Source organism: Rhizobium sp. NPDC090279, from assembly GCF_044769665.1.
Taxonomy (GTDB): Bacteria; Pseudomonadota; Alphaproteobacteria; order Rhizobiales; family Rhizobiaceae; genus Rhizobium.
Genome location: NZ_JBIVYI010000011.1, coordinates 114693 through 172363, shown reverse-complemented (window position 1 = coordinate 172363; position 57671 = coordinate 114693). Strand labels below are relative to the sequence as shown.

Here is a 57671-nt window from a genome sequence, read left to right as displayed (position 1 = left end):
TGCAAGCCCAGCGGATGCCATATGGCTCGCACGCAATCTCGCCGAACTCATCGATTCCCTTGAGACCGAGGATCGCGAGTGGAATGAGCTTGCCAATCTGGATGCGGAAGACCATGCGCTCTGGTGGCAGCTGACGGCCGAATTCCTGGCGATCGCCAGCGCCTTCTGGCCGGCGCGGCTCGAGGAACTCGGCAAATCCTCGCCGGCCCGCAACCGCAACGCCGTCCTGCGCGCCGAAGTGCAGCGGATTTCCACCATGCGGCACCCCGGTCCCGTCATCATCGCGGGCTCGACCGGCTCGGTGCCGGCAACCGCCGAACTGATCGCGGCCGTCGCCTCTCTGCCGCAAGGCGTGATCGTGCTGCCCGGTCTCGATCTGACGATGCCGGACGAGGATTGGCAGCTGGTGGCGCCGGAAACCTCCATCGGTGAAAGAGCCGATCCCACCACCCGCAGCCACCCGCAATATGGCCTGTCGCTGCTGTTGAAGCGCTTGCGCGTTGCCCGTCGCGATGTCGAGCCGATCGCGGACGCAACCGATACGATGCAGATGCGGGCACAGATCCTGTCACGCGCGCTGGCGCCGGCCAAGGCGACGAGCGGCTGGGGAAACTGGCGCAAGACGCTGGCTCCGGATACGATCCCGAACGCATTTGCCGATGTCACCCTTATCGAAGCCGCCAACGAGCGCGAGGAAGCGACGGCGATCGCCATCGCCTTGCGGCTGGCTCTGGACAAGCCGGGGCGCTACGGCGGCGAAAGCCAGGCGGCGTTGATCACGCCCGACCGGAATCTTGCGAGACGGGTAACGGCCGAACTTGCCCGCTTCGGCATCACCGCCGACGATTCGGCCGGCACGCCGCTGAACGCGACGCCGCAAGGCACGCTGCTGCAATTGCTGCTGGAAGCAGCCCTTCGCCCCGGCGATCCCGTCGCCGTCGTTTCACTTCTCAAGCATCCCCTCGCTTTGTTCGGCCTGTCGGCGGAGATACGTCAGCCCGGTGTCGATGCGCTGGAAATCCTGGCACTCAGGGGCGGTGTCGCCAATGTCGACATCGGCAGGCTGGAAACCCTGCTCGACGAGCGGGTGACGGAACAGGCCAAGGACCGCCACGCGCCGCAATGGCGCAAATCGCTACCGCCTGAGGCCATCGAGCATGCGCGCGCCCTGGCCCAGCGTGTGACCGCCGCCTGCGAGCCGCTGTTGTCGGCACTTTCCCTGCCCACGTCAGAGGGTCTGCCGACCCTTTCGGACTGGGCCGAGCGCACGGGCCGTGCCCTTGAAGCCGCAGCGGTCGACGCGCGCGGCAGCCTGGTGGGCCTCTGGTCGGGCGAGGCCGGGGATACGCTTGCCAGCCTGCTTCGGGATGTCATCGAGACCGACGGCCAGCTCGAAGCCGACGGCGTGCAATGGATCGATATCATGGCGGCGCTCTGCGTCGGACAGGCCGTGAAGCCGCGGGCGCTCAGTCATCCCCGCCTCTTCATCTTCGGTACGCTGGAAGCGCGCCTGCAGAGTGTCGATACGCTGATCCTTGGTGGATTAAACGAAGGCTCATGGCCGGGGCAGACCGCCAACAACCCCTTCATTTCCCGCGGCATGAAGACGGAGATCGGCCTGGAGCCGCCGGAGCGGCGCATCGGCCAACTCGCGCACGATTTCGAGATGGCGAACGGCACACGCGACCTGATCTATTCCCGCGCCCTGCGCCAGGGCTCGACGCCGACGGTCGCGTCGCGCTGGCTGCAGCGGCTGATCGCGCTTGGCGGCGAAGACCTCGAAGCTGCCATGAAGGCCCGCGGCGACCAATATCGCCATTGGGCCGCGATGATCGACGAGGGCGAAAACCAGGCTCCGGCGCTGCGACCGGCACCGAAGCCGCCCGTGGAATTGCAGCCGAAGAGCTACTCCTTCAGCGAAGTGGGGCGGCTGCGGCGCGATCCCTATTCGATCTATGCCCGGCGCGTGCTGCGGCTCGACCCTGTCGATCCCTTCAATCGTGATCCCGGTCCGGCTGAGCGCGGTACGCTCTACCACAAGATCATAGAGCGCTTCGTCAGCGGGGGGCATGTGGCCGGCATGCCGGATGCGACGCTGGCCATGGACCAGATCATTGTGGACCTCTTCGATGCCGAACGGCTGCCCGTTCATATCGACAGCGTCTGGCGGCCGCGTTTCCGCGAAGTAGCGCGGGCCTTCCTTGCCTGGGAAGCGGAACGGCGGCCCCAAGTGCGCCAAACGGCGACGGAAGTGCCCGCCGGCGTCGAGATCGAACCGATCGGCATTCGGTTGACGGGCGTCGCCGACCGTATCGATATCAAGAATGACAAGGGCGCCGATCTCATCGACTACAAGACCGGCTCCAATCCCTCTCCGCCGCAGGCCCGCGCGCTGCTCGACCCGCAGCTGGCGCTGGAAGCCTATGCGCTGAAGGCCGGTGCTTTCCGCAATATCGGCGGGCTGGTGCCTGAGAACCTGCTCTATGTCCGGCTGCGGCCCGGCGATCGCTTCAAGGTCGACCAGGTCAACAACGAGCTTTCCAGCCGCGGCGGCAAGACGGAAACGAAGTCGGCTATGGATCTCGCGCAGGAATCGATGGACCAGCTGGTCAAATTCGTCTCGCTGCTGCAGTCGGGCGAGAAGGGCTTTTCCTCGCGGTTGATCCCGGCCCAGCAGTTCGAATATGGCGGCGATTACGATCACCTTGCCCGCGTTTCCGAATGGTCGACGGCAGAGACCGAGCAGGAAGGCGGCGGCGATGAGTGAGCTTTCCGCCAGCGAAATAGCCGGTCTGCCCGACAGCGACGACCCCGGCATCTGGATCAGCTGGACAACGATCCAGCAATCGATCGCCTCCGACCCGGAACGTTCGGCCTGGGTCTCGGCCAATGCCGGCTCGGGCAAGACGCATGTGCTGACCCAGCGCGTCATCCGCCTGCTTCTCTCTGGCGCGCGGCCCTCGGCCATCCTCTGCCTCACCTATACCAAGGCTGCCGCCTCCGAAATGTCGAACCGCGTCTTCGACCGGCTGGCCGCCTGGGCGACGATGCCGGACGAGGAGTTGAAAAAGCGCATCGCCGATATCGAAGGCAAGGAGCCGGATCTCTTCAAGCTTGCCGAGGCTCGCCGGCTGTTCGCCAAGGCGCTGGAGACGCCGGGCGGTCTGAAGATCCAGACGATCCATGCCTTTTGCGAGGCCTTGCTGCATCAATTTCCGCTTGAAGCCAATGTCGCCGGGCATTTCTCCGTTCTCGACGATCGTGCGGCAGCGACCCTACTTGACGATGCCCGGCGTGCGCTGCTTTCATCCGCGACGCCGCATGGCGATGCCGAGCTGGCGCAGGCTTTCGCCTATGTGCTCGATCTCGGCGACGAATCGGGGTTGGAAACGCTGCTCGGCGATATCGTCGCCAATCGCAATGCCATCCGCCGCTTCACCGAGGCGGCTGAACGTCAAGGTGGCCTCGAAGCGGCCCTGCTGGCACGGCTCGGACTTTCCGCTATGGATACCGAAACCGGCATCGCGGAACACTATTGGCCGCTTCCGGGCCTCTCCGGCGCCACGCTGGAGCTCTATCTCTCGCTCGCCGATCAGAAAGGCGGCGCCAAGGCCCAGGAGATTGCCTATGCGCTGCGGCTTGCCAAGCGCGAGGCAGATCCCATCGCCCGCGTCGACATCCTCGAAAAAATCATGCTGACCGCCAAGGGCGAACCGAAGTCGGATAGCCAGTTTTTCGTCAAGGCGATGCTGGCAGATGCGCCGACACTTGCGGAAGCGGTGGCGGAAGCCCGCGCCCATGTCGTTGCCTGCCGTGACCGGTTGAAGCTGATGCGGATGTATCGGGCCACTCGCGCCGCCCTTATCCTCGCCGACCGGCTGAACCGCGACTACGAGGAACTGAAGAAGCGCCGCAGCCAGCTCGATTTCGAGGATCTCATCACCCGCACCGCCGACCTGCTCACCAAGAAGGGCGTCGGACCCTGGATACATTACAAGCTGGACAAGGGCATCGATCACATTCTGGTCGACGAGGCGCAGGACACCAGCCCGATCCAGTGGAGCGTCATCCAGTCGCTGGCGGAGGATTTCTTTTCCGGCGACGGCGCCCGGCCGACGCTCAGGACCATCTTTGCCGTTGGTGACGAGAAGCAATCGATCTATTCGTTCCAGGGTGCGCGACCGGAGCGTTTTTCGGAGGAAAGCGATCGCACGCGCCGGCGGGTGGATGCAAGCGGCCTGAAGTTCTCGTCGATCCGGCTACCTCTGTCCTTTCGCTCGACCGCCGATGTGCTTGGCGCCGTCGACCATGTCTTTACCAGTCCGGATAATTCGCGGGGGCTCAGCGCCGTCAACGAGCCTGTCGTTCATCGTTCAAGCCGTATCGGCCATCCCGGCGCAGTCGACCTCTGGGAGATGATCGCGCCGGAGCCGGCTGCCAGGGAAGAAGACTGGACGGCACCCTTCGATTTGACGCCGGAAAGCGCGCCGCCCGCCATCCTGGCGCGGCGGATGGCGCAGACGATCGGCAATCTTGTCGGGCGGGAAACGATCATCGAGAAGGGCAAGGCCCGCTTCATCGAAGCCGGCGACATTCTCGTGCTGGTGCGCAAGCGCGACAGCTTCGTCAACGCGCTGACCCGCGCCCTGAAACGACGCGGCAATATTCCCGTCGCCGGCGCCGACCGATTGGTGCTGACCAGCCATATCGCCATTCAGGATCTCCTCGCACTCGGCCGCTTCCTGCTTTTGCCGGAAGACGATCTTTCGCTTTGCGCGCTGCTGAAAAGCCCGCTGTTCGATCTCAGCGAGGAGGATGTCTTCGCGGTTGCCGCCTATCGCGACGACGAGGAAAGCGTCTGGAGCCACCTGCGGAGATTTGCGGGAGACGGCCATGAGCGTTTCAGCCAAGTAGTCGAGCGGCTCAGCACATTCCTTGCTCTGTCGAAGAGCCTGGCCGTACATGATTTCTATGCGCGCGTGCTCGGCAGCTTCGGCGGCAGGCGGCAGTTTCTGGCGCGGCTCGGCACCGAGGTCAGCGATATCCTCGACGAATTCCTGACCTTCACGCTCGATCATGAAACGAGCGGCCTGCCCGGCCTGCAATCCTTCATCTCGACGCTGGAACTCGAAGCGCCGACGGTCAAGCGCGAGCAGGACAAAGGCCGCAACGAAGTGCGGATCATGACGGTGCATGCCTCGAAGGGGCTGGAGGCGCCGATCGTCTTCCTCGTCGACGGTGGTGGCAAGGCCTTCACCCATACGCATCTGCCAAAGATGCGGCTGATCGAAACCGGTCGCGACCAGACCCCGCTGCCGGTTTGGGTTCCGGTCTCGGCACTCGCCAATTCGCTGACGCAGGCCGATACGGCAAGGCTGCAGGCGCTGGCGGAGGAGGAATATCGCCGCCTGCTCTATGTCGGCATGACGCGCGCCGCCGACCGGCTGATCATCTGCGGCTACCGCGGCATCCGCGAAAATGCCGATACCTGGCATTCCATGATTTCCGCCGCCTTGCGCGGCGATGAGCTGCATTGCACGCCAAAGACCTTTTCCGGCCCCGATGGCGACTGGGAAGGCTTGAGCTGGCGGGTTGCCCAGGTCCAGCTCGAATTCGAAACCGCTAGGGAGCATGAGAAGCGATCCGAACGCGCTCGCCTGCCTGAGAGCCTCAGCCGCCCGTTGCCGCCACAAAGAAGCCTGCCGCGACCGCTCAGTCCTTCCGGCGTCGGCACCGTCATCGATGAAGAAGCCGACGATCTGCTGGTGACCTCGGCGCTTTTCGGCGAGAAGGCGAAATCCGACCGCGCCCTGCAAAAGGGCCGCTTCATCCACCGGATGCTGCAGACATTGCCCGAGATCGCGCCCGAGGCTCGCGCCGAAGCCGCCCGGCGCTATGCGGAGCGGGCCGCACGCTTCTGGCCTCAGGCCGAGCAAGACGCGCTGGTAAGGTCCGTCATGGCGCTGCTGTCACATCCGGATCTGCAGGGCACCTTCAGTACCCACGCGCAGGCCGAAGTCTCGATCATGGGCACGCTGAAGCTCGGCAACCAGTCCTACGCCGTCTCGGGTCGCATCGATCGGCTGGCAGTACTGGACGACCATGTCGTCATTCTCGATTACAAGACGAATCGCGTGCCGCCCGGCGAGGAAGGCAACATTCCCTTCGCGCACAGAGCCCAGCTCGCGATCTACCGCGAGATCCTGTCGCCGCTTTATCCGGGAAAGCGCGTCGACTGCATGCTGGTCTACACCGAAAATGCCTCGATCTATACGCTGTCCGATAGGGCGCTGGCATTGGCGCTTGCGGAGCTCGAAACAAAGTGAAATACCAAATATTGAAATTTGGGCGCCGTACCATCACATATCTAGCAACCGCAAATCCTGGTAAAGGAGCAGCCTATGGCTACCATTAAAGTCGATACCTCCAACTTCGCCACCGAAGTGCTGCAGTCCGCAGAGCCTGTCGTTGTTGATTTCTGGGCCGAATGGTGCGGCCCGTGCAAGATGATCGCTCCGGCTCTCGAAGAGCTTGCCGTGCAGTTCGAAGGCAAGGTCAAGGTTGCCAAGCTCAATATCGACGAAAACCCGGAACTGGCTGCCCAGTTCGGCGTTCGTTCGATTCCGACGCTTGCCATGTTCAAGGCCGGCGAAGTCGCTGACATCAAGGTCGGCGCCGCTCCGAAGACGGCCCTGCAGAACTGGATCTCCAGCGCAGCCTGATCGGTATCGATCGCATGAAACAAAAAGCCCCGCTTCGTGCGGGGCTTTTTGTTGCGCGAATGACGTAATACTCTGGTGTTACCGAGGCGGCGTGCCGTTATCGGAGAGGACGTCGCCGACCAGATAGAGAGAGCCTCCGATCAAAATGCGCGGGGCTGGCGAATTCGGCACCGCGAAAACCTTGATCGCATCCAGCGCATCACCCACGCTCGACATGGGCTCCGCGACAAGGCCAGCATCATAGGCGGCATTCGCCAGGATGACCGGATCGATCATGGCTTCGCTGCCACGGATCGGCACGCAATAGACCTTTTCCGCAAGACCGGCAAAGGCCTTGAAATATCCCACAGGGTCCTTGGTATTGATCATGCCGATGATCAGGAACAGCGGCCGCGGCTGACGCTCCTCGAAATTGGCCATGGCCTCGGCAATGACTTCGCCGGCACCGGGATTGTGGCCGCCATCGACCCAGATCTCCGCGCGCGCCGGCGCATGCGCCATCAGCTCACCTTCCGTCAGCCGCTGCAGGCGTCCGGGCCATTCGACCGACGTCATCGCCCTTTCCATCATCGCTTCGGTAACCACGAAACCGGCGGCCTTGACGGCGCGGATGGCGGCGGCGGCATTGCTGTATTGGTGGCGACCCGGCAGGCGCGGCAGCGGCAGGTCGGCAAGGCCAAACTCGTCCTGATAGACGAGCTTGCCATATTCCTCGTGGGCTGAAAAATCCTGACCGAAAACGGCTGTCGGGCAACGAAGCCGCTCGGCCGTCGAGATCAGCACGTCGAGTGCGGCATCATATTCCTGATGGCCGATGACCACGGGATGGCCCGATTTCATGATGCCGGCCTTCTCGGCCGCGATCAGCTCGACGCGATCACCGAGATAGGGCTGGTGATCAAGCGAAATCGGCATGATGACCGAAACGGCCGGATCGGATATGACGTTGGTGGCGTCGAAACGGCCACCAAGACCGACCTCGATGACGGCGGCGTCGGCCGGATGTTCGGCAAAGAGAAGAAAGGTCGCTGCCGTCAGAATCTCGAAGACAGTGATCTTCTGCCCGTCATTGGCCTTGGCGATGCGCCTGAGCACATCGGCAAACACAGCATCATCGACGAGCTTGCCACGTCCGCCCTTGACGCCGATGCGATAGCGCTCGTGCCAGTTGACGAGATGCGGCGAGGTGTGGACATGCACGCTGTAGCCGCCGGCTTCGAGCAAAGCACGGCAGAAGGCCGTCACCGATCCCTTGCCGTTGGTGCCGGCGACATGGATCACCGGCGGTAATTTCTTGTGGGGGTTGCCGAGGACGTCAAGCAGCCGGGTTATTCTCTCCAGGGAAAGGTCGAAGCCCTTGGGGTGCAAGCCCATGAGCTTCTCGATCTCCCGCGCTGCCTCGCTCATTGCGGATTGATCCATAGACGTCATCCCGCACCTCCGCCTACCGGCAATCGATGATGTCAGGCGCTCGCTGCCACCGGCAGCGCAGCACCGTTCTTGCTCTTGACCGACACATCGTTTGCCGGCGCCTTTGTCAGGATCTTCAGAAGTGTTGCCAGGGTGTCCGGAATGTCGTGGCGCTTGACGACCATGTCCACCATGCCGTGCTCCAGCAGATATTCCGAGGTCTGGAAGCCCTCGGGCAGTTTTTCGCGCAAAGTCTGCTCGATCACGCGCTTGCCGGCAAAGCCGATTTCGGCGCCCGGCTCGGCGAGATGAATGTCGCCCAGCATGGCGTAGGAGGCCGTGACGCCACCAGTGGTCGGGTTGGTCAGAACCACGACATAGGGCTGGCCCGATTCCTTCAGCATGTCGACGGCAACGGTCGTGCGCGGCAGCTGCATCAGCGACAGGATACCTTCCTGCATGCGGGCGCCGCCGGAGGCCGGGAACATCACCAGCGGACATTTCTCGGCGATAGCGCGCTCGAAGGCCTTGACGATCGCTTCACCGGCGGCCATGCCGAGCGAACCGCCGATGAAGTTGAACTCATGCACGACCGCCACGAGCTTCAGGCCGCGAACCTTGCCGAGACCGGAAAGAATCGTATCCTCCTGCTCGGTCTTGATGCGGCTGTCCTTCAGGCGATCGGTGTATTTCTTCGAATCGCGGAACTTCAGCGGGTCCTGCGCCACCTTCGGCTGCGGCAGGGCTTCGTATTCACCATTGTCGAAGAGGTCGGCAAGGCGGGCCCTGGCCGGCATCTTCATGTGGAAACCGGAAGCGGGGATGACCCACTTGTTGTCTTCCAGATCCTTGTGGAAGACCATCTCGCCCGTTTCCGGGCACTTGATCCAGAGATTCTCCGGAACCTCGCGACGGCCCAGCATGGAATTGATCCGCGGGCGGACGTAGTTCGTGATCCAGTTCAATTCGAAACTCCTAATCGACCGAATTAATCGATAGCCTAGTCGTCACCAAATGCCCATAGGGCTTTTCCTCAATCCGCAAGGGATTGCCGGAAGGCCTATATGGGGAAACTATTCGGCGGCAACAAGGCGGGCGGAACGCGTTCCGGTGGACAGGCCGCGCACAAGGGTCGCCACGGCCTGGATGGTGTCAGCGCTCGCCTTGCCATCCTTGGTAAGGCTGGTAGCGATCTGGTTGACAATGGCGGTGCCGACGACGACGCCGTCCGCGGAGCCGCCGATGACCTTGGCATGTTCGGCCGTCTTGACGCCGAAGCCGACGCAGACCGGCAGATCTGTGTGCTGCTTGATGCGCTGGACGGCACCCGACACCAGCGACGGGTCTGGCAGAGCCGACCCTGTGATGCCGTTCATCGAGACATAGTAGACGAAACCGGACGTATTCTTCAGAACTGCCGGCAAGCGCTTGTCATCGGTGGTCGGCGTTGCCAGACGGATGAAGTTGATGCCCTTGTTGATGGCGGGAATGCAGAGTTCGTCATCCATTTCCGGCGGCAGGTCGACGACGATCAGGCCGTCGATGCCGGCGGCAATCGCATCGTCGAGGAACTTTTCGACACCGTAGATATAGATCGGATTGTAATAGCCCATCAGCACGATCGGCGTATCGGTATCGACCTTACGGAAATCGGCGGCGAGCTGCAGCGTCTTCTTCAACGTCTGGCCGGCCTTCAGGGCGCGCTGGCCGGCAAGCTGGATCGCCGGGCCATCGGCCATGGGATCGGAAAAGGGCATGCCGAGCTCGATGACGTCGGCGCCGGCTTCCGGCAGCGCCTTCATGATGCCGAGCGAGGTCTCGTAGTCGGGATCGCCACCCATGAAATAGGTGACGAGTGCCGGGCGGCCTTCAGCCTTCAGAGCGGCGAAGCGTTTGTCCATACGTGCGGTCATGGCGTCTAACTCACATTCCCAGAATCTTGCCGACGGTGAAGATGTCCTTGTCGCCGCGGCCGGAGAGGTTCATCAGGATGATCTCGTCCTTGCCCATCTTCGGGGCGCGCTTGATCACTTCGGCGAGCGCATGGCTCGGCTCGAGCGCCGGAATGATGCCTTCGAGGCGCGTCAGCGTCTGGAAGGCTTCCAGCGCCTCATGGTCCATGATCGGCACGTATTCGGCGCGGCCGATATCGTTCAGCCAGGAATGTTCCGGGCCGATGCCGGGGTAATCGAGACCGGCCGAAATCGAATGACCTTCCTTGATCTGGCCATCGCCGTCCTGCAGCAGATAGGTGCGGTTGCCATGCAGCACGCCGGGCGAACCGGCGGTGATGGAGGCGCAATGCTCGTCACCTTGCAAGCCTTTGCCGCCGGCTTCGACGCCAACGATCTTGACGCTCTCGTCATCGAGGAAGGGATGGAAGATGCCGATGGCGTTCGAACCGCCGCCGACGGCCGCGATGACCAGATCCGGCAGGCGGCCTTCGGCTTCCAGCATCTGCGCCCGAGCTTCCGTGCCGATGACGGCCTGGAAATCCCTGACCATTTCCGGATAGGGATGCGGGCCGGCGGCCGTGCCGATCAGGTAATAGGTATCTTCGACATTGGTGACCCAGTCGCGAAGGGCCTCGTTCATCGCGTCCTTCAGCGTGCCGCTACCGGCGGTGACCGGGATAACCTCGGCGCCCAGCAGCTTCATGCGGAAGACGTTCGGCGCCTGGCGCTCGACGTCGGTGGCGCCCATGTAGACGACGCAGGGAAGGCCGAAGCGGGCGGCAACCGTCGCCGACGCCACGCCATGCTGGCCGGCGCCGGTTTCAGCGATGATACGGGTCTTGCCCATGCGCTTGGCGAGCAGGATCTGGCCGATGCAATTGTTGATCTTGTGCGAGCCGGTGTGGTTCAGCTCTTCGCGCTTGAAATAGATCTTCGCGCCACCGAGCTCAGCCGTCAGGCGCTCAGCGAAATAAAGCGGGCTCGGGCGGCCGATATAATGCGTGCCGAGCGACTTCAGCTCCGCCTGGAAGGCCGGATCGTCCTTCGCCTTCGCCCATTCCTCCTGCAGGTCCAGGATCAGCGGCATGAGCGTTTCGGCAACGAAACGACCGCCGTAAATACCGAAGCGGCCGTCCTCGTCGGGGCCGGCGCGGAAGGAATTGAGTTTAGGCGTCTGGTTCACTTTCTACTCCCTGCTGCCGGTTCCGGCAGGCATGCTTCTGCAAAAGCGTCGAAAAACTGGTCGATCTTCCCGAGATCCTTCACGCCCGGCGCGCTTTCGAGCGCAGAGGAAAGATCGATGCCGCTGGCCTTGGTGGAGGCCAGCGCCTCGGCGACATTGTCCTTGTTGACGCCGCCCGACAGCATGTAGTCAACCCGATCGTCGAGCCAGCTCATCAGGCCCCAATCGAAGGACACGCCGTTTCCGCCCGGAAGTTCCGAGCCGGCCGGCGGCTTGGCATCGAACAGGAAGCGGTCGGCAATGCCGATATAGGATTCCACCCGCTTCAGGTCGTCGGCCTCGCGCACCGACATGGCCTTCATGACCGGGACATTATAAACCGCTTTGATGGTCAGCACACGCTCTGGGCTTTCGCTGCCATGGAGCTGCAGCATATCAGGCTTTACCAGCGACATGATCTCATCGAGATCGTCATTGGTGGGATTGACCGTGACGGCAACGATCTTCGCCTTGCCGCGGGCGCGCTCCGCCAGCTGGCCGGCGAGATCCGGCTCGATATAGCGCGGGCTCTTTTCAAAGAAGATGAAACCGATATGGGTAGCGCCGCGCTCAAGAGCGCGATCCACCGCTTCCGGCGTCTTCAGACCACAAATTTTGATATCGGGGTTCATGGCAGCGGAGTGACATGAAATTTCAAAAGAGTCGAGCCTAAAGGCGACGTACAAGGGAATTTTAGGCGGTCGGGAGGCGTCGGCCGGCAACGTTTCCTTGGCCGGAAGAGTGGACGGCAGCCCTTCTGAAAGGCTGCCTGTGCTTCACTTTACCGCGATCACGACCTTACCCTTGGCGCGACCGGTTTCGACGTAGGCCAGCGCCTCGTTGGCCTTCTCGAATGGAAAGACCTGATCCACGACGGGCCGGATGGCCCCAGCCTCGACCAGCGAGGCGATCTCGCCGAGCTGTCCGCCGTTCGCCGCCATGAAGAGGAACGAATAACCGACGCCATGACGTTTCGACTTCCTCCGTATACCGGCGCTCAAGAGGCGCATGACCTGTTGAAGCGGCCAGCCGGCGCCGATTTCTCTCGCAAACTCCGGATCTGGCGGACCGGAGATCGAGATAATCTTCCCGCCCGGCCTCAGGACGCGAAGCGATTTTTCCAGCGTATCCTTGCCAAGACTATTCAGCACGACGTCATATCCCTGCAGGACCTCTTCGAAATTATCCTTCCTGTAGTCGACGACGACATCCGCTCCGAAACTTCTAACCAGATCGATATTGGCCGTGCTCGTCGTTGTCGCCACGGTCGCACCAACATGTTTGGCAAGTTGGATGGCAATCGTTCCGACGCCGCCCGAGCCGGCATGGATAAGAACCTTCTGCCCCTTCTTCACGTTTGCCCGTTCGACAAGCGCCTGCCAGGCGGTCAGCGCAACCAGCGGCAGCGATGCCGCTTCTTCCATCGTCAGGTTTTTCGGCTTTATCGCCACATCGGCCTCGTCCATCGCGATGACCTCCGCGAATGTGCCGATACGGTCCTTGGCCGGACGCGCATAGACTTCGTCACCCGGCTTGAAGCGTCGGACTTTCGGTCCAACCCGGATCACGACGCCTGCCACATCGTTGCCGAGGATCAACGGCAGCCTGTATGGCAGAATGAGCTTGAACTCGCCGTCCCTGATCTTGCCATCCAGCGGATTTACGCTTGTGGCATGGATCTGGACGAGCACGTCGCTCTCCCGCAATTCCGGCTCGGGCACCTCGCCAAGCCGCAGAGCGGCGCCCTTCGCATAACGGTCGATCAGAAATGCTTTCATCACACTGACTTTCTCTTTCCAAACTTATGGCGACAGGGCTCAAACAATGAGCAGCGCGTTCATTTTGGCATGGAACATCGATGCGCATTCTGTTACTATCAAATCAGTAGTAAGTCACTATCAAAAAGATATCGATATGAAGAATCTTTCGAACCAGCCATGCATGATCGCCCGCAGCCTTGCTTTGGTGGGCGATGCATGGAGCATGCTGATCATGCGGGACGCCCATGCGGGGCTCACGCGTTTTGACGATTTTCGCAAGAGCCTTGGCATCGCGCCGACGATGCTGACCGGCCGACTGGCCGCGCTTACGGAAGATGGCCTGCTGGAGAAGCGACGCTATTCCGAGCGGCCACCCCGCGATGAATATGTGCTGACAAAGGCCGGGCAGGACTTCCTACCCGTACTGTTTGCGATCGGTGCATGGGGAAGGAAGCATCGACCCTGCGATCATGTAACCAGGTTTTTCGATGCCGAGACCGGTAGCGAAATCGACCCCATCACCATCGATCGGGCAACCGGCGCTCCGATTGGGACGCGTCCCATCCGCATCGTCGCGCCCGAATGAACGGCGGCGCGAGACAAAACGGAAATCCCTACCTCAAAGAGCAGCCGCAATTGGCGCAAGGCCGTCGCCGCCTACCAAACGGCGCAATATCGAAAGCGAGTTTCAAGCGCCGGATAGGAGCCAAACAGCCTGCTCATTCAAAGTCGATCGCGTGCAGCTGGCTGCCATGGCGCTTCAGCCAGGCCTTGGCCTCATCCATGTCGGGGCAGAGCTTGCGGCAGAGCGCCCAGAACCGCGGGCCGTGGTTCATCTCACGCAAATGCGCGACTTCGTGGGCGGCGAGGTAATCGATAACAAGCGGCGGCGCCATGACGATGCGCCAGGAGAAGCTCAGGTTTCCCTGCGAGGAGCAGGAGCCCCAGCGGCTGCGGGTATCCTTCATCGTAATTGACGTCACGGTGGCGCGGATGGTCCTGGCATGGACCGCTACAAGCTTTTCCAGATCGGCGCGGGCCTCCTTCTTGAGGAAGGTGGCAATGCGGCGGCCGGCATGTTCGGGCATGCCGCTGACGCGCAGGACCGGCTTGCCCTCGACGACAACAGCTTCGGTGAGGCCGCGCAGGCTGCCGGTATGCTCGATCCGGTGCCGCACGCCGCGCAGGAGGATTTCGCTGCCACCGCGCAGGCTGCTGTCGGCCGAGAACTTCGCGAGTTTCGTCAGCAGCCAGCCCTGATGCCGGTCGAGGAAGGCATTGACCTCACGGGCGGCAAGGCCGCGCGGAATGGTCATCTTCAGCGATCGCCCGCCAGGCTCGATCCTGAGCGTGATGCGGGTCGCGCGCTCGTGCTGGCGGATCGTCAGCGGCATCAGCCGGCCGGCGACATCGAGGGTGCGCGTTTCCGGCGCGGCCAACTTGGCTTGCGGTTTGCGGGATCTGGAGAGCAACGGAAACATGAAGGCAGTTTTATATGATTCGCCAAAGCGCGTCGCAATCTTTCAGATTTGCTCCTTGCGCTTCGGTCTTCGATTTAGGCATGTCGTTATCGCAAAACCGCCGCGCACTTTTGCGCGACGTGCCTTGCGGTTTCTGGCAAAGGAAAACCGGCATCCGATGATGCCGGTTTCGACTATATGATGCGACCGCTCTCACAGCCCATCACGGCGTCTGGAATTCGGTCGGCGAGCCGCCATTGTCATTGCGCTTGACGCTGTTGCGCTCGCGCATGAAACGGTCGAACTCTTCCTGATCCTTGGCACGGCGCAGTTCGCGGGCATAGGTGTCGAACTCGGCGCGCATCTCGTCGAGCTTGCGGCGCTCTTGTTCGAGGCGCTCAAGCTCAGCCTTGCGCCAATCGTCGAAGGCGACGTTGCCGGTCGAGGAGAAGGAATGGCGATGACGATGACGATAGCGTCCGCAGCCACCAAACATGCCGTCGGTCCTTTCGTTTACATCCCGTTTGAATTCCCGCAAACGTTCCCCGAAGAGAATATAGGCGAGCATGGCGAGGCCGAGCGGCCAGAAGACCACGAAGCCTAGTACCATCAGGGCAATAGTAGCCGGAGTCCAATCCGGGCGAAGCAATGCAGATTGGTTCATTGTCAGGTATCCTCACACGGCGCATCCACCCTCGACCGATATCGATCGATGGAAAGGCTTATGCGCGGTTTTTAAAGCTCTACCTGCATCTCAGCGCGTTCCAAGGACGCGCGGCGCGGTAAACGGCCCGATCATCTGCGGTACCGCTGGAATCGAGATGGTAACCTCTTCGTGAGGCTTCAATGGGATCGCCAGGCGGAATCGGACAAGTGCTTGAATCTGCCATATTAATTCAACAAAAGCTAATATTTTGCGCTGGTGGCGATAGGGCTCACGCGGGCATGATGGGTCCTTCGACCGCCATCATGTCCTTGCTCCTGATTTTTTGAATGGCCTCAGGCCGACTTGCCGCCCTTGATGACCCGCTTGACGACCGAACGGCCGGTGCGTGCGTGCTCACGCGTGAAGGCCAGAATGCGCGGCGCGATTTCGCGGCGGAAGCGCGAGCCGTTGAAGACGCCGTAGTGGCCGACATCCGGCTGCAGATAGTGCATGCGCATGTGGTCGGGAATACCGGTGCAGATGGTCTGCGCCGCATGCGTCTGGCCGACGCCGGAGATATCGTCGTTCTCTCCCTCGACGGTCAAAAGTGCGACATTGCGGATCGCCGAGGGATCGACGCGCTGGCCACGATGCATGAGTTCGCCCTTGGGCAGCGCGTGCTTGATGAAGACCTGATCGACCGTCTGCAGATAGAATTCCGCCGTCAGATCCATGACGGCCAGATATTCGTCGTAGAAATCGCGATGCTTCTCGGCCGGCTCGCCGTCATTCTTGACGAGATGGACGAAGAAGTCCTTCTGCGCGATCATATGCCGGTCGAGGTTCATCGACATAAAGCCGGAAAGCTGCAGGAAGCCGGGATAGACCGGGCGCAGGAAGCCCGGCTGCGGCCAGGGCACGTTCATGACGACATTGTCGGCAAACCATTCCAGCGGCCTGTCCTTGGCGAGCTGGTTGACCGCCGTCGGGTTGATGCGGGTATCGATCGGCCCGCCCATCAGCGTCATCGACGAGGGAGCCAAACGGTCGCCCGCCGCTTCCATCACGGCGGCAGCAGCCAGAACCGGCACGGACGGCTGACAGACGGCAACGACATGCGTGTCTGGCCCGAGGTGATGCAGCATCTCGATTACATAATCGATATAGTCCTCCAGATCGAAGCTGCCTTCGGTCATCGGCACCATGCGGGCATCGATCCAGTCGGTGATATAGACGTCGGCGCCCGGCAGCAGGGCTTCCACCGTGCCGCGCAGCAGCGTCGCATAGTGGCCCGACATCGGGGCGACGATCAGGATGCGAGGGTCAGCGCCATGACCGGCGGGCAGACTGCGCTCGAAATGGATGAGATTGCAGAAGGGCTTCTTCCAGACGATCTTTTCATGCACGGAGACGGACTTGCCATCGATCTGCGTCTGATGAAGGCCGAATTCCGGCTTGCCGTAACGCCTGGTCGTGCGCTCGAAAACCTCGAGGCTTGCGGTCAATGTGCGGCCGAACACGGTGTGCGAGAGAGGATTGAGGGGATTGGCATAGGCCAGGCGCATCATGTCTGCCGCAGCGCGAAAAGGGGCGAGAGCGGCATGATTGAGTTCGTAAAACTGATAAAACATGGGGGCTTTACCTTTCGTGATGCGGGTATGCGACCGCGCAAATCACCTAGATCATTGAAACGCACGCGCCTTGCGTGTCGCTGTCTTCGCTGCGTCGCTCCTCCGGTCGCGCCACGTAGCAGGATGATCGCAGCTCCGCTGCGCGCCTCTCATCCTTTAAGCTCTTACTATCCAGCCTAGCAGTTTTTGCTGCAGAGCAACATAACCAGAATTGGTTCTTATCTATAAAAAACGCCGGAGAATCGCTTCCCCGGCATCAAGAATGATCTCAAAAGGTTAAAGTTCCTGAGCTTCGCACGCCTTACGCGTCGGCGAGGAAGGTCTGGCGCTGCGTGCCCAAGCCTTCCATGCCGAGCTCGACGACATCGCCCGGCTTCAGGTACTGCGGCGGCTTCATGCCCATGCCGACGCCGGGAGGCGTGCCGGTGGAGATGACGTCGCCCGGATGCAGCGACATGAACTGGCTAAGGTAAGAGACGAGGAAGGCGACGCCATAGACCATGGTCTTGGTGGAACCGTTCTGCATCGTCTTGCCGTTGACCTTCAGCCACATGCCGAGATTCTGCGGGTCGGCAACCTCGTCCTTGGTGACGAGCCAGGGGCCGATCGGGCCGAAGGTGTCGCAGGACTTGCCCTTGGTCCACTGTCCCGAACGCTCGGTCTGGAAGGCGCGTTCGGAGACGTCGTGCGAGACGCAGTAACCGGCGACATAATCGAGCGCATCGGCCTCGCTGACATATTTTGCCGTCTTGCCGATGACAACGCCGAGTTCGACTTCCCAGTCGGTCTTTTCGGAGCCGCGCGGGATGAGCACGTTGTCGTTCGGGCCGACGATGGCCGAGCTTGCCTTCATGAAGATGATCGGCTCCGGCGGTACGGTAGCGCCGGTTTCGGCAGCGTGGTCGGAAAAATTCAGGCCAATGCAGATGAACTTGCCGGTGCCCGCAACGCAAGCGCCGAGGCGGCCTTCCGTCAGCTCGGGCAGGCTCTTCGGATCGAGAGCTGCGATCTTTGCCAGGCCCGCGGGCGAAATGGCCTCGCCACCGATATCGGCGACATGGGCGGAGAGATCGCGGATCTTGCCGTCGCTATCGAGAAGCGCCGGCTTCTCCTTGCCGACTTCGCCAACACGCAACAGTTTCATGGATTTTCCTTCCCTGCATTTTCAAAGACGAAATTGATGACACCATATATGAACGAATTATTCACCAGTGTCATCAATCGATTTTGGAGAGCCTAGCACGGCTCGGCTCTCCGCGCCGGAAAAACAGCTTTTCTAGCCTAGGACAGTGATCTGGCGATCTCGACAATCACGTCGAAGGCCGTATCGACATCTGCTTCGGTCGCCTCGAACTGACCGGCCTGGAAGCGAATGACCAGGCGTCCGGAGACGCGGGTCTGCGTCAGGTAGATACGGCCGTCATTGTTGATGGCATTGAGAAGCCGCTGGGTGTGGCTTTCCTGATCGACGCCTGTCGGCGCCTTGTGATCGAAGGAGAATAGCGACAGGAACGGTTCGGTGACGATTTCGAAATCCGGTTCGGCGGCAAGGCGCCTCGCCAGATTCTGCGACCAGGAGACATGGTTGCGGATCATCGTCCGCAACCCTTCCAGGCCGTGATAGCGCAGCAGGAACCAGAGCTTCAGCGCACGGAAGCGGCGGCCGAGCGGCACCGACCATTCCGAATAGTTGATGATGCCGTCATGGCCATGGGTGCGCAGATATTCCGGCTGGATCGCCAACGTTCGGACCAGCGTCTCCGGCTCGCGCACGAACTGGACGGAGCAATCGAACTGCGCGCCGAGCCATTTATGCGGATTGAAGACGATGGAATCGGCGCGTTCGACGCCCTGCCACAGGGTGCGGAATTCCGGGCAAATCATCGCCGAGCCGGCCCAGGCGGCATCGACATGCACGTATAGCCCATGTGCATGCGCGACATCGACGACGGCTGCGATATCGTCACAGGCACCGACGCTGGTGCCGCCAACGCAGGCGATGACGCCGGCCGGCAGCAGGCCGGCGGCAAGATCGCGCTCGATCGCGGCGGCAAGAGCCTTCGGGTCCATGGCCTTGCTCACGCCGCCTGAGGGAATGCGCACCAGATTTTCCTCGCCTACACCTGATATCCAGATGGCGCGGTCGATGGACGTGTGGACCTGATCGGTGGAGTAGATGCGCACCGCCTTGTTTCCGGCAAGCCCGCCCGCATTGCCCTGCCAGTTCAGCGCTTTCTCGCGCATGACCAGAACGGCGGCGAGCGTTGCGGTCGAGGCGGAATCCTGGATGACGCCGGTGAAGGTTTCCGGCAAGCCGAGGGCCTGACGCAGCCAATCGACGACCTTCGTTTCAAGCTCGGTCGCGGAGGGCGAAGTCTGCCAGAGCATGCATTGGGCGGCGATGGCGCTGACCAGATATTCGGCGATCACCGAAACGGGGGCGGCATTGGCGGGGAAATAGGCAAAGAAACGCGGATGCTGCCAGTGCGTCATGCCAGGCACCAGGATATCCTCGAAATCCCTAAAGATATCCTCCATGGCTTCGCCTGTTACCGGCGGGGAATCAGCGATATGCGCTGCGATCTCACCAGGCGCCATCCTTGCCCGTACCGGCCTGTCACGAAGCGACGCGCGATAATCCGCCCCCCAATTCGCCGCTTTCTCCGACCACTGCCGGAACTCCTCCCAATTCATGACGGTCCTCCCTATTCCATCAAAACGAGGCGGACCTTAGACGGCTTTTCCGGGGCAGTCGAGTATCAGAACAGCTCGTCCAGCGCCGGCCCGAGCGGCACGATTCCCGTCGGATTGAGAGACGCGATCGAATAGTAACCGCGCTTGATGTGGTCGAAATTCACGGTTTCGGCGATGCCGGGCCAATCGAGCATGCGGCGGCAGAAAGACTGGAGATTGGCGTAGTCCGACAGCCGGCGCAGATTGCATTTGAACAAGCCATGGTACGCGACATCGAAACGGACGAGGGTGACGAACAGCCTGATGTCGCTTTCCGTGGGATTGTCGGCGAAGAGGAAACCCTTGCCCTCCAGCTCGGTCTCGACCCAATCGAGGCAGTCGAATACCTCTCGAAAAGATTCTTCATAGGCGATCTGCGTCGTGGCGAAGCCCGCGCGATAGACGCCATTGTTGAGAACGGGGTAGATCCGGGCATTGAAGCTATCGATCTCGTCACGCCTGCTCGCTGGGTAAAGATCGATGTCATGCCCTGCGAGATCACCGAAGCCGTCGTTCATCATGCGCAGGATATCGGCCGATTCGTTGTTGACGACCGTGCCCGTCTGCTTGTCCCAAAGGACCGGAACCGTGGCGCGACCGGTGAAGGCCGGATCGGCCTTCGTATAAATCTCGTGCATGTAGGTGGCGCCGTTGACCGGATCGTTCGTGGCGCCGGGATAATCGCCAAACCGCCAGCCCTGCTTGGAGAGCATGGGTTCGGCGACGGAAACGGAAATCGTTTCTTCCAGACCCTTGAGCTTGCGGCCGATCAAGGTGCGGGACGCCCAGGGGCAGATCAGCGCGACGTATAGATGATAACGTCCGGCCTCGGCCGCAAAACCGCCTTTGCCCGTCGGCCCGGGCCGGCCATCAGGCGTTACCCAGTTGCGGAAGCTTGAAACCTGGCGAACGAAACCGCCCTTCTCATCCTTGGCCTGGACCGGCTGCCAATCCTCGGTCCATTTTCCATCTACCAGCAAGGCCTGCCTCCACTCGCGCGCGTTCTTCGTCAGCACAGCATAGCGGAACAGAATTTCACTGGAATAACGCAAACTTGAAACAGACTGTCTACCTGGCGAGTGCTGATGTCTCTATGTATGAAGTCATGCGTTTCGCGATCAGGCTTATTGGAGAAATCCCATGGCGACATCCGTTTCCAACGTTAAGACCAACCATGCCAGCCGCTATCTCCAGCAGCTCTGCAAACATTGGAGCCATCGCTTCAGCGTGGAATTCGACGCGGCTGCCGGCAAGGTGCCCTTCAGCCCGGAAAGCTCGCTTGCTCTTCTGGCTGAGCCCGGCACCCTGGTCATGACGCTGACGGTCGACAAGCCCGAAGACCTCGAGCGCATGCAGGGCGTCGTCGCCGATCACCTCAAGCGCTTCGCCTTCCGTGAAGAGCTCGACGTGACCTGGGCCGCCCGTGCAGCCGGAATGTAGATTCCTCACCCATGTCCATAACCAGCCAACTGCCGGCCTCCACCGGCTTGCGGCCACCGTCTCCAAGGAAAGAAGCCCTCATGACATCAAGCAACGGCCGCGAATCCCAATATCCGATCGACAAGCTCTTTCTCGACCGCTGGTCGCCCCGTGCCTATACCAGCGAAGCCATTCCGGAAGCGGATCTGCTGACTATTCTCGAAGCCGCCCACTGGGCGCCATCCGCCTCGAATCTCCAGCCCTGGCGTTTCGTCTACGCCCTGCGCGGTTCGGAAAACTGGGACAAGTTCCTCAGCCTTCTCGTCGAGTTCAACCAGGGTTGGGCGAAATCCGCCTCGGCGCTGCTCTTCGTCATCTCGCGCACCCATAGCGGCGAACTCGGTTCCGCCGAACAGAAGCCCAGCTACAGCCATTCCTTCGATGCCGGTGCCGCCTGGGGCTTCCTGGCGATCCAGGCACATCTAGCCGGCTATGCGGCCCATGGCATGGGTGGCTTCCATGTCGAGAAATCCTACGAGGTTCTCGGTATTCCGGAAGGCTTCCGCGTCGAGGCTGCAGTTGCGATCGGCAAGATCGGCGACAAGAACCAGCTGCCGGAAAAGCTCAGAGAGCGTGAAGTGCCGAACCAGCGCAACCCGCTGTCCGACGTCGCCTTCAACGGCACATTCGTCGCTAAGTAGTTGATGCTAGAGCGGTTCAACTTTTCACAGGAACTCTGAACCGCTCTATCTGTTTGTTTTCCAGCAATTCCGGACGGAAAACCGCCACGCACTTTTCCTGGAATTGCTCCAAAGAAAAAGCCCGCCGGGAAGTTCAGCGGGCTTTTTTCATTTCTCAAGTGGACTATCAGATGTCGAGATTGGCGACGTTCAGCGCATTGTCCTGAATGAACTCGCGCCGTGGCTCGACCTCATCGCCCATGAGCCGGGCAAACAGCCCATCGGCATCGGTTGCGTCCGTAACCCTCACCTGCAACAGCGTACGGACGTTCGGATCGAGCGTCGTTTCCCAGAGCTGCTCGGCATTCATCTCACCGAGGCCCTTGTAGCGCTGCAGCGTCAGACCCTTGCGGCCGCCGGCAAAGATCGTATCCAGCAGCTGACGAGGCCCGGAAATCTCCGTCTCGCCATCGCGGCGAGTGAGCTTCGGCGGCGTGACGTATACTTCCTTCAGACGTGCACCGAGCTGATCGATGAGGCGGGCATCCTGCGAGCCGATCAGCGCCATATCGAGGAAGACGACTTCCTTGACGCCGCGCACCGTGCGCTCGAAGCGCAGTCCGCCCTCGCCGGTCACGGCGCCGGTCCAGCCGCGCTCGGTTTCCTCGGCAATGACGTCAAGCCGCTTGGCAACGTCATTGGCGAGCGCTTCCGCACGGGTGGGATCGCTGACCATTTCGGCATTGAGCGCACCGGCGATCGCTGCCTGCTCGACGACGGAACGATTATAGCGGGAATGCAGATTGTCGATCAGCGTGCGCAGACGCAGCGCGTCATAGATCGCCTCGCGCAGATCCTGACCGGTGCGGACTTCGCCATTGCCGAGACGCAGGCTCGCATCGTCGGTGCCCTGGCCGATCAGATATTCTTCCAGCGCCTTCTCGTCCTTGACATATTGCACCGACTTGCCACGCGTCACCTTATAGAGCGGCGGCTGGGCGATGTAGAGATGACCGCGCTCGATGAGATCGGGCATCTGACGGAAGAAGAAGGTCAGAAGCAGGGTGCGGATATGCGCGCCGTCGACGTCTGCGTCCGTCATGATGATGATCTTGTGGTAGCGCAGCTTTTCGACGTTGAACTCGTCCTTGCCGATGCCGGTTCCGAGTGCTGTGATCAGCGTGCCGATTTCCTGGCTCGACAGCATCTTGTCGAAGCGGGCGCGTTCGACGTTCAAGATCTTGCCGCGCAGCGGCAGGATGGCCTGGTTTTCACGCGAACGGCCCTGCTTGGCCGAGCCGCCTGCCGAGTCACCCTCGACGAGGAAGACTTCCGACTTGGCGGGATCGCGCTCGGAGCAATCGGCGAGCTTGCCGGGCAGCGATGCGATATCAAGCGCACCCTTGCGGCGGGTCAGTTCACGCGCCTTGCGGGCGGCTTCGCGGGCGGCAGCAGCCTCGACGACCTTACCGACCAGAACCTTGGCATCGGAGGGATGTTCTTCCAGCCATGTGCCGAGCGCCTCGTTGACGAGGCTTTCGACGACCGGCCGGACTTCCGAGGAAACCAGCTTGTCCTTGGTCTGCGACGAGAATTTCGGATCGGGAACCTTGACCGACAGCACGGCAGTCAGGCCTTCGCGGCAATCATCGCCGGTCAGCGTCACCTTTTCCTTCTTGGTGATGCCCGAGGTGTCGGCATAGGAGGTGATCTGACGCGTCAGAGCGGCGCGGAAGCCGGCCATATGCGTGCCGCCATCGCGCTGCGGGATGTTGTTGGTGAAGCAGAGCACATTTTCGTGGTAGCTGTCGTTCCACCACATCGCCACTTCGACCGTGATGCCGTCCTTTTCGCTGCGGATCGACACAGGCTTCTGGACCAGCGGCTTCTTGGCGCGATCGAGATAGGAAACAAAGGCTTCCAGGCCGCCGTCGTAAAGCAACTCTTCCTGCCTGACATCGGAATGGCGCTTGTCGGTCAAAAGGATGCGGACACCGGAATTGAGGAAGGCGAGTTCGCGCAGGCGATGTTCCAGCGTGCCGTAATCGAACTCAATCATGGTGAAGGTTTCGGAGCTCGGCATGAAGCTGACTTCGGTGCCGGTCGCATCGCCGGCCTCACCCGTTTCCTTCAGCGGCGCATCGGCCACGCCATGGGTGAAGCTCATCTCATGAATCTTGCCGTGACGGCGGATCTTCAGGCGCAGCCAGACGGACAATGCGTTGACGACCGAAACGCCAACGCCATGCAGACCGCCGGAGACCTTGTAGGAATTCTGGTCGAACTTGCCGCCAGCATGAAGCTGGGTCATGATAACCTCAGCTGCCGAAACACCTTCGCCTGAGTGAATGGCCGTCGGGATGCCGCGGCCGTTATCCGTCACCGTGACCGAGCCATCGGGATTGAGCGTGACCGTCACGATGTCGGCATGACCGGCCAAAGCCTCGTCGATGGCGTTGTCGACGACCTCATAGACCATGTGATGCAGGCCCGAGCCGTCATCCGTATCACCGATATACATCCCGGGACGCTTGCGCACGGCGTCAAGGCCCTTCAGAACCTTGATGCTGTCTGCGCCATATTCGGCGCTGCCGCCGTTTTCGGTTATATCGGTCATTTTATTGAAGTCTTTCCAGCGTTTAGAGAATCTCGCCGATCCCTAGCGAATCAGCGGTTTTTCTTTGCCTGAATATAGGGTGTTTCATCCCGAACTTCCAAACGGAAGGCCCCGAAATCAGGTATAAAACAGGGGATTAAGGCGGTTTTCAGCCGGTTTTTCCGGCATTTTCCAGAACCCGGGATAGCTCGCGGATGGTTGCTGCGTCAAGGTTGCGGATCTTGCCGGCCAAATGGTTGACGAAGGTCGTATATTCCGACGCAAGCCCGGAGGTGTCGACGACGACGCGCGGGTCGGAAAACCGAGCCAGCAAAAACAGCTCCTCGGCCTCGTCCCAGATGATATTGAAATATCCGGCAATGCGCTGCAAAAGGTCGAAGGTCGGTAAACCGCGCTTTCCATGTTCTAAGGCGGATAAATAAGCCGGCGTTACATTGAGGGCAGCCGCCATCTGCTTCTGCGAGACGCCCTTGCGCAATCTCAACTTTCGCACCGCTTCGCCGAAAGGGGTCAAAGCTTCTCTCCCTTCAACCGCGACAGACGGATATAGAGCGCACCCTCGCCTCCATGATGCTGCGCCGCCGTCTCGTAGGAGGAGATCAGAAAGCGGAACTCCGGCTTGGAAAACCAGAGCGGCACGGCGCGCTTCAGCGCTCCTTCGCTGCCCATTGAGCTGCCTTTGCCGGTTATGACGAGCACATGGCGAAGGCCGCGGCCATGCGCCCGCAACAGGAAATCCAGAAGCATTCCATGCGCCTCGCTCTGGATGAGGCCGTGAAGGTCGATGCGCGCTTCGAGCGCCAGATGCCCCTTGGCGATCTTGCGCTTGACGGGACGTTCCAGCGGATGGTGGCGACCGGCCGGCTGCTTTACGGGCGCCGGGGCTTCCTGGGTTTCCGCTGATACGGCCGCTGGCTTTGTCTTTGCGGCGCGGCTGTTTTCCTCGCTTTCGGCTTCGGCCTGCAGCGCCGCCTCGAAAGCCTCGATGTCAGCCATTCGGCCCGGCATGGGACGTGTGCTCTTGGCGACCTTACCCCAAAGGATACGGTCCTCCGTATTGAGCTTTCGTTCCTTGTTCTGCCGTTCCGGGGCCATCAGCCGAACCTCTGCGCCGCCGCCTTCGGAATGAGTATATAAAAATCGGCGTCGTTGCGCACGGTGCCGGCGAGCTCTCCCGCATCATAGCCCGAACCGGTAAAGATATCGCCGCGCGCCGGCCCGACGATCGCCGAACCGGTGTCGAGCGCCAGCATCAGCCGCGCGAAGGGCTTGCCCGCATCGAGATGCGTCAGGCTTTCGGAACGGATGAAGAAGGGAAAGCCGAAGGTATGGATCAGCCGATCGACCGCCAGGGACCGGCCTGATACCAGCGGCACCTTGGCGGCTGCGATCGGGCCCAGGGCCGCATCGCCGACATCGGCCTCGCGGAAGAAGATATAGGATCGATTGTGCCAGAGGACTTCATCGACCTCTTCCGGATGCGCATAGAGCCAGTCGCGGATCGTCTGCATGGAGATGGTGGCGCGATCGAGCAAACCGCGCTCAATGAGCAAGCGCCCTACGGCCGAGAAGGGATGGCCGGCCTTGGCGGCATAGGTGATGCGGCCAAGACGCCCATCCGGATAGCGCAGCCGCGCCGCACCCTGGACGTGGACGAAAAAGACATCGACCTTGGATTTCGCCCAGGCGATTTCCAGACCCTTGTCTTCGAGATGGCCGCGATCGATTTCGCCGCGGTCCGGATAGGCGGAAATTGCATCGACCCCACGCCTGCCGAACATATAGGACGGGTCGAGCCCGGCGGGTCGATTGGCATCATCAAGATCGATCAGATCAGCTGGCCGGCGATAGAACGGATAGCGGTAGGTCTCGTCCGGCACCGCCGATACTTCGATTTCCGGCTCGTAGAAAGCGGTGACGAAACCCGTGGCGCCGCCATCGCGGCGAATGAAGAAAGGCTGGCAATGCTCCTCGAAGAACGCCCGCGCTTCGGCCGCATTGCGCGGCTCTTTCCCGTCTGCTGCATCGAGAAGCGTCAGGAGATCGTCGGCCGTCAGCCCGGCAGCGCCCGTGCGATAGGGCTTCACGCTGCGGATATGGGTGCGACAGTCCTTCATTGCGCGAAAAAGGCTGGAAGGATCGTCGTCCTCCCAGCCCTTCAGATCGGCGAAGGTTGCCGGCTCCAGCCTGAATTCCTGCGATGGGCTCGTCATTGTTCCGATTCGGTCGCCACGAGTTTCCAGTTCGGATCGCGCGAGCGCGTATCGCGGGCGAAGGTCCAGAGATCGCTGACTTCAGCCACGGCTTCGGCATCGCCATCGATCAGCGTGTCGGCCTTGTCGTAGGTCGCGGAGATCATCTGGCTGACGACGCGCATGGTGACGAAGGCTTCGGTTCCCTTCATCTCGGCGGTGACGATGTCGGCCTTATCGATGCCGACAAAGGTCGATTTGATTTTCTCACCCTTGGCCTCGCGGTCGGCGATGGCGGCATCGAAACCGTCATAGACTTCGCGCGACAGCAGCCCCTTCAACGATTTGCGATCGCCATCGGCAAAGGCCATGACGATCATCTCGTAGGCCATGCGGGCGCCGTTGACGAATTCCTTCGGATTGAAGGAAGGATCGGCCTTGTTCAGTTCGCGCAGCGAATCATTCAGCGGCGTGCCTGCCGGGGTAAAGGCATCGACGGCGGCAAAACGGTCTTCCTCTTCGGTTCCGTCGCGCCGCGGCAAGGTCACCACCTTGCCGGCGTCCGGCGGCGTCGGGCCATTTGCCGGATCTGCGGAGCCGTAGAGATCGCGCGGCGGCTTCTCATTCCCCGTGCGGCGGCCAAGGACGCTGCGCAACTGGAAGAAGATCAGCACCGCCGCCACCAGGAAAAAGATCGTCACAAAGTCGTTTGCACCCATCTCGTATCGGAACCACCGTTAAAATTAAAAGATCAATCCCCATATAGTCCGCATCGATCTATCATTCAAATAGCGGACCAGTTTCTTTATTATATGCGAGAAACCAACGCTAACGCGAAGAAACCCGCTTACAGGACCACCGTAACATGCGCCTATCATTTCTTCCTATCTTCGTTTTTCTGATGCCTCTGGCCGAAATCGCCGGATTCATCGTCGTCGGAAAGATGATCGGCGTCTGGGCCACACTGGGGCTCGTCATCCTCAGCGTGCTGCTCGGTGCTGCTCTCCTCAGAATTCAGGGCATCGGCATTCTCCAGCGCATTTCGGCCGAAAGCCGCAATGGCGGCGATCCCGGCCGAGAGATGGTGCATGGCGCCATGATCGTTGTCGCCGCCTTCTTCCTGATGCTGCCCGGCTTCATCTCCGATATTATCGGCCTCTTGCTTTTCATCCCGGCCGTGCGCGATCTCGCCTGGAAGATGCTGCGCAAGCGCATCGTCGTCGTCGGCGGTTCGCGTGCCTTCCGGCGTGGACAAGGCCCGGGCGCAGGTCCGCAAGGCCGACCGCAGAATCCCGGAACGGTGGTCGATCTCGACGAAGGCGATTTCCATCGGGAGCCGAACCGGAAGTCGCCCTGGTCGGATCAAAAGCGGCTGGAAGACTAGAGAACGACCCCCGGAAGCGCCGGAGCCATAAGGGTTGTAAGCCCCTATTCTAAATGCTAGATGGCGACACCCATCGAGACGTGAGAGGACACCCCCATGGCCAACGAGACCAACGGCAACGGTGCAGCCAGCCCGAGCCTCAGCATCCTTGCTCAGTACACCAAGGATCTTTCCTTTGAAAATCCGGGTGCTCCGCGCTCGCTTCAGGCCCGGGAAAATGCTCCCGACATCAATATCAACGTCAACGTCAATGCCAACCCGCTGTCGGACGAGGATTTCGACGTGGTGCTGACGCTGAGCGCCGAAGCCAAGGATGGCGAGCGCGTTCTCTTCCACACCGAGCTGGTTTACGGCGGCGTCTTCCGCGTGACCGGCTTCCCGCAGGAACACATGCTGCCGCTGCTCTTCATCGAGTGCCCGCGCCTGCTATTCCCGTTTGCCCGTCAGATCATCGCCGATGTCACGCGCAACGGCGGTTTCCCGCCGCTGATGATCGACCCGATCGACTTCGCGCAGATGTTCACGCAGCGCATGGCCGAAGAACAGGCCCGCGCCCAGGTTTCAGCCGTTCCGAACTGAGCTTGAATTTTTCCATGCTGGAAACGGAAATGCCCGGACATCGATCCGGGCATTTTCTTTTTGTGCTTCAGGCGCGCCTTACTCGGAGGCGCGATATTTGGACCAGATTCCTTTCGCGCCGAGCTTGGTGACGAGTGCTGCATGAGCCGAAAGTTCTTCCTCGTTCAGCCGGCTCGGCAGTGGATTGGGGCGTGCGAAGACATCGGCGACAACGTCCCCCGCATCATCGCTCTGGCGGGAACGTGCCGACGAACCATTGTTGCTGCCGAGACCAAGCGCCGTCTGCCGGCCGCCGATCATCTCGATATAGACTTCGGCCAATAGTTCGGAGTCGAGCAGCGCGCCGTGTTGGGTGCGGTGGGAATTGTCGATGCCGTAGCGCCGGCAGAGCGCATCGAGCGAATTCGGACCCATGGGATGCTTGCGCCGCGCCATGGCGAGCGTATCGATCACCATGTCGGGGAGGATCGGCGGCCGACCGAGCCTTGCGAATTCCGCATTGACGAAACCCATGTCGAAGGTGGCGTTGTGCGCGATCCATTTGGCATCGCCGAAGAAGTCGAGGATCTTGTCGGCGACCTCTTCGAAAGGCGGCTTGTCCTTTAGCGATTCATCGGTGATGCCATGCACGGCAAGCGCATCCGGATGCACCTTGCGGTCGCCCGGATTGATAAAGAGATGCAGCGTGTTGCCCGTCGGAAAATGATTGATGAGCTCGATGCCGCCGATTTCAATGATGCGGTCGGCCCTGTTGTCGAGGCCGGTGGTTTCCGTATCGAAAATGATTTCGCGCATATCGGGCTCCGCTTGTTAAGTCTCGACCTGCAGCTTACGCCGCAGATCCGCGATGATCTCTTTGACCTGTTCGCCGGCCGCCTCGATGCTTCCGCCGGTGTCGATGACGTAATCGGCGCGCGCGCGCTTTTCCGCATCCGGCGTCTGGCGGGAGAGAATCATATTGAATTTCTCCTCCGTCATGCCCGGCCGGGCAAGCACCCTCTCCCGCTGAATCTGTGGATCGCAGCTGACGACGACGATTTTGTCCACCCTCTTGTCGCCGCCGGTTTCGAACAGCAGCGGGATATCCAGCACCACCATATCGGCGCCGGCCTGGCGATGACGTTCCAGGAACTGACGCTCGCGCTCGCGCACCAGTGGATGGACAATGGCCTCGAGACGCCGGAAACCGGAGGGATCGCCCCCAAGCTTGCGGCTGAGTTCCTGTCGGTCGACCTTGCCATCGTTCGTCGCGCCGGGAAAGGCAGCTTCCACCAGAGGGACTGCTTCGCCGCTATAAAGATCATGCACAACCGCATCGGCATCGTTCACCGGGATTCCGGCTGCGGCGAAGAGTTTCGCCGAGGTCGACTTTCCCATGCCGATCGATCCGGTCAGCCCGATCCTGATCATATTAGTGCTTTTCCATGTCGGCGATGATCAATGCTCTCAAGGTTTCATCGACCGCTGGGCGCCTTCTGAACCATTTTTCGAAACCCGGTACGGCCTGATGCAGCAGCATGCCGAGGCCATCGACGATGGCAAAACCCTGTTCCTCCGCCTGGCCCAGAAGCGGCGTCTTCAGCGGTACATAAACAATGTCGGTGACGACTGCCCCTTCTGCAAGAGGTGAGAAATCGATCCGCGGAGCGGCTTCGCCATCCATGCCGAGCGAGGTGGTGTTGATGAACAGGCCAGCGCCCTGCATGACTTCGCCAAGTGCTGCCATCGGATGGGCATGAACCCGTTCGCCGAAGCGATCCGCCAATTCCTGCGCGCGCTCGATGGTGCGGTTGACGACGTGAATTTCCTTGAAGCCGCGACCGCGCACCGCCTGGATAATGGCACGGCTGGCGCCCCCTGCCCCGAGGATCACGGCGCGATCGCCCCGATCCCAACCGGGATGACGCTCGTCGAGGTTCGCGGTGAAACCACGGCCGTCGGTATTCGTTGCGTGCAGCAATCCACCTTCGAGCCACAGGGTATTGGAAGCACCCAATTCCTCCGAAAGCTCGTCTGGTCGATCGGCGAGTTTGAAGGCCGCTTCCTTGTGGGGGATGGTGACATTGCCGCCAACGAAGCCGCTGGTGCCGTCCTTCAAGGATGAGATGAAAGCAGCAAAATCCTCCACGGGTACTTCATGGGCACGATAGCTGCCGGCCAGACCGAGCTGCTTCAGCCAGTAACCGTGGATCAACGGGGAGCGCGAATGCTTGACCGGATAACCCGTTACGAAAGCGTTTACGCTCTGTGTTTCACGTGAATCATCCATCGATCGTCCCCAACTCTCGCAGTTTTTCGAGCAGCGGCAGCATCGGCAATCCGACGATGGTGAAATAGTCGCCGTCGATTTTCGAGAAGAGCTGGATGCCTTCACCCTCGAGCTGATAGGCGCCGACGCTCGATAACGCCTTCTCGCCGACGCGGCTGAGATGCCTGTGAATGAAATCGGCCGGCAGATCGCGCATGGTCAGATGGGCGTGGGACACATGCTCCCAGATGATATCGCCGTTGCGCGCCAGGGCGACAGCACTGTTCAGGCGATGGGTCTCGCCCGAGAGCGCCCGCAGATGATTTTCCGCATCCGCCATCGTCTTCGGCTTGTGAAAGACCTGGACACCGAGCGACATGGTCTGGTCCGAGCCGATGACGAGCGAGCCGGGGAAGCGATCGCTCACTTCCTTCGCCTTCGCCTTTGCCAGCACGAGCGCGACGGCATCCGGACTTGCACCATCGCGCTCCAGCGGCGCTTCGATCGCGCGTTCGTCAATGTCGGCGGCGATAGCCTGAAAATGCAATCCGGCATTTTCCATCAGCATTCGCCGGAACGGACTGGACGATGCAAGGATAAGGGGCGAGGTCATGACGGCTGCCTCCGAGATAATCATGTGGAGCGCTTAGCGCAGCTTGGGTCGCAGGGCAACAATGGCAGCGGCGGTCTCTTCGATCGAGCGGCGGGTGACATCGATGATCGGCCAGTTGTGCCGTGCGCAGAGGGAGCGGGCATATTTCAGCTCCTCGGAGATTGCGGCTCTATCGGTATAGTCGCCACGATCGAAGCCCGGCGTCGCACCGAGGATTCGATTTTCACGAACCTGCGTGATCCGGTCGGTCGTTGCGACCAGCCCGACGATCAAAGGTTTCGTCGCCTTGCTCAGGCTCTCGGGCAAGGGCACGCCATGGACGATCGGAATGTTGGCCGTCTTGATGCCGCGGTTCGCCAGATAAATGCTCGTCGGCGTTTTCGAGGTACGGCTGATGCCGATGATGACGACATCGGCATCATCATAATCGTCGGGCATCTGGCCGTCATCATGATCCATGGTGAAGTTCAGCGCCTCGATACGGGCAAAATAATCCGCGTTCATCACATGCTGCGCGCCGACGCGGCGGCGCGAGGCGGTGCCAAGATAGGTCTGGAAGACGTTCATGACCGGCTCGAGAACATTGACTGATGGTACTCCCATCTCGCGGCATCGCTCGGCGATGAAATCGGCAAGCTCGCGATCGACGATCGTATAGAGGACGATACCCGGGCTATGATCGATTGCCTCCAGAACCGGCAGAAGCTGCTTGCGATTCCGAATCAGCGGATAGACGTGCTCGATCGGCTGGCTGGCATGGAATTGCACGGAAGCAGCACGGCCGGCGGAGATGAGAGTCTCGCCTGTTGAGTCAGAAATCAGGTGCAGATGAAAGAAGCTTGTTCGGTTTTCCACGCTACTTTCCATCACCTGTTGATATCTCGGGAGAAAAGAGAGGTACGAGAAGGGGGGCATCCTGGGCAAGTGGAAAACGGCCGAGTTTTCCACATTTGGGATTTTCGAGAAGAGCCTTTCGCGATGCCTGTGGGCAATGTGGACAAGATCAGCAATGCTATTCCCATCCCCGGCTTATCCCCAGACGGGGACGAAGCTGATCTCTCTTCAACCTCCTCAAAAGATTGAAAAATCTCCTTACTTTTCCACATATCGGCTGACGTCTTCGAAAACTCTGCAAATTCCAGCGTGAGGCGCGACAAATTGGACAGGCAATGGATGAACTTTAATCCTTGCTACTCACCGACTCTAAGAAATAGAAATCTTTCTATATATCTTTGGTTTTATATAGGACGACGTCTGTGAGCGATGAACGCCGGAAGATCATGCGAGTGCTGAGCGGAGAAACGCTCACCCCTCCCCCTCTCTGGCTGATGCGACAAGCGGGCCGTTATCTTCCCGAATATCGCGAGACGCGCGCCAAGGCCGGAAGCTTCCTCGATCTCTGTTATACGCCCGACCATGCCGTCGAGGTGACGCTGCAGCCGATCCGCCGCTATGGCTTCGATGCTGCCATTCTCTTTTCCGACATTCTGGTGATACCGGACGCATTGAAGCGGAACGTACGCTTTACCGAAGGGCATGGACCGGAAATGGACCCGATCGATGAGGCGGGTATCCTGGCTCTGAAACCGGAAGGGGTCGTAGCCCATCTGGCGCCCGTCATGGAGACGGTGCGTCGACTGCGGCGGGACCTGCCCAACGAGACGACCCTCCTTGGCTTCTGCGGGGCTCCCTGGACTGTTGCGACCTATATGATCGCCGGACATGGCACGCCCGATCAGGCGCCTGCCCGGCTCTTCGCCTATCGTTATCCAAAAGCCTTCGAACATCTGCTGATGCTGCTTGCCGAAATCTCGGCCGATTACCTCGTGGCGCAGATCGATGCGGGCGCCGATGCCGTGCAGATTTTCGATTCCTGGGCCGGCGTGCTCGGCGAGCGGGAATTCGAGGCTTTCGCCATCAAGCCGGTCGCCAGAATGATTGCTTCGGTCAAGGCGCGGCGGCCACAGGCTCGGATCATCGCTTTTGCCAAGGGTGCGGGTTACCTGCTGAAGACCTATCGGCATAAAACGGGTGCCGATGCCATCGGTCTTGACTGGTCGGTGCCGATGGCTTTTGCACAGGAGCTTCAGAAGGACGGTCCGGTGCAGGGAAATCTCGACCCGATGCGCGTGGTCGCCGGTGGCAAGGCGCTGGACGACGGGATCGACGACATCTTGCAGCAACTCGGGAACGGCCCGCTCATTTTCAATCTCGGGCACGGCATTACGCCGCAGGCCGACCCGGCCAATGTTGCCAGGCTCGTCGAACGCGTGCGCGGATGGAGGAACCGATGACGATGGAAAAGCAGACGGATTCAGCTCCGGGCCAAAGAGCCGGACGCCGCGCCTATTTCATGATCCTGATTTTTGCGGTCTTGGCGATCGGTCTCTTCGCCTGGCATCCCGCCGATCTCTATCTCTGGATCAAGGCACTGCATATCATCGCGGTGATTTCCTGGATGGCCGGCATGTTCTATCTGCCGCGGCTTTTCGTCTACCACACGGATGCCGAGCCGGGTTCGCAGCAGTCCGAGACCTTCAAGGTGATGGAGCGGCGCCTGTTGCGCTACATCATCACGCCGGCGATGATCCTGACCTGGATCTTCGGGCTCTATCTCGCCTGGTCGGTCTATGATTTCCAGGGTGGCTGGCTGCATGCCAAGATCGGGCTCGTCGTGCTTCTTTCGGCCGTTCACGGTCATTTCAGCAGCGCGGCGCGCGCCTTTGCCCGCGACGAAAACAAGCATTCGGCGCGTTACTGGCGCATGATGAACGAGGCCCCGACGCTTCTGATGATCGCGATCGTCATCCTCGTCGTCGTCAAGCCGTTTGCGTGAGGCGGGGCTGTATTAGGGGCGATGTTAAATTTCCTTCATTTTGCGTGCCCCCCTTGCGGTTCAGAAAGTGAGTCGCTATTTTCCCGCCATCTTCTCTTCGTGGCATGTATCCATTCTGTCGCCCGCGAGCGCCCCTATCGCGGTTCTGAATACGAGCAACATTGCCTTTCCCCTCCTAAAAATGAGTAATTCCCTTCATGGCTGAAATGAAGCTTCAGGAACTGAAAAATAAATCCCCGACCGATCTTCTGGCATTTGCCGAATCGCTCGAGGTCGAAAACGCCAGCACGATGCGCAAACAGGAATTGATGTTTGCGATCCTGAAGGAACTCGCAAGCCAGGACGTGGAAATCATCGGCGAGGGCGTCGTCGAAGTTCTGCAGGACGGCTTCGGTTTCTTGCGTTCCGCCAACGCCAACTATCTTCCCGGTCCGGACGATATCTATATCTCCCCCTCCCAGATCCGCCGCTTCTCTTTGAAGACGGGCGACACGGTCGAGGGACCGATCCGCGGACCGAAGGAAGGCGAACGCTATTTCGCGCTGCTGAAAGTCAACACCATCAATTTCGACGATCCCGAAAAGATCCGTCACAAGGTTCACTTCGACAATCTGACGCCGCTCTATCCGAACGAGCGTTTCCGCATGGAACTCGACGTTCCCACCTCGAAGGATCTTTCGCCGCGCGTGATCGATCTCGTCGCGCCGCTCGGCAAGGGCCAGCGTGGTCTGATCGTCGCACCGCCGCGTACCGGTAAGACCGTTCTCCTGCAGAACATCGCCCACTCCATCACCGCCAATCACCCGGACTGCTATCTGATCGTTCTCCTGATCGACGAGCGTCCGGAAGAAGTGACGGACATGCAGCGCTCGGTGCGCGGCGAAGTCATTTCGTCGACCTTCGACGAGCCGGCGGTTCGTCACGTGCAGGTCGCCGAAATGGTGATCGAGAAGGCCAAGCGTCTTGTCGAGCATGGTCGCGACGTCGTCATCCTGCTCGATTCCATCACGCGCCTCGGCCGCGCCTACAACACCGTCGTTCCCTCCTCCGGCAAGGTTCTGACTGGTGGTGTCGATGCCAACGCCCTGCAGCGCCCGAAGCGCTTCTTTGGCGCCGCGCGTAACATCGAAGAAGGCGGCTCGCTGACCATCATCGCCACGGCGCTGATCGACACCGGCAGCCGCATGGACGAAGTCATCTTCGAAGAGTTCAAGGGTACCGGTAACTCGGAAATCGTTCTCGACCGCAAGGTTGCCGACAAGCGCATCTTCCCGGCCATGGATATTCTCAAGTCGGGTACCCGCAAGGAAGACCTGCTGGTGCCGCGCCAGGACCTGCAGAAGATCTTCGTTCTCCGTCGTATTCTTGCGCCGATGGGCACCACCGATGCGATCGAGTTCCTGATCGACAAGCTGAAGCAGACGAAGAACAACCCGGATTTCTTTGAATCGATGAATACGTAATCCTTAGCCGGATTCACCTCGCCGCCGGTTTGGCGGTGCTGATTTAGTGTTATGATCGGGCTGCAAACTGCAGCCCGATTTTGTTTTTACTGATCGGACGCCGAGATCGAAGCTCGGTCAATAATCGATTCGGATGCGGATCAATCTGATGTTGACGACGAATGAAACAATCTATGCGCTATCCAGCGGCGGATTGCCGGCCGGCGTCGCCGTGGTCCGTATTAGCGGAAACTTGGCTTTTCACGCTGCTGAATCCCTCGCTGGCGCGTTGCCGGCTCCCCGGCAAGCCGCTCTTAAAACGATTCGGACTCGTAACGGTCTCGTACTCGATCGCGGCCTGGTGCTGATTTTCCCCTCACCAGCCTCCTTCACCGGCGAAGATTGCGTCGAGATTCATGTTCACGGTGGCAAGGCGGTCGTGAATGCGCTTCTGGGAGAGCTTTCGACCTTTGAGCATTGCCGCCTGGCAGAGCATGGCGAGTTCTCACGGCGAGCTCTCGAGAATGGAAAAATGGATCTGGTCGAGGTGGAGGGCCTTGCCGATCTGATCGGTGCTGAAACTGAGATGCAGCGCCGGCTTGCTGTGGAGCACGCCGCTGGCGGGCTATCCGATCTTTATGACAGCTGGGCCGACAGGTTGACGCGCGCGCGGGCCTTGATCGAAGCGGAGCTGGATTTTGCCGATGAGGACGACGTGCCGGGCTCCGTGTCGGATATGGTATGGGCCGACATGAAGCGGCTACAGGCGGAACTATCAGCTCATCTCGCAGGCGCCGACCTCGGCGAGATTATCCGGGACGGCCTGAAGGTGGTGATTGCCGGCGCACCCAATTCCGGCAAGTCCAGCCTGATGAATGCGCTGGCGAAGCGGGAAGTGGCGATTGTCACTGATATCGCCGGGACAACCCGTGACGTGCTGCATGTGGATCTGAACATAGAGGGCTATGCCGTCAAGCTCTATGATACCGCCGGCTTGCGGGAAACCGATGAGATCGTTGAGCGGGAAGGCATTCGTCGGGCGCTGCGCACGGTCGCGGATGCGGATCTCGTCCTGTCTCTCGCCGAGATCGGCGAGGAGGCGCAGCGAACCTTTCCCGGTTTTGCCGGCAAGGTTCTGACTGTCGGTACGAAATCGGATATTCACCCCGAGGCTCATGACAGATATGATGTGCTGATCTCGTCAACCACAGGCTCCGGATTGACAGATTTGCACGAGCTTCTTCGGCAGGATTTGCAGGCGCGTTCTGGGACGCTGTCCCTGGCTCTGCCAAGCCGTCTTCGTCACCGCACATTGCTGACCGACAGCCTTGGCGCTGTCGAGGCGGCACTTGCGTCGGAAGATCGAGGTCTGGATATCAGAGCCGAATATCTACGACAGGCGGCAACGAGCCTAGGACGCATAACCGGACGCGTCGACGTGGAAGATTTGCTGGATGTGATCTTCTCGGAATTCTGCATAGGGAAATGATTCACGTGAAACAGGGCGCTGCGTGCTCTCTGTCGACGTTTCACGTGAAACCTTCTTGACTCCTGAAATTGGTGTGCCAAACAAGCGGCACGACCGAGGACGTGATGATGTTCGATAAAGCGTATGATGTGATCGTTGTGGGTGGCGGCCACGCGGGCAGCGAGGCTGCGGCCGCGGCTGCGCGCCTGGGTGCGCGTACGGCACTGGTGACGCATAAGCGCGACACGATCGGCATCATGTCCTGCAACCCGGCTATTGGCGGTCTCGGCAAGGGCCATCTCGTTCGCGAGATCGACGCCCTCGATGGCTTGATGGGCCGGGTGGCGGATGCCGCGGGAATTCAATTCCGCATGCTGAACCGCAAGAAGGGTCCGGCCGTTCGCGGCCCGCGCACCCAGGCGGATCGGAAGCTCTATCGTTTGGCGATGCAGGCTGAGATTGGTGCGATCGATAATCTCGATATTATAGAAGGCGATGCTTTTGATCTCGCCTTCGAGCATGGCCGGGTGTCTTCGGTGATCTTGAAGGACGGGCGCATAATTCGCTGTGGTGCCGTCGTTCTCACCACCGGTACCTTTCTGCGTGGGCTCATTCATATTGGTGACAAGAAAATACCGGCCGGCCGAGTCGGCGAAGAGCCTTCTGTCGGGCTTTCCAGCACGTTGCTTCGGCATGGTCTTGCATTGGGACGGCTGAAGACCGGAACGCCTGCCCGCCTCGATGGCACGACCATCGATTGGGATTCGGTCGGAAGACAGGGTGCGGACGAAGATCCAACGCCTTTCTCCTTCATGACCGATGCAATCGTGAATCCACAGATCGAATGCGGTGTGACCCGCACGACGCCGGAAACACACAGGATCATTGCCGAGAACCTGAAGCGTTCGGCGATGTATTCCGGTCAGATCGAAGGCGTGGGACCGCGCTACTGTCCGTCGATCGAGGACAAGATCGTCAAGTTTGGCGAGCGTGATGGCCATCAGATCTTCCTCGAACCCGAGGGGCTGGACGATACAACGGTCTACCCCAACGGTATATCGACGTCCCTCCCCGAAGACGTCCAGGAGGAATTCATCAAGACCATTCCGGGTCTGGAACGAGTCCGCATACTCCAGCACGCTTATGCCATCGAGTATGATCACGTCGATCCTCGTGAGCTGAGGCTGTCTCTCGAAGTAGAAAAAATTCCCGGCCTTTTCCTGGCGGGCCAGATCAACGGCACGACGGGATATGAGGAGGCAGGCGCTCAGGGTCTCGTCGCTGGGTTGAACGCTGCGCGCCTTGCTGCCGGAGGTAAGCCGATCGAGTTCAGCCGCACGGAGTCCTATATTGGGGTGATGATCGATGATCTGACCTCACGTGGCGTCGCAGAGCCCTATCGCATGTTCACGTCACGCGCGGAGTACCGCCTGTCGCTCCGTGCAGACAATGCGGATGTCCGCCTAACGCCTGTCGGTCTTGCCATCGGCTGCATCGGTTCCAGCCGTGCATCGCGTTTCGATCGGTATATGAAGAGGCTTGAACGGACCCGTGATCGGTTGAAGAGCTTGACCGTGACGCCGAACGAGGCCGAGAAGGTTGGCATGCATCTCAACAAGGATGGCCAGCGACGCTCTGCCTATGAGCTTCTTTCCCATCCTGGTCAGTCTGTCGAGAACCTCTCGCGGCTTTGGCCGGAGTTGCAATCGATGGAGCGCAATGTCGTTGAGGCGATCGAAATCGAAGCGGCCTATGCCGTTTATATGGATCGGCAGACGGCCGACATCGTTCAGGCCCGCAAGGAAGAGGAACGCATCATCCCGGTCGAATTCGATTTCTCTCTCCTTTCCGGATTGTCCAACGAGCTGAAGCAGAAGCTGACGGCAGCGCGGCCGAAGAACATTGCGCAGGCTTCGCGCATCGATGGAATGACGCCGGCGGCGATCTCTCTGCTGCTGGCCTATTTGAGGAAATCGAGCGTTCCCGAAGAGCAGAAGCTCGTTTCCTGACGCTGCAAGGTTAGAGAGTCCGCAATATGGAATTGAACGGTGTACCTGTTTCACGTGAAACACAGGAGCGGCTGCAGCACTTTGCGCAGCTCTTTCAGAAGTGGGCCAAGACCATCAATCTCGTTGCGCCGTCGACGATTGACGATCTCTGGCGCCGTCATATTGCGGACAGCGCCCAGATTTTCCAGCTTCATCCGACGCCGGATCATTGGGTCGATCTGGGGAGCGGCGGTGGCTTCCCAGGCGTCATAACGGCTATTCTGTTGGCGGAACAGGGCGCTGGATATGTCGATCTGGTCGAGAGCAATCAGAAAAAAGCTGCTTTCCTGCGCGTTTGTCTGCGGGAATGCGAGGCCCGCGGCGCGGTTCATGCCATTCGAATCGAAGAGGCGCCCGCCGCCATTCCCCATTGCGATGTCATCTCGGCGCGGGCGCTCGCGGAGCTCGATCTTTTGCTCGACTACGCAGCTCCGTGGCATCAACGCAACGAAAATCTGCGTCTCTTTCTGCACAAAGGCCGGGATTACGAGCGCGAGCTTGAGAAAGCCCGTGGTCGTTGGCAATTCGATCTGGTAAAACATCAGAGTGTCGTCGAGCGAGATTCCGTAATTCTGGAGTTTAGTCGCCTTCGACGCCTGATTTAACCATAATTGGATATGCGGCAGATGATCGGCGAGCGAAACCGGATTATTACCATCGCAAATCAAAAGGGCGGCGTTGGCAAGACGACGACCGCAATCAACCTGGCGACGGCGCTTGCCGCCATCGGCGAGCGCGTGTTGATCGTTGATCTCGATCCACAGGGCAATGCCAGCACGGGCCTGGGCATCGAGCGGCGCGATCGGAAGCTATCTTCCTACGATCTGCTGGTCGGCAGCCATGGAATCATGGATACGGTTCAGGAAACGGCCGTGCCGAATCTCTTCATCGTGCCATCAACGATGGATCTGCTCGGCATCGAGATGGAGATCGCGCAGCAATCGGATCGCGTCTTCAAGCTGCGCCGCGCGCTGAATGCGTCCGATGCCCTCGCCTTCTCCTATATTCTGGTTGATTGCCCGCCTTCTTTCAATCTTCTCACCATGAATGCCATGGCGGCGGCACATTCCGTTTTGGTTCCGTTACAGTGCGAATTTTTCGCCCTGGAGGGCCTCAGCCAGTTGTTGGAGACGGTCGATCAGGTCCGGCGCACTGTTAACCCGTCCCTCGATATTCAGGGAATCGTCTTGACCATGTTCGATTCCCGTAACAACCTGGCACAGCAGGTCGTCAGCGATGTGCGGACGCATCTGGGCGAGAAAGTCTACCATACGTTGATTCCGCGCAACGTTCGCGTGTCCGAGGCGCCGTCCTATGGCAAGCCGGCCATCCTTTACGACCTGAAGTGCGCGGGCAGCCAGGCCTATCTGCAGCTCGCTTCGGAAGTGATCCAGAGAGAACGGCAGCGGAAAGCTGCCGCCTGATGATGTAGTATTTTATTTGTTCCAGAGTGAGTATCGGTGATGAATGATGATCTTTCGAAGCGGCGTCTCGGGCGCGGATTGGCGGCTCTCATCGGTGAGATGGATCAGCCGACGCCCGTGGATGCCAGCAGACCGGCGGTCAATCCGGACCGCCTGATTCCGATCGAATTCATCAGCCGCAATCCGCGCAATCCTCGCCGTTATTTTGATGAGACCGAGCTGCACGATCTCGCCAGCTCCATTCGCCAGCATGGCATCGTCCAGCCCGTCGTCGTTCGCACCGTTTCCACCGACCGCTATGAGATCATTGCCGGTGAAAGACGCTGGCGCGCGGCGCAGCTTGCCGGCCTGATCGAAATTCCGGTCATCGTCCGCGATGTCGACGACAAGACCGCGCTGGAAATCGCCATCGTCGAAAACGTCCAGCGTGCCGACCTCAATCCGCTGGAAGAGGCGCTGGGCTACGAGCAGCTGATAGCGGAGCATGGCTATACGCAGAATGACCTCGGCGAAATCATCGGCAAGAGCCGCAGCCACGTCGCCAACTCGCTGCGTCTGTTGAAGCTGCCCGATCCGGTGCGCGATATGCTTGCTGCCGGTTCGCTGTCCGCCGGTCATGCTCGTGCGCTTGTCTCGACCTCCGATCCGACGGGTCTGGCGCGGACTGTCGTGTCAAAGGGCATGTCGGTTCGCGATGCCGAGCGGCTGGCGCAGAACGACATCAAAGCTCAGAACGATCCCCGCCCGGCCGGGGCGCGCAGGGATGAGAAGGACTCCGATACGCTGGCGCTCGAGCGCACGCTGTCCGACACGCTTGGGCTGGATGTTTCGATCAATCATCGCGGCAATGGCGGCCAGGTGAAGATCAGCTACAAGACGCTGGAGCAGCTTGAAGAGATCTGCCGCCTGCTGGAACGCCGTTAGGCTCCATACCGTAATAAAAACAATAGCTTGGTGATATGAAAACCAGGCTTTGACCGGCTTGTGCCAAGTCGCGGTTTCCCGTGAAACATCAGCCCTTGCGGGCCGACTGCAAGGTGGTCGCCAGCAGGGTTTGCGTTGCAATCGTGTCTTCTAGGCTCGCGCGCTGGCGGGTCTGGAGAATGGCGGATTGCAGCCTGTTCATCTCGCGAGCGATCGCTGCAGCGGACCAGGTCTTGAGGGCCTGTTCTATGATCGGCTTGCGCCTGAAATGCAGATGGCGTCCGTGCGTCTGCATGACCTGTGCCGGCGCGATCCGCTTTTCATCCATTTCCGCCCGCATGGTATCGAGCATCTGAAGTTGCCGCAGGCAGCCTTGCAGCACGAGAAACATCGGAGTCTTGGAAGAAGCGATCTTCTGCATGGCGTGCAGAAACGCCTCCGAATCGCCCTTCAAAATGGCGTCGACCGCATCGTCCGTGGAAATGGCGCTGGCATCACCGATGATCTCCATGACATGGTTCTCTTCGATCGTACTGTGCCCGCGGCAGTAAAGCGCCAGCTTGCGCACCTCGTTGCGTGAGGCGATGCGGTCGCCACCCAGAAGTTCGAGCAGCGTCTGACGCGCCGGCTGGGCAATGCGCAATCCTTCATTTGCCAGCTCCGTATCGATCAGGGCATTCAGTGCCCTGGTATCGTCGGCATAGCAAGGGATTGTCGCAACGGAGCGCGCCGGTTCGGCTACCTTGCGCAGGCCCGAGCCCTTCTTGAGATCGCCGGCTTCAATGATGACGAAGCTGGCCTCTGGCGGGCTTTCAGCGATGATCTGCAGCGAATCGATCAGCGCCTTTTCGTTGGCGGCGCCGCGAATCCAGACGAGTTTTTCGCCGCCGAACAGGCCGATGGCGTTGACTTCGTCGAGCAGGCGGCCGGCATCGTTCTGCAGGTCGCCAACGTCAAGCTTGATGAGGGAAAAGGCATCCTTCAGGTCGACGCCGGTCTTGGCGGCAATCTGTGCGGCACGTTCGGAAACGAGGCCGCGATCCGGGCCGTAAACTACGAAGATCCGGTAATTGCGCGCGGCATTTTGGAGGAATCCGTCAAATTCGTGAGACTTGATTTCCGCCATGCCGCGCCCTTTATCAGCGGCTGAGCGCGGCAGCGATGTCGGCGGCGACCATCTCGGCAACTTCGCGAGAGGCACGGTCTTCCGAATCGCGGATGGCGCGCTGCTTGGCGAATTCCTGGGTCGGGAAGTCGACGAGCGACGTCACCGCGCGGCTGCCGGATTTGATCACCTTTCCGGTGCTGATTTCCTTCAGCGTGAAGGAGGCGGTGACGGTCGTACGGCCTGCAGCCGACGTGTCTGAAGACGGAAGATAGAGCACGCCGGCGGTGCCGGATGAGACGCTCAGATCGACATTGTATTTCGGCGTCTTCGTTTCGCCCGCGCCGCGCCCGGCGATGAAGATCAGCTGGTTGCGTACTTGAAGACCGACGCGCGAGCCGACATCGGAAAAGGAAACCTCCGACAGCTTCTGCGTGACACCGGTGCTCACGGCATAGAGCGGCCGAACCTGGCAGGCCGAGAGAAGGCCGGCAACGGCAATCACAGACGCAACGCCGGCGATGCGGGCGAACTTGAAAAGATTATCAGACGACAATGTTTACGATCCTCTGTGGAACGACGATGATCTTCTTTGGCGCCTGACCATTCAATGCGCTTTTGACGGCATCCAGGGCGAGCACGGCCTGCTGCACGGCATTCTGATCTGCATCGCGCGCGATTGTCAATTCGGCGCGCTTCTTGCCGTTGATCTGAATGGGATAGACGATCTCGTTCTCGATCACGAGTGCTTCGTCATAAACGGGCCACGCGCTGGTGGCGATCATATGCGTATTGCCGAGTGCTGCGGAGCATTCTTCGGCCAGATGCGGCGTGATTGGCGCGACCAGCGCAATCAGGATTTCCACGGCCTCGCGAACCGCGGAGCGGTAGCCGGCATCGGCCTGGCCGGCTGCGATCTTGGAGAGCGGCGCCGCCAGCGCATTGACGAATTCATAGATGCGCGCCACCGCTTTGTTGAAGGCGAGCTTGTCGTAATCACCCTGAACCGCCTTCAGGGTGCGATGCGCGATCTGCGAAATCGCCAGCGCCTCGCCTTCCTTAGCCGGAGTCGGTTCGACCGTCCTCAGGGCATCGGCGGCTTCGGACACCAGGCGCCACATGCGCTGCGTGAAACGATGCGCGCCTTCGACGCCGGCCTCGGACCAGATGACGTCGCGATCGGGCGGCGAGTCGGACAGCACGAAGAAGCGCGCGGTATCGGCGCCGTAGGAGGCGATGATGTCATCCGGGTCGACGACGTTCTTCTTCGACTTCGACATCTTCTCGATCGAGCCGATGGCGATGTCCTCGCCGGTCGAGAGCAGCGTGGCGCGGCGCTGGCCGTCCACTTCCTCGATGTTGATATCGGCCGGAGACACCCATTCGCGTGTCAGGCCATTGCCTCGGCTGTAGGTTTCATGCACCACCATCCCTTGAGTGAAGAGGCCCTTGAAGGGTTCCTTCACGTCGAGATGGCCGGTTTCGCGCATGGCGCGGGTGAAGAAGCGCGAATAGAGCAGATGCAGGATCGCGTGTTCGATGCCGCCGATATACTGATCGACGGGCAGCCAATGGTTGGCGGCCTTGGGGTCCGTCGGCTGATTTTCCCAAGGGGCTGTGAAGCGGGCGTAATACCAGCTCGAATCGACGAAAGTATCCATCGTATCCGTCTCGCGACGCGCGTCCTTGCCGCATTGCGGGCAGGCGACATGCCGCCAGGTGGCATGTCGATCAAGGGGATTGCCCGGCTGGTCGAAGGTGACATCGTCGGGCAGCCTGACGGGCAGATCCTTTTTCGGCACCGGCAGCACGCCGCAGTCCTCGCAATGGATAACCGGGATCGGGCAGCCCCAGTAGCGCTGGCGGGAAATGCCCCAGTCGCGCAGGCGGAAATTCACTTTGCGTTCGGCCTGCGGCGCATTGCCGAGGCTGGCGGCGGAAAGCTGCGAGGCAACGGTCTCGAAGGCTTCCTCCGTACCCATGCCGTCGAGGAAGCGCGAATTGATCATCACGCCATCGCCGTCATAGGCGACGTCGCCGACGCTGAAGCTTGCAGCATCGCCATCCGCTGGCATGACGACGGGCACGACGGGCAGGCCATATTTGCGGGCGAAATCCAGGTCGCGCTGGTCACCGGACGGGCAGCCGAAGATGGCGCCTGTGCCGTAATCCATCAGTACGAAATTGGCGATGTAAACGGGCAGCTCCCAGGACGGGTCGAAGGGGTGACGGACGCGGATACCGGTGTCCATGCCCTTCTTCTCGGCCGTTTCGAGGGCGGCGAGCGAGGTGCCGGCGCGGCGGCACTCCTCGCAGAAGGCCTCGATCTCCGCATCCTTGGCGGCGGCTTCCTTGGCGAGCGGATGGTCGGCCGAGATCGCCAGGAAGGAGGCGCCGAACAGCGTATCGGGACGCGTCGTATAGACCGATATCTCGCGATCGCTGTTGGGCGCGGTTTCCGGCACGATTTCCCAGCGAATGGTCAGGCCCTCTGAGCGGCCGATCCAATTCTTCTGCATCAGCCGCACTTTTTCCGGCCAGTGATCGAGCGTATCCAGCGCGTCAAGCAGTTCCTGGCTGAATTCGGTGATCTTGAAGAACCATTGCGTCAGCTCGCGTTGCTCGACGAGCGCGCCAGAACGCCAGCCGCGGCCATCGATGACCTGTTCGTTGGCCAGAACGGTGTTGTCGACCGGGTCCCAGTTGACCTTGGACTTCTTGCGGTAGACCAGGCCCTTCTCCATCATGTCGATGAAGAGCATCTGCTGGCGATGATAATAATCGACGTCGCAGGTGGCGAATTCGCGGCTCCAGTCGAGCGACAGGCCCATGGCCTTCAGCTGCGTCCGCATCGAGGCGATGTTCTGGTAGGTCCATTCCTTGGGATGCACCTTGTTGTCGCGGGCGGCATTTTCCGCCGGCATACCGAAGGCGTCCCAGCCCATCGGGTGCAGGACGTTGTAACCGCGGGCACGCTTGTAGCGCGCGACGACGTCGCCCATGGCGTAGTTGCGCACATGGCCCATGTGGACGCGGCCCGACGGATAGGGAAACATCTCTAGAACGTAGTATTTCTCGCGCGGATCGGCGTTGTCGGTCACGAAGACTTCTTCTTCGTTCCATTTCTGCTGCCAGCGGGGCTCGGCGTCGCGCGGATTATAACGTTCGATAGACATCTGTTCTTGCATTCCGGAAAATCATGGGGATTAAGGCGTGACCTTCACCACGAAACCACCCAAGCGTCAAGTTTAGCAGGTGCAGCAAGTGCCTTATCTTGCAAAGCAAAGCCGGATTCCGGCGCATTCGCCCTTGGCAAAGGCCGCCTGCCTCATTACTGCAAAGTCTGAGAAGCAAGCGTGAATATCGAGGCGAAAAGATGGAACTTCAAGAGCGCCTGAACGAAGTTCGTTCCCATATAGCAGCAGCGGAGCGTCAGGCCGGCCGAGCGGCCGGCTCCGTGCAGCTCGTTGCCGTTTCCAAGACCTTCGACGCCTATCAGATCCGCCCGGCGATTTCGGCCGGCCAGCGGGTGTTCGGCGAGAACCGCGTGCAGGAGAGCCAGGGCAAATGGCCGGAGCTGAAGGCGGAGACACCTGATATCGAGCTGCACCTGATCGGGCCGCTGCAATCGAACAAGGCGGCCGACGCGGTGGCGCTGTTCGACGTCATCGAAACGATCGATCGGGAAAAGATCGCGCATGCCATCGCCGATGAAATGAAACGGCAGGGCAAGACCGTCAGGCTCTATGTGCAGGTCAATACCGGTCTGGAGCCGCAAAAGGCCGGGATTGCGCCTGACGACACCGCCGCCTTCGTCGATTTTTGCCGCAGCGAGCTTGAGCTTTCGATCGAGGGCCTGATGTGCATTCCGCCGGCGGAGGAAAATCCAGGGCCGCATTTTGCCCTGCTGGCAAAGCTTGCCAAGCAGGCGGGCGTCGAGAAGCTCTCCATGGGCATGTCGAGCGACTACGAAACCGCCGTCGCCTTCGGCGCGACAAGCGTTCGCGTCGGGTCTGCTATCTTCGGGGCGCGGTAGATTCGGTCGAAAATAGAAGGCCACGCTACCCGCCCTCGCGGTTCGAGGCTACGGCCTCACGGCCTGCGCACCTGACCATGAGGGCTAACCTTTTGCGCACGTCGTTACACAGAATTGGGTTCCATCAAGAGCGGTGTTTACTCCATCCTCACCCTGAGGTGCGGATGGCCTTGAGCCGAAGCCTCGAAGGGCGAGGATGCCCGTGTCTCCCGACAAAAAAGCCCCGGTTTTTCACCGGGGCTTCGCAAATCTTCGATAAGATCGGATCTCAGAACTGATCGTCGTCTTCGTCGTCGCGCGTGGTCGACTTCAGCGACTTGAGCTTGGCGAAAACGGCGTCTGCGTCGATTTCCTTTTCCTTGGGTTCGTCGCGCTCATAGCTGAAGCCGAGCTTCTCGGTTTCCTGAGCGGGCTGCAACGTCGCGCCAAGCTCGGCGGCGGTCGGCAGCGGACGGCCCTTGGCGGCCTTTTCAACTTCCATGTCGAGATCGATCTGGCTGCAGAGGCCGAGCGTTACCGGGTCCATCGGCGCGAGATTGGCCGAGTTCCAGTGCGTACGGTCGCGGATCTGCTCGATCGTCGACTTGGTGGTGCCGACGAGACGCGAAATCTGCGCATCCTTCAGTTCCGGATGGTTGCGCACCAGCCAGAGGATGGCGTTCGGGCGATCCTGGCGCTTGGAGACCGGCGTGTAGCGCGGGCCGCGGCGCTTGGATTCCGGCACACGGACCTTCGGCTCGGAAAGCTTCAGCTTGTGGTTCGGATTGCCTTCCGCACGGGCGATTTCGTCACGCGTCAGCTGACCGGTCGAGATCGGGTCGAGGCCCTTGATGCCCTGCGCTGCTTCCCCATCGGCAATCGCCTTCACTTCGAGCGGATGCAGCCTGCAGAACTGCGCGATCTGGTCGAATGACAAGGCTGTATTGTCGACAAGCCAGATGGCGGTTGCCTTCGGCATGAGCAATTGTTGAGCCATGGATATAGTCCTTCTGTCAGTCCGCGCCGGTGTCGCGGTCCGGGGTGTAACACCACAATGTCCGGGAAATACGGCCCTATATAGCGATAGTGTCGCGGAATTGCAATTCTTTGCGGATGAAATGCACTTTGTCCAATTGCTGTCGTAGTTTGACCTGCTATTGATTGCCCGGAAAGAGCGCTCGCGGTTACAAATCGGAGTGCGAGGATTCGAGGAGGAAACAATGTCGGAAAAGATCCATCCTGTGACGAAGCCGGTCAAGGCGCATGCTTTGATCGACAAGGCGAAATACCAGAAATGGTATGAGCAGAGCGTCCAGGAGCCCGACAAGTTCTGGGGCAAGCACGGCAAGCGCATCGACTGGTTCAAGCCCTATACCAAGGTCAAGAATACGTCCTTTACCGGCAAGGTTTCGATCAAATGGTTCGAAGACGGCGTCACCAACGTCTCCTATAATTGCATCGACCGGCACCTGAAGAAGCATGGCGATCGCGTCGCCTTCATCTGGGAAGGCGACAATCCCTATATCGACAAGAAAGTCACCTATAACGAGCTTTACGAGCAGGTCTGCCGGCTGGCGAACGTCTTGAAGAAGCACGGCGTCAAGAAGGGCGATCGCGTCACCATCTATATGCCGATGATCCCGGAAGCGGCTTACGCCATGCTCGCCTGCGCTCGCATCGGCGCGGTGCATTCCGTCGTTTTCGGCGGTTTTTCGCCCGAGGCGCTCGGCGGCCGCATTGTCGATTGCGAATCGACCTTCGTCATTACCTGCGATGAAGGCGTTCGCGGCGGCAAGTCGATCCCGCTGAAGGAAAACACCGACAAGGCGATCGAGATCGCCGCCAAGCAGAAGGTTGCCGTCAAAAATGTGCTGGTGGTGCGTCGCACCGGCGGCAAGGTCGCCTGGGAAGCCGGCCGCGATCTCTGGTATCATGAGGCGACCGCCAAGGTGAAAGCGGATTGTCCACCGGCGAAGATGAAGGCCGAAGACCCGCTGTTCATTCTCTACACCTCCGGCTCGACAGGCAAGCCGAAGGGCGTGCTGCATACGACGGGCGGTTACCTCGTCTACGCGGCGATGACGCATGAATACACGTTCGACTATCACCCCGGCGATATCTACTGGTGCACGGCCGATGTCGGCTGGGTCACCGGCCATTCCTACATCGTCTATGGGCCGCTCGCCAATGCGGCGACCTCGCTGATGTTCGAAGGCGTGCCAAACTATCCGGACCAGGGCCGCTTCTGGGATGTTATCGACAAACACAAGGTCAATATCTTCTACACCGCGCCGACGGCGATCCGCTCGCTGATGGGTGCCGGCGATCATTTCGTCAAGCGTTCGTCGCGCTCCAGCCTGCGCCTGCTCGGCACGGTCGGCGAACCCATCAATCCCGAAGCCTGGGAATGGTATTACAAGGTGGTCGGCGACAGCCGCAGCCCGATCGTCGATACCTGGTGGCAGACGGAAACCGGCGGCCACATGATTACCCCGCTTCCGGGCGCGACCGATCTGAAGCCCGGTTCGGCTACTCTGCCCTTCTTCGGCGTACAGCCGGAGCTTGTCGACAACGAAGGCAAGGTGCTGGAAGGTGCGGCCGACGGCAATCTCGTCATCGCCGACAGCTGGCCGGGCCAGATGCGCACCGTCTATGGCGACCACGAGCGCTTCATCCAAACCTACTTCTCCACCTACAAGGGCAAGTATTTCACCGGCGACGGCTGCCGCCGCGACGAAGACGGCTATTACTGGATCACCGGCCGCGTCGACGACGTGCTCAACGTCTCAGGCCATCGCCTCGGCACGGCGGAAGTGGAATCGGCGCTGGTGTCGCACAAGCATGTGTCGGAGGCAGCCGTCGTCGGCTATCCGCATTCGATCAAGGGTCAGGGCATCTACTGCTACGTGACGCTGATGGTCGGCCAGGAAGGTTCGGACGCGCTGCGGCAGGAGCTGGTGAAGCATGTCCGCGCCGAAATCGGCCCGATCGCCTCGCCGGACAAGATCCAGTTCACCCCCGGCCTGCCGAAAACCCGCTCCGGCAAGATCATGCGCCGCATCCTGCGCAAGATCGCCGAGGACGATTTCGGCGCGCTCGGCGATACCTCGACGCTTGCCGATCCGGCTGTGGTGGATGATCTGATTGCCAACAGGCAGAACAAGCCGGACGCGGCTTGATCTGAGCCACTGCGCCGAGCCATGCTACCTTAGGCGAGAGCCAGTCTCTCGCCTAAAATCTATTTCTATTTGGCAGCGCTGAAAAAGGTAGTTGCGACCTTAGCAACATGGTCATGCACATGTTCTCGCACCAAGCCTCTGACATCGGCAAAGACGTCTGGCGCTGCTCTCAAGCCCTGCGGTGTGGGTTCCGGCAAAAACGTATAATGACCAACCTCGCCCTCCAGGATTTCAAGGGAGCTGGTTTTGACGTTCTCATGAAGCCATGAACAGCACTCGCTCGCTGGAGCTATCACATCTGCGTCACCACCGATGATGTGAACAGGCGCTGTTATCTGCTTCAGGCTCTCCTTGGCGAAGCCGAGGACAGATCGACCCGGCGCAATCGCCAAAGCGGCTTTCAATCTGTCATCCTTGAAACTGTCTCGTCGCCGGTTCCATGATTTCCGGAAGATCTCGTTTTGAAGAAGCGAGGGAATGTGATCCACCAAATCAGGAAATTCCCTCGGACCTCGTACGGGGCTCTTTTGAGGGTTATCCGGCTCGAATTGAGAGTAGGTGACGCGTGCGCCGGAGAGCAGCATCGCCGTATAGGCACCTGCGGAGAAACCTGCGACTGAGGCCTGGTTTTCGACGACCCCGCCCAAAGCTTCTCTCCATTCGTTGTTATCGAGCAAGGCGGTCAAATCGGCTGTTCGTTCCCAGAGGCAGAGAAAACCCTCGGCTCTATACGGTTCTGAACCGGTATGACCATGATGGTCGATGCCCAGGGCGACAAAGCCGGCTTGCGCCAAGCGATGTCCGAGCCACTCCAATCCGGCGGCAACGCCGCCCGAGCCATGGGACAACAATACTAGGGGTAGAGGATCGGGAGACTTCTTTATCGGCGCCTTGGGCGCGATAGCTCTTTGTTTGAACCAAGACGGCGAGGAGGGCGCAATCTCGAGTGCGTTGTCATCGGCGGGATACCACGCGCACCAGGCCAGCGGGCGCGGGCCTGTACCACTCCAGTTTGTGCGCTTTCTGTCGAAGGACAGACCTTGAGAGAAACCTACGGGCATTATTCTCTCTTCGAATGTTGACTATCCTATACCCGTCTCAAAAATCGATCGCCCGGCCGTTGATTTCCCAGTCGCCGAAGCGGGCGGGGTCGGCGCCGCCGCGGCCGCCGATTTCGGGGGGAAGTTCGGCCTGTGCTTGAGCTTCCTGCGCTCGGCGGCGCTCCTCGGCTTCGGCAAGCGCGCGCTTGGCGGCGGGCGAAAGCGGCTTGCGTGGGATTTCGCCGGCTTCGGTATCGATGTTATTGTCGTTATCGGCTGTCTGCATGATCTGATCGGCCCGGAACCGTTGAATTAAGCGGAGGAATAGCCAAATCATAGTGCGTCCAGCCACAAAGAAAAAGGTTTGGACGATAGATCTGTTGGAGACCCGTCGATGAATCTCATGCGTACCGCCATGCTGCTGGCCTTCATGACCGCTCTGTTCATGGGCGTCGGCTATCTGATCGGCGGTCAGTCCGGCATGTTGATCGCATTTGTCGTCGCCGCCGGCATGAATTTCTTTTCCTACTGGAATTCCGACCGCATGGTGCTCTCAACCTATAATGCGCAGGAAGTCGATGAGCGCAGTGCCCCGGAATTCTACCGGATCGTTCGCGATCTCGCTCGCAATGCCGGCCTGCCGATGCCGAAGGTCTACCTCTATGACAGCCCGCAGCCGAATGCATTCGCCACGGGCCGCAATCCGGAAAACGCCGCCGTTGCCGCCTCCACCGGCCTTCTGCACGCGCTGACGCCAGAGGAAGTGTCAGGCGTGATGGCCCACGAGCTTGCGCACGTGCAGAACCGGGACACGCTGATCATGACGATCACCGCGACGCTTGCCGGCGCCATTTCCATGCTCGGCAATTTCGCCTTCTTCTTCGGCGGCCGTCGCGACAACAACAATCCGCTTGGCATGATCGGCGTTCTCGCGGCGATGATCGTCGCGCCTCTGGCAGCGATGCTGGTGCAGATGGCGATCAGCCGCACGCGCGAATATTCCGCCGATCGTCGCGGCGCCGAGATCTGCGGTAATCCGTTGTGGCTTGCCTCGGCGCTTGGCAAGATCGCCCGCGGTGCGGCGCATATTCCGAATGAACAGGCCGAGGGTCATCCGGCGACAGCGCATATGTTCATCATCAATCCGCTGTCCGGCGAGCGCATGGACAATCTGTTTTCCACCCATCCGAACACGGAAAACCGGATTGCCGCGCTGCACGACATGGCGAGATATGGCGGTGGCGGTGGCGGTGCCTCGCCGATGACGCCGTCTTCAGGCCCATCTTCGGGCTTTGGCTCGACGGGACCGGTTCTGACTGCTAATCCGGGGCGCAAATCGCGCTCCGTGCCGAATACGGGTCGCGGTGGTTCGCAACCGCCGAAGGGTCCCTGGTCTTGAGTTCTGACAACAAAAACAAACCATTCAACAAAGACGGAAGAAGATCGGGCAAGGGGCCGGCCGAGCCTCGGACGCAGGATTCGGTGCCTTCAAAGCCCGGTTTTGCGGCGCGTGCCGCCGCGACGAAGATCCTGGCTGCCGTCATCGACCGCAAGACGCCGCTCGACGGAATGTTGGATGCGGAAGGCGGCAATCCTGCCTACAAGGCGCTGAACGAAAGCGACCGGGCGCTGGTGCGCGCCATCCTGAACAGCGCGCTGCGGCACCTGCCGCGCATCGAGGCGACGATATCGTCCCTGCTCGATTCACCGCTGCCGGAGGGTGCGCGTGCCCTGCATCACGTGCTGGTCGTTGGAGCCGCACAGATGCTCTATCTCGACGTGCCGGATCATTCCGCCGTCGATCTTGCTGTCGAACAGGCCAATCGCGATCCCCGCAACCGCCGCTTTGCCAAGCTGGTCAATGCCATTCTCCGGCGCATCGGCCGGGAAAAGCAGGAGATTCTCGAGCAGGTGGCAAACGTGCCGGCGATGCCGGCCTGGTTCCTGACGCGCCTGGAGGCCGCCTATGGCGCGGCGGCAGCCCTTGGGATTTCCGACACACAGCTCGAGCCGGTGGCCATCGATCTTACCGTCAAATCCGATCCAGAAGGCTGGGCGAAGCGGTTGAATGGCGTTGTCTTGCCGACCGGCGGTGTGCGGCTTGCCGCCTTCGAAGGGTCCATTCCCTCGCTGGAAGGCTTCGATGCGGGCGAATGGTGGGTTCAGGATGCCGCCGCCAGCATTCCGGCCAAGCTCTTCGGCGCGCTTGCCGGCAAGCGGGTTGTGGACCTCTGCGCGGCGCCCGGCGGCAAGACGGCGCAGCTCATTCTTGCCGGCGCCAAGGTCACGGCGCTCGATCAATCCGCCAATCGCCTGAAGAGGCTGTCCGGCAATCTCGCGCGCCTTGGTTTCGAGGCTGAAGCCGTTGTTGCCGATATGAGCAAATATCAGCCTGATACACTGTTCGATGCGGCGCTGCTTGACGCACCCTGCTCCTCGACGGGAACGACGCGCCGCCATCCGGACGTGCTGTGGACCAAGGGGCCGGAGGATATCGCCAAGCTTGCCGCGCTGCAGGGGCGCCTGCTTCGCCACGCCCTGACGCTGGTCAAGCCGGGCGGCCTGGTGGTGTTTTCCAATTGCTCGCTTGATCCCGAAGAGGGCGAGGATCTGGTTGCGCGCCTGCTTGTTGACACGGAGAATGTCGAGCGCGTTCCGATCGCAGCGGCCGAGTGGCCGGGTCTGGAAGCTGCGATTTCGCCGCTTGGGGCCTTCCGCACCACACCGGATATGCTGCCACTTTCCGATGGCTTTGCTTCCGGTCTCGATGGCTTTTTCGCTGTCGTGCTGCGCCGCACACATTGATGGCGGTTCGGTTCGTCATCCACTAAGCGGTTAAAAAACCGGTAATATGTCCTTTATCGGTATATCCGTAACCTCTTTTTAACCACGGGTAATGAGAGTAAGCAGAAGCAAATATGCAGATCTGCGGCAGGGTTTAGTGAGTTCATACATGCGGGAAGCATGGCGGCGGATGTCGCGCCGCGCGGCGTTGACGCGATTGCGTCTCACCCGCCACACCATGCGTGTGCCGGAACGCCTCATTGTGGCGCCGACCGACCTGCGCAGTGTCGATCCCTTTTTCGTCGAAGAGCTTCTGAACGGTCGCATCCTGCTGGCCGGGCGCGTTCTGGAAACGCAGGGGGTATCGCCCTTCTCGCTGGAGCTGCCGTCGCTGGCCTTTGCCGCGCGGCTGCACAATTTTCGCTGGTTGCGGCATTTGCGGGCGGAAAAGAGCGATCAGGCTTCCGCCATGGCGCGATCGATCCTCACGGATTGGATTGCGGTTCACGGCCGCCGGCTGCATGGTCTTGCTTGGTCGCCCGATATAGCGGCGCAGCGGCTGATCGCGCTTCTGTCGCACTCGCCTGTGCTTTTGCAGGGCACCGATAGCGGCTTCTACCGTCGTTTCATGCGCATGCTCGTCTTTCATGTGCGCTTTCTGCGCCGGATCGTGGCGTCATCGCCCGATGGCGTCACCCGGTTTCGCGTGCGCATCGCGCTTGCCATGGCCTCGGTCGCCATGCCGAGCAGTTCGCTCACCCTGAAACGGGCCGGTCAGGCGCTCGACCGGGAGATCGACCGGCAGATCCTGCAGGATGGCGGCCATATCTCCCGCAATCCGCGCGCGTCGCTGGAACTGCTGCTCGACCTGCTGCCGCTGCGCCAGACTTATGTCAATCTCGGCCATGACGTGCCGGTGCGGCTTATCCCCGGTATCGACCGCATGTATCCGGCGCTGCGCTTCTTCCGCCACCAGGACGGCGATCTCGCTCTCTTCAACGGCGCGACATCGACGCTCGCCAACGAGCTGATGTCGGTGCTGCGTTATGACGAGACCGCGGGGCAGGCCTTCAAGGCGCTGCCGCATACGAAGTATCATCGTTTGGCAGCAGGCCAGGCCGTTGTCATCGTCGATGCCGGTGCTGCCGCTTCGACCGATCTTAGCCGCACAGCCCATGCCGGCTGCCTTTCCTTTGAGATGTCCTCAGGCAAGACGCGCTTCATCATCAATTCCGGAGCGCCGGAATTTGCCGGCGATCGCTTCATGCAGGCTGCGCGCGCAACGGCGGCGCATTCGACCGTGACGCTCAACGACACCTCGTCGTGCCAGTTTTCCAAGTCCAAATCGCTGGGGCCGATCATGGTCGCCGGCGTGAAGAAGGTCATCGTCGAGCGTGCTGAGACCGAGGACGGGCGTGATTATGTCCGCGCCGCGCATGACGGCTATCTCTCCGCCTTCGGCTATGTCCACGAGCGGGAGCTCAGCCTCAATGCCAGTGGGACGATCGTCGCCGGCCGTGACAGGTTCCTCGTGCCGGAGGGCCGGAAGCAGGCGCCAAAGGGCGAAGGCATCGCCTCGGCGCGTTTCCATATTCATCCCTCGATCAGCCTGTTGCAGACCGAAACGGATGCGGCGCTGCTGATCGCACCGGATGGAGAGACCTGGGTCTTCTCGTCGCCGGGCAACGAGGTGCTGGTCGCGGAAGATATCTTCTTTGCCGATCCCTCGGGGATGCGCTCCTCCGATCAGCTCGAGATCGTTTTCAAGATCACCGAAAAGCCGGAAATCCGCTGGTTTTTATCCCATCGGCCATAGGCTAAGCGCGCCAGCTATGCTAACGGGGCGGCATTATCGTCCCGCGCCATCTACGCCGGACGTCTCGTCTCCCTATGTTACATCGGAGAAAGCCCATGGCCGTCGTTTCCAAGAAAATTCCCGCTCCCGACAAGGTGAAGGTGAAAACCGCGCTTCTGTCCGTCTTCGACAAGACCGGCATTGTCGAACTGGCGCGCGCGCTCAGCGAGCAGGGCGTCCGGCTGCTGTCGACCGGCGGCACGCACAAGGCGATCGCCGCGGCCGGTCTTGCCGTGACCGACGTGTCGGAAGTGACGGATTTTCCGGAGATCATGGATGGCCGCGTCAAGACGCTGCATCCGAAGGTGCATGGTGGTCTGCTCGCCATCCGTGACGATGCCGAGCATCAGGCTGCGATGAAGGAGCACGGCATCGAGGGCATCGACCTTGCCGTCATCAACCTCTATCCCTTCGAGGACGTTCGCAAGGCTGGTGGCGACTACCCGACGACCGTGGAGAATATCGACATCGGCGGCCCGGCGATGATCCGTGCTTCGGCCAAGAACCACGCCTATGTGACGACGCTCACCGATCCCTCTGATTATGCTGAGCTGCTGGCGCAGCTTTCCGCCGATGCCGGCCAGACCACCTATGATTTCCGCAAGCGCATGGCCGCCAAGGCCTTTGCCCGCACCGCTGCCTATGACGCGATGATCTCCAATTGGTTTGCCGAAGCCCTCGACATTGCCACGCCGCGCCACCGCGTCATTGGCGGCGTTCTGCGCGAGGAAATGCGCTACGGTGAGAACCCGCATCAGAAGGCGGCTTTCTACGTTACCGGCGAAAACCGCCCCGGCGTTTCCACGGCAACACTCCTCCAGGGCAAGCAGCTCTCCTATAACAACATCAACGACACCGATGCGGCTTATGAACTCGTTGCCGAGTTCTTGCCGGAAAACGGTCCCGCCTGCGCGATCATCAAGCACGCCAATCCCTGCGGCGTTGCCACCGGCCCGAGCCTCGTGGAAGCCTATAAGCGGGCTCTTGCCTGCGATTCCACCTCAGCCTTCGGCGGCATCATCGCGCTGAACAGCCTGCTCGATGCGGAAACGGCCGAAGAGATCGTCAAGCTCTTCACCGAGGTCATCATCGCGCCTGAGGTCAGCGAGGAAGCCAAGGCGATCATCGCCCGCAAGCCGAACCTTCGCCTGCTGTCGGTCGGTGCGCTGCCCGATCCGCGTGTGCCGGGCCTTACTGCCAAGACCGTTTCCGGCGGCCTTTTGGTCCAGAACCGCGACAACGCGTTGGTCGAGGACATGGAGCTGAAGGTCGTCACCAAGCGCGCGCCAACGGCGCAAGAGCTTGAGGACATGAAGTTCGCCTTCCGTGTCGCCAAGCATGTGAAGTCGAATGCTGTCGTCTATGCCAAGGACGGCCAGACGGCCGGCATCGGCGCGGGACAGATGAGCCGCGTCGATTCCGCTCGGATCGCCGCCATCAAGGCCGAGGAAGCCGCCAAGGCGATGGGCCTTGCCGAGCCGCTGACGCGCGGCTCCGCCGTCGCTTCCGAAGCCTTCCTGCCGTTTGCCGATGGCTTGTTGTCGGCGATCGCCGCCGGCGCTACCGCGGTCATCCAGCCCGGCGGCTCCATGCGCGACCAGGAGGTGATCGACGCCGCGAATGAGCATAATGTCGCGATGGTCTTCACCGGCATTCGTCACTTCCGCCACTAAACGGCAGCTGCTCCACCCTCATCCTGAGCCAGTCGAAGGAGGAGGGTGGCCACATGGTCAACCATCCGCCCTCGTGGTTCGAGAGGCCTTGCAGGCCTCCTCGCCATGAGGGCTAATCGTCTGCGCCATGGGGCATGATCATCTCATGGTATATCCCTGCTCCATTGAAGAGATATCCCTACTTCGCCTTATCGGCTGGATAGGGCGTCGGCAGCAGAAGCAAAAGGCCGCCGGCAAGGAAGATGACCAGCGTCGCCATGCCGAGGCGGGCCGAGCCGCTCCAATAGGTTACCAGCGAGAAGAACAGCGTTGCCATGAAGCTGGTGGCGCGGCCCGAGAGCGCGTAGATGCCGAAATAGCGGCCGGCTTCCGAGAGGCTGACGCTGCGGGCGAGGTAGGAGCGCGAGGAGGCCTGCGCGGGGCCGAAGGCGATGCCGATCAGCAGCCCATAGCCGATATAGGCCTTCTCCGCTGCCGTGCCGAACAGGCTACCAGTGCTAACGGTCGAGAGCGGAATGAGGCCGAAGAGCGTGAAGCCCGGCCCGGTCGAGATGATGCCGAAGGTTGCGGCAAGTAGCAGCGTCAAGCTGATGAGGACCGTGGTCTT

51 protein-coding genes (2 of these 51 cut by a window edge) are annotated in these 57671 nt (G+C 60.6%); 22 read left to right on the top strand and 29 right to left on the bottom strand.

The window, feature by feature from the left end:
* From addB to trxA, 3 genes are all read left to right on the top strand, one after another.
* A protein-coding gene (addB, locus tag ACIQWP_RS26050) for a double-strand break repair protein AddB (RefSeq protein WP_402793756.1) crosses the window boundary here: on the top strand, positions 1–2767 show its 3' portion. 425 nt of this gene lie to the left of the window's left edge; the window shows 2767 of its 3192 coding nt (coding positions 426–3192); its start codon lies off the left edge, out of view; it ends in the stop codon at positions 2765–2767.
* Positions 2760–6326 (top strand): double-strand break repair helicase AddA, encoded by a 3567-nt coding sequence (gene addA, locus ACIQWP_RS26045; protein ID WP_402793754.1) that lies wholly within the window; start codon positions 2760–2762, stop codon positions 6324–6326. The genes addB and addA overlap by 8 nt, the downstream gene beginning before the upstream one ends.
* A 75-nt stretch (positions 6327–6401) precedes the next feature.
* Positions 6402–6722: a thioredoxin gene (trxA, locus tag ACIQWP_RS26040; RefSeq protein WP_402793752.1), complete on the top strand. Its 321-nt coding sequence runs from the start codon at positions 6402–6404 to the stop codon at positions 6720–6722.
* Between the two features lie 78 nt (positions 6723–6800).
* Here trxA and ACIQWP_RS26035 read toward each other — a convergent pair whose 3' ends face one another.
* The 6 genes from ACIQWP_RS26035 to ACIQWP_RS26010 form a co-directional block, all read right to left on the bottom strand.
* Positions 6801–8129, bottom strand: coding sequence for a bifunctional folylpolyglutamate synthase/dihydrofolate synthase (locus ACIQWP_RS26035; RefSeq protein ID WP_402793814.1), 1329 nt, complete (start codon positions 8127–8129; stop codon positions 6801–6803).
* A gap of 56 nt (positions 8130–8185) precedes the next feature.
* Positions 8186–9097, bottom strand: a complete 912-nt coding sequence (gene accD / locus ACIQWP_RS26030; protein ID WP_402793750.1) for an acetyl-CoA carboxylase, carboxyltransferase subunit beta — start codon at positions 9095–9097, stop codon at positions 8186–8188.
* Between the two features lie 108 nt (positions 9098–9205).
* Positions 9206–10045 (bottom strand): tryptophan synthase subunit alpha, encoded by an 840-nt coding sequence (trpA, locus tag ACIQWP_RS26025; protein WP_402793748.1) that lies wholly within the window; start codon positions 10043–10045, stop codon positions 9206–9208.
* A 10-nt stretch (positions 10046–10055) separates the two neighbouring features.
* Positions 10056–11270: a tryptophan synthase subunit beta gene (trpB, locus tag ACIQWP_RS26020; RefSeq protein WP_402793746.1), complete on the bottom strand. Its 1215-nt coding sequence runs from the start codon at positions 11268–11270 to the stop codon at positions 10056–10058.
* Complete coding sequence (locus ACIQWP_RS26015; RefSeq protein ID WP_402793744.1) at positions 11267–11941, bottom strand: phosphoribosylanthranilate isomerase; 675 nt, start codon at positions 11939–11941, stop codon at positions 11267–11269. Before ACIQWP_RS26015 ends, trpB begins: the two co-directional genes overlap by 4 nt.
* 144 nt (positions 11942–12085) lie before the next feature.
* Complete coding sequence (locus tag ACIQWP_RS26010) at positions 12086–13087, bottom strand: NADP-dependent oxidoreductase (RefSeq protein WP_402793743.1); 1002 nt, start codon at positions 13085–13087, stop codon at positions 12086–12088.
* Between the two features lie 136 nt (positions 13088–13223).
* On the opposite strand from ACIQWP_RS26010, the gene ACIQWP_RS26005 reads away from it, so the two are divergent.
* On the top strand, positions 13224–13655 hold the full coding sequence (locus tag ACIQWP_RS26005; RefSeq protein ID WP_402793812.1) for a winged helix-turn-helix transcriptional regulator: 432 nt from the start codon (positions 13224–13226) through the stop codon (positions 13653–13655).
* A 133-nt stretch (positions 13656–13788) separates the two neighbouring features.
* Here ACIQWP_RS26005 and ACIQWP_RS26000 read toward each other — a convergent pair whose 3' ends face one another.
* The 6 genes from ACIQWP_RS26000 to ACIQWP_RS25975 form a co-directional block, all read right to left on the bottom strand.
* Complete coding sequence (locus ACIQWP_RS26000) at positions 13789–14550, bottom strand: M48 family metallopeptidase (protein ID WP_402793741.1); 762 nt, start codon at positions 14548–14550, stop codon at positions 13789–13791.
* A gap of 202 nt (positions 14551–14752) precedes the next feature.
* The gene (locus ACIQWP_RS25995; protein ID WP_402793739.1) at positions 14753–15193 is read right to left on the bottom strand and encodes a DUF2852 domain-containing protein; all 441 of its coding nucleotides are present in this window, start codon (positions 15191–15193) and stop codon (positions 14753–14755) included.
* A 335-nt stretch (positions 15194–15528) separates the two neighbouring features.
* Complete coding sequence (locus tag ACIQWP_RS25990) at positions 15529–16806, bottom strand: polyhydroxyalkanoate depolymerase (protein ID WP_402793737.1); 1278 nt, start codon at positions 16804–16806, stop codon at positions 15529–15531.
* Positions 16807–17107: 301 nt separating this feature from the next.
* The gene (locus ACIQWP_RS25985) at positions 17108–17950 is read right to left on the bottom strand and encodes a fumarylacetoacetate hydrolase family protein (RefSeq protein ID WP_402793735.1); all 843 of its coding nucleotides are present in this window, start codon (positions 17948–17950) and stop codon (positions 17108–17110) included.
* 137 nt (positions 17951–18087) lie between these two features.
* Positions 18088–19500 carry a pyridoxal phosphate-dependent decarboxylase family protein gene (locus tag ACIQWP_RS25980; RefSeq protein WP_402793734.1) on the bottom strand — a complete coding sequence of 471 codons (1413 nt, stop codon included), beginning with the start codon at positions 19498–19500 and terminating at the stop codon, positions 18088–18090.
* A gap of 65 nt (positions 19501–19565) precedes the next feature.
* Complete coding sequence (locus ACIQWP_RS25975; RefSeq protein ID WP_402793733.1) at positions 19566–20519, bottom strand: glutathione S-transferase family protein; 954 nt, start codon at positions 20517–20519, stop codon at positions 19566–19568.
* A 160-nt stretch (positions 20520–20679) separates the two neighbouring features.
* Here ACIQWP_RS25975 and ACIQWP_RS25970 point away from each other — a divergent pair, with 160 nt between their 5' ends.
* Entirely contained in the window at positions 20680–20979 is a 300-nt protein-coding gene (locus ACIQWP_RS25970; RefSeq protein ID WP_402793731.1) for a DUF2218 domain-containing protein, read from the top strand.
* 80 nt (positions 20980–21059) lie between these two features.
* Complete coding sequence (locus ACIQWP_RS25965; protein ID WP_402793729.1) at positions 21060–21659, top strand: nitroreductase family protein; 600 nt, start codon at positions 21060–21062, stop codon at positions 21657–21659.
* Between the two features lie 166 nt (positions 21660–21825).
* On the opposite strand, the gene gyrB is transcribed toward ACIQWP_RS25965, so the two are convergent.
* From gyrB to ACIQWP_RS25940, 5 genes are all read right to left on the bottom strand, one after another.
* Positions 21826–24255, bottom strand: a complete 2430-nt coding sequence (gene gyrB / locus ACIQWP_RS25960) for a DNA topoisomerase (ATP-hydrolyzing) subunit B (protein ID WP_402793727.1) — start codon at positions 24253–24255, stop codon at positions 21826–21828.
* 148 nt (positions 24256–24403) lie between these two features.
* Positions 24404–24769, bottom strand: coding sequence for a helix-turn-helix domain-containing protein (locus ACIQWP_RS25955; protein ID WP_402793725.1), 366 nt, complete (start codon positions 24767–24769; stop codon positions 24404–24406).
* Entirely contained in the window at positions 24766–25350 is a 585-nt protein-coding gene (locus ACIQWP_RS25950; protein ID WP_402793723.1) for a Smr/MutS family protein, read from the bottom strand. Before ACIQWP_RS25950 ends, ACIQWP_RS25955 begins: the two co-directional genes overlap by 4 nt.
* Positions 25350–26468 carry a murein transglycosylase A gene (locus tag ACIQWP_RS25945; RefSeq protein ID WP_402793721.1) on the bottom strand — a complete coding sequence of 373 codons (1119 nt, stop codon included), beginning with the start codon at positions 26466–26468 and terminating at the stop codon, positions 25350–25352. The genes ACIQWP_RS25950 and ACIQWP_RS25945 overlap by 1 nt, the downstream gene beginning before the upstream one ends.
* Positions 26465–27166, bottom strand: a complete 702-nt coding sequence (locus ACIQWP_RS25940; RefSeq protein ID WP_402793719.1) for a Tim44/TimA family putative adaptor protein — start codon at positions 27164–27166, stop codon at positions 26465–26467. Before ACIQWP_RS25940 ends, ACIQWP_RS25945 begins: the two co-directional genes overlap by 4 nt.
* Positions 27167–27312: 146 nt before the next feature.
* On the opposite strand from ACIQWP_RS25940, the gene ACIQWP_RS25935 reads away from it, so the two are divergent.
* A complete protein-coding gene (locus tag ACIQWP_RS25935) occupies positions 27313–27831 on the top strand; it encodes an FxsA family protein (protein WP_402793717.1) in 519 nt (172 codons plus the stop codon).
* A 96-nt stretch (positions 27832–27927) separates the two neighbouring features.
* Positions 27928–28410, top strand: a complete 483-nt coding sequence (gene secB / locus ACIQWP_RS25930) for a protein-export chaperone SecB (RefSeq protein WP_402793715.1) — start codon at positions 27928–27930, stop codon at positions 28408–28410.
* Positions 28411–28488: 78 nt separating this feature from the next.
* Here secB and dnaQ read toward each other — a convergent pair whose 3' ends face one another.
* Genes dnaQ through ACIQWP_RS25905 form a run of 5 tightly spaced genes read right to left on the bottom strand, consistent with a single transcriptional unit; the run spans position 28489 to position 32126 of the window.
* Positions 28489–29205: a DNA polymerase III subunit epsilon gene (gene dnaQ / locus ACIQWP_RS25925; protein ID WP_402793713.1), complete on the bottom strand. Its 717-nt coding sequence runs from the start codon at positions 29203–29205 to the stop codon at positions 28489–28491.
* Between the two features lie 15 nt (positions 29206–29220).
* Positions 29221–29820, bottom strand: a complete 600-nt coding sequence (gene coaE, locus ACIQWP_RS25920) for a dephospho-CoA kinase (RefSeq protein ID WP_402793711.1) — start codon at positions 29818–29820, stop codon at positions 29221–29223.
* A gap of 1 nt (position 29821) precedes the next feature.
* Entirely contained in the window at positions 29822–30679 is an 858-nt protein-coding gene (locus ACIQWP_RS25915; RefSeq protein WP_402793709.1) for a shikimate dehydrogenase, read from the bottom strand.
* Complete coding sequence (locus tag ACIQWP_RS25910) at positions 30672–31271, bottom strand: Maf-like protein (protein ID WP_402793707.1); 600 nt, start codon at positions 31269–31271, stop codon at positions 30672–30674. Before ACIQWP_RS25910 ends, ACIQWP_RS25915 begins: the two co-directional genes overlap by 8 nt.
* Positions 31272–31304: 33 nt before the next feature.
* On the bottom strand, positions 31305–32126 hold the full coding sequence (locus tag ACIQWP_RS25905) for a pyruvate, water dikinase regulatory protein (protein ID WP_402793706.1): 822 nt from the start codon (positions 32124–32126) through the stop codon (positions 31305–31307).
* Positions 32127–32527: 401 nt separating this feature from the next.
* Here ACIQWP_RS25905 and hemE point away from each other — a divergent pair, with 401 nt between their 5' ends.
* The 8 genes from hemE to ACIQWP_RS25865 all read left to right on the top strand — a co-directional run bounded on the left by hemE (position 32528) and on the right by ACIQWP_RS25865 (position 41413).
* A complete protein-coding gene (gene hemE / locus ACIQWP_RS25900; RefSeq protein ID WP_402793704.1) occupies positions 32528–33565 on the top strand; it encodes a uroporphyrinogen decarboxylase in 1038 nt (345 codons plus the stop codon).
* Entirely contained in the window at positions 33562–34107 is a 546-nt protein-coding gene (gene hemJ / locus ACIQWP_RS25895; RefSeq protein ID WP_402793702.1) for a protoporphyrinogen oxidase HemJ, read from the top strand. Before hemE ends, hemJ begins: the two co-directional genes overlap by 4 nt.
* Before the next feature lie 197 nt (positions 34108–34304).
* Positions 34305–35570: a transcription termination factor Rho gene (gene rho / locus ACIQWP_RS25890; protein ID WP_402793701.1), complete on the top strand. Its 1266-nt coding sequence runs from the start codon at positions 34305–34307 to the stop codon at positions 35568–35570.
* A gap of 148 nt (positions 35571–35718) precedes the next feature.
* Entirely contained in the window at positions 35719–37038 is a 1320-nt protein-coding gene (gene mnmE, locus ACIQWP_RS25885) for a tRNA uridine-5-carboxymethylaminomethyl(34) synthesis GTPase MnmE (protein ID WP_402793699.1), read from the top strand.
* A gap of 107 nt (positions 37039–37145) precedes the next feature.
* Positions 37146–39026, top strand: coding sequence for a tRNA uridine-5-carboxymethylaminomethyl(34) synthesis enzyme MnmG (mnmG, locus tag ACIQWP_RS25880; protein ID WP_402793697.1), 1881 nt, complete (start codon positions 37146–37148; stop codon positions 39024–39026).
* A gap of 26 nt (positions 39027–39052) precedes the next feature.
* Positions 39053–39670 (top strand): 16S rRNA (guanine(527)-N(7))-methyltransferase RsmG, encoded by a 618-nt coding sequence (rsmG, locus tag ACIQWP_RS25875; protein ID WP_402793695.1) that lies wholly within the window; start codon positions 39053–39055, stop codon positions 39668–39670.
* A 21-nt stretch (positions 39671–39691) separates the two neighbouring features.
* Positions 39692–40489: a ParA family protein gene (locus ACIQWP_RS25870; protein ID WP_402793693.1), complete on the top strand. Its 798-nt coding sequence runs from the start codon at positions 39692–39694 to the stop codon at positions 40487–40489.
* A gap of 39 nt (positions 40490–40528) precedes the next feature.
* Positions 40529–41413, top strand: coding sequence for a ParB/RepB/Spo0J family partition protein (locus ACIQWP_RS25865; protein ID WP_402793691.1), 885 nt, complete (start codon positions 40529–40531; stop codon positions 41411–41413).
* Between the two features lie 88 nt (positions 41414–41501).
* Here the strand turns inward: ACIQWP_RS25865 and holA are convergent, their stop codons facing one another.
* Genes holA through leuS form a run of 3 tightly spaced genes read right to left on the bottom strand, consistent with a single transcriptional unit; the run spans position 41502 to position 45694 of the window.
* Positions 41502–42539, bottom strand: a complete 1038-nt coding sequence (gene holA, locus ACIQWP_RS25860; protein ID WP_402793689.1) for a DNA polymerase III subunit delta — start codon at positions 42537–42539, stop codon at positions 41502–41504.
* Positions 42540–42552: 13 nt separating this feature from the next.
* Positions 42553–43074 carry a hypothetical protein gene (locus ACIQWP_RS25855; RefSeq protein ID WP_402793687.1) on the bottom strand — a complete coding sequence of 174 codons (522 nt, stop codon included), beginning with the start codon at positions 43072–43074 and terminating at the stop codon, positions 42553–42555.
* Positions 43064–45694, bottom strand: coding sequence for a leucine--tRNA ligase (gene leuS, locus ACIQWP_RS25850; protein ID WP_402793685.1), 2631 nt, complete (start codon positions 45692–45694; stop codon positions 43064–43066). The genes ACIQWP_RS25855 and leuS overlap by 11 nt, the downstream gene beginning before the upstream one ends.
* Positions 45695–45894: 200 nt before the next feature.
* On the opposite strand from leuS, the gene ACIQWP_RS25845 reads away from it, so the two are divergent.
* The gene (locus tag ACIQWP_RS25845) at positions 45895–46554 is read left to right on the top strand and encodes a YggS family pyridoxal phosphate-dependent enzyme (protein ID WP_402793683.1); all 660 of its coding nucleotides are present in this window, start codon (positions 45895–45897) and stop codon (positions 46552–46554) included.
* 268 nt (positions 46555–46822) lie between these two features.
* Here the strand turns inward: ACIQWP_RS25845 and ACIQWP_RS25840 are convergent, their stop codons facing one another.
* Entirely contained in the window at positions 46823–47530 is a 708-nt protein-coding gene (locus tag ACIQWP_RS25840) for a DUF1013 domain-containing protein (protein ID WP_402793681.1), read from the bottom strand.
* A gap of 223 nt (positions 47531–47753) precedes the next feature.
* On the opposite strand from ACIQWP_RS25840, the gene acs reads away from it, so the two are divergent.
* Positions 47754–49712, top strand: coding sequence for an acetate--CoA ligase (gene acs, locus ACIQWP_RS25835; protein WP_402793679.1), 1959 nt, complete (start codon positions 47754–47756; stop codon positions 49710–49712).
* 65 nt (positions 49713–49777) lie between these two features.
* On the opposite strand, the gene ACIQWP_RS25830 is transcribed toward acs, so the two are convergent.
* A complete protein-coding gene (locus ACIQWP_RS25830) occupies positions 49778–50773 on the bottom strand; it encodes an alpha/beta hydrolase family protein (protein ID WP_402793677.1) in 996 nt (331 codons plus the stop codon).
* Between the two features lie 37 nt (positions 50774–50810).
* A complete protein-coding gene (locus ACIQWP_RS25825; protein ID WP_402793675.1) occupies positions 50811–51038 on the bottom strand; it encodes a DUF1674 domain-containing protein in 228 nt (75 codons plus the stop codon).
* Positions 51039–51146: 108 nt separating this feature from the next.
* Here ACIQWP_RS25825 and htpX point away from each other — a divergent pair, with 108 nt between their 5' ends.
* The 4 genes from htpX (at position 51147) to purH (ending at position 57064) form a co-directional block, all read left to right on the top strand.
* Positions 51147–52151 (top strand): zinc metalloprotease HtpX, encoded by a 1005-nt coding sequence (htpX, locus tag ACIQWP_RS25820; RefSeq protein WP_402793673.1) that lies wholly within the window; start codon positions 51147–51149, stop codon positions 52149–52151.
* The gene (locus ACIQWP_RS25815; RefSeq protein ID WP_402793811.1) at positions 52142–53557 is read left to right on the top strand and encodes an RsmB/NOP family class I SAM-dependent RNA methyltransferase; all 1416 of its coding nucleotides are present in this window, start codon (positions 52142–52144) and stop codon (positions 53555–53557) included. Before htpX ends, ACIQWP_RS25815 begins: the two co-directional genes overlap by 10 nt.
* 148 nt (positions 53558–53705) lie before the next feature.
* Positions 53706–55352, top strand: coding sequence for a heparinase II/III family protein (locus ACIQWP_RS25810; protein ID WP_402793671.1), 1647 nt, complete (start codon positions 53706–53708; stop codon positions 55350–55352).
* A 95-nt stretch (positions 55353–55447) separates the two neighbouring features.
* Entirely contained in the window at positions 55448–57064 is a 1617-nt protein-coding gene (gene purH / locus ACIQWP_RS25805) for a bifunctional phosphoribosylaminoimidazolecarboxamide formyltransferase/IMP cyclohydrolase (RefSeq protein WP_402793669.1), read from the top strand.
* Between the two features lie 178 nt (positions 57065–57242).
* Here purH and ACIQWP_RS25800 read toward each other — a convergent pair whose 3' ends face one another.
* Positions 57243–57671 carry the 3' portion of an MFS transporter gene (locus ACIQWP_RS25800; RefSeq protein ID WP_402793667.1) on the bottom strand. It continues 960 nt past the right edge of the window, so 429 of the gene's 1389 nt are visible here — the last part of the coding sequence; its start codon lies off the right edge, out of view; the stop codon is at positions 57243–57245.

What these genes read in the sequence shown, in the direction of transcription:
- ACIQWP_RS25915 (WP_402793709.1), bottom strand. Translation starts at nt 30,679, where the DNA reads ATGGATGATTCACGTGAAACACAGAGCGTAAACGCTTTCGTAACGGGT.
- ACIQWP_RS25840 (WP_402793681.1), bottom strand. Translation starts at nt 47,530, where the DNA reads ATGGCTCAACAATTGCTCATGCCGAAGGCAACCGCCATCTGGCTTGTC.
- ACIQWP_RS26015 (WP_402793744.1), bottom strand. Translation starts at nt 11,941, where the DNA reads ATGAACCCCGATATCAAAATTTGTGGTCTGAAGACGCCGGAAGCGGTG.
- ACIQWP_RS25965 (WP_402793729.1), top strand. Translation starts at nt 21,060, where the DNA reads ATGACATCAAGCAACGGCCGCGAATCCCAATATCCGATCGACAAGCTC.
- coaE (WP_402793711.1), bottom strand. Translation starts at nt 29,820, where the DNA reads ATGATCAGGATCGGGCTGACCGGATCGATCGGCATGGGAAAGTCGACC.
- ACIQWP_RS25910 (WP_402793707.1), bottom strand. Translation starts at nt 31,271, where the DNA reads ATGACCTCGCCCCTTATCCTTGCATCGTCCAGTCCGTTCCGGCGAATG.
- dnaQ (WP_402793713.1), bottom strand. Translation starts at nt 29,205, where the DNA reads ATGCGCGAAATCATTTTCGATACGGAAACCACCGGCCTCGACAACAGG.
- addA (WP_402793754.1), top strand. Translation starts at nt 2,760, where the DNA reads ATGAGTGAGCTTTCCGCCAGCGAAATAGCCGGTCTGCCCGACAGCGAC.
- holA (WP_402793689.1), bottom strand. Translation starts at nt 42,539, where the DNA reads ATGGCGGAAATCAAGTCTCACGAATTTGACGGATTCCTCCAAAATGCC.
- htpX (WP_402793673.1), top strand. Translation starts at nt 51,147, where the DNA reads ATGAATCTCATGCGTACCGCCATGCTGCTGGCCTTCATGACCGCTCTG.
- gyrB (WP_402793727.1), bottom strand. Translation starts at nt 24,255, where the DNA reads ATGACCGATATAACCGAAAACGGCGGCAGCGCCGAATATGGCGCAGAC.
- ACIQWP_RS25945 (WP_402793721.1), bottom strand. Translation starts at nt 26,468, where the DNA reads ATGACGAGCCCATCGCAGGAATTCAGGCTGGAGCCGGCAACCTTCGCC.
- ACIQWP_RS26000 (WP_402793741.1), bottom strand. Translation starts at nt 14,550, where the DNA reads ATGTTTCCGTTGCTCTCCAGATCCCGCAAACCGCAAGCCAAGTTGGCC.
- rho (WP_402793701.1), top strand. Translation starts at nt 34,305, where the DNA reads ATGGCTGAAATGAAGCTTCAGGAACTGAAAAATAAATCCCCGACCGAT.
- ACIQWP_RS26035 (WP_402793814.1), bottom strand. Translation starts at nt 8,129, where the DNA reads ATGAGCGAGGCAGCGCGGGAGATCGAGAAGCTCATGGGCTTGCACCCC.
- ACIQWP_RS25845 (WP_402793683.1), top strand. Translation starts at nt 45,895, where the DNA reads ATGGAACTTCAAGAGCGCCTGAACGAAGTTCGTTCCCATATAGCAGCA.
- ACIQWP_RS25990 (WP_402793737.1), bottom strand. Translation starts at nt 16,806, where the DNA reads ATGTTTTATCAGTTTTACGAACTCAATCATGCCGCTCTCGCCCCTTTT.
- leuS (WP_402793685.1), bottom strand. Translation starts at nt 45,694, where the DNA reads ATGTCTATCGAACGTTATAATCCGCGCGACGCCGAGCCCCGCTGGCAG.
- secB (WP_402793715.1), top strand. Translation starts at nt 27,928, where the DNA reads ATGGCCAACGAGACCAACGGCAACGGTGCAGCCAGCCCGAGCCTCAGC.
- ACIQWP_RS25825 (WP_402793675.1), bottom strand. Translation starts at nt 51,038, where the DNA reads ATGCAGACAGCCGATAACGACAATAACATCGATACCGAAGCCGGCGAA.
- ACIQWP_RS25980 (WP_402793734.1), bottom strand. Translation starts at nt 19,500, where the DNA reads ATGAATTGGGAGGAGTTCCGGCAGTGGTCGGAGAAAGCGGCGAATTGG.
- hemJ (WP_402793702.1), top strand. Translation starts at nt 33,562, where the DNA reads ATGACGATGGAAAAGCAGACGGATTCAGCTCCGGGCCAAAGAGCCGGA.
- ACIQWP_RS25970 (WP_402793731.1), top strand. Translation starts at nt 20,680, where the DNA reads ATGGCGACATCCGTTTCCAACGTTAAGACCAACCATGCCAGCCGCTAT.
- acs (WP_402793679.1), top strand. Translation starts at nt 47,754, where the DNA reads ATGTCGGAAAAGATCCATCCTGTGACGAAGCCGGTCAAGGCGCATGCT.
- mnmE (WP_402793699.1), top strand. Translation starts at nt 35,719, where the DNA reads ATGTTGACGACGAATGAAACAATCTATGCGCTATCCAGCGGCGGATTG.
- ACIQWP_RS25830 (WP_402793677.1), bottom strand. Translation starts at nt 50,773, where the DNA reads ATGCCCGTAGGTTTCTCTCAAGGTCTGTCCTTCGACAGAAAGCGCACA.
- purH (WP_402793669.1), top strand. Translation starts at nt 55,448, where the DNA reads ATGGCCGTCGTTTCCAAGAAAATTCCCGCTCCCGACAAGGTGAAGGTG.
- ACIQWP_RS25810 (WP_402793671.1), top strand. Translation starts at nt 53,706, where the DNA reads ATGCGGGAAGCATGGCGGCGGATGTCGCGCCGCGCGGCGTTGACGCGA.
- ACIQWP_RS25950 (WP_402793723.1), bottom strand. Translation starts at nt 25,350, where the DNA reads ATGGCCCCGGAACGGCAGAACAAGGAACGAAAGCTCAATACGGAGGAC.
- ACIQWP_RS25940 (WP_402793719.1), bottom strand. Translation starts at nt 27,166, where the DNA reads ATGGGTGCAAACGACTTTGTGACGATCTTTTTCCTGGTGGCGGCGGTG.
- ACIQWP_RS26005 (WP_402793812.1), top strand. Translation starts at nt 13,224, where the DNA reads ATGAAGAATCTTTCGAACCAGCCATGCATGATCGCCCGCAGCCTTGCT.
- ACIQWP_RS25870 (WP_402793693.1), top strand. Translation starts at nt 39,692, where the DNA reads ATGATCGGCGAGCGAAACCGGATTATTACCATCGCAAATCAAAAGGGC.
- mnmG (WP_402793697.1), top strand. Translation starts at nt 37,146, where the DNA reads ATGTTCGATAAAGCGTATGATGTGATCGTTGTGGGTGGCGGCCACGCG.
- trpA (WP_402793748.1), bottom strand. Translation starts at nt 10,045, where the DNA reads ATGACCGCACGTATGGACAAACGCTTCGCCGCTCTGAAGGCTGAAGGC.
- ACIQWP_RS25985 (WP_402793735.1), bottom strand. Translation starts at nt 17,950, where the DNA reads ATGAAACTGTTGCGTGTTGGCGAAGTCGGCAAGGAGAAGCCGGCGCTT.
- ACIQWP_RS26010 (WP_402793743.1), bottom strand. Translation starts at nt 13,087, where the DNA reads ATGAAAGCATTTCTGATCGACCGTTATGCGAAGGGCGCCGCTCTGCGG.
- ACIQWP_RS25935 (WP_402793717.1), top strand. Translation starts at nt 27,313, where the DNA reads ATGCGCCTATCATTTCTTCCTATCTTCGTTTTTCTGATGCCTCTGGCC.
- ACIQWP_RS25865 (WP_402793691.1), top strand. Translation starts at nt 40,529, where the DNA reads ATGAATGATGATCTTTCGAAGCGGCGTCTCGGGCGCGGATTGGCGGCT.
- ACIQWP_RS25995 (WP_402793739.1), bottom strand. Translation starts at nt 15,193, where the DNA reads ATGAACCAATCTGCATTGCTTCGCCCGGATTGGACTCCGGCTACTATT.
- rsmG (WP_402793695.1), top strand. Translation starts at nt 39,053, where the DNA reads ATGGAATTGAACGGTGTACCTGTTTCACGTGAAACACAGGAGCGGCTG.
- trxA (WP_402793752.1), top strand. Translation starts at nt 6,402, where the DNA reads ATGGCTACCATTAAAGTCGATACCTCCAACTTCGCCACCGAAGTGCTG.